The organism is Fructilactobacillus sp. X2R5C3 (assembly GCF_059901325.1).
The window spans coordinates 288,357-346,027 of sequence record NZ_JBWXUY010000001.1 but is presented as its reverse complement, the minus strand read 5'-3'; the positions used below and the strand labels follow the sequence as shown (position 1 = coordinate 346,027).

Sequence of the window (57,671 nt, the reverse complement as noted above, 5' to 3'; positions counted from 1 at the left end):
CGAAAGGCTCGGGGTCTCCTTATCCGTCAAATTACTAAACCAACTTTTTAAGCTCAAATTGCCAACCCCTTTCTGATGTTTGGTTTGTGAATTATTACTTTCATTATATCATTAGCTGTAAGCGCTTACCAATAGTAACTTTCTCTCGGTAAAATCGTTGGTTTGTCAATTCCTGCTTACATAACCAATTAACAATGATGTATCATTATTATCATAATGATAAATTAAGGAGTGAATCACATGAAAATTGGAGTATTAGGTGCCGGCCATATGGGCAGCGCCATCATTAAAGGACTTGTCAACAAATATAACGCGAGTGACATTTTAGTAAAGGGACATCACGTAACCGACGAGCTCAAAAACTTCTCAAAAGACCTTGGCTTCACAATTGTCATCGATGATTTTCCAAGTGACTTAAACGTCCTATTTGTAACAACTCCCGCACCAATCACAGTGGCAGTGCTGAAGAACACCAAATTGCCAGACCAAACTGTGATCGTTTCAGCGGCCCAGGGGGTTAGTGAACAAGCCATTAATGACGTGCACCAAAACAACTCAGTGGTTTGTATCGTACCTAACATCCCGGTTGCCGTGAACGCCGGTTGCATCGCCGTTGGTAAATCTAAGAATGCTAATGAAGCAGACGTTAAGTCGGCTTTAGACGTTGTCACTAACCTAGGAACGCTCATTAAGACCAGTAACCAAAACCTTGGCATCGTGGGAACGGTTGCTGGATGTGGCCCAGCTTTTGTCGACGTCTTCATGGACGCCTTAGCTGACGCCGCCGTTCAAAATGGCCTTGACCGTGAGACCGCCTTTAAGGTCGCTGCAAGTATGGTTCAAGGCAGTGGCAAATTAGCACTCGATACTGGCATTTCACCGGCAACTTTGAAAGACCAAGTTACCTCACCTGGTGGTTCTACCATTCGTGGGGTGGTTGCTTTAGACGCCACCGGCTTTAGAAATGCCGTCAACAAGGCGGTTAACGACGCCAACAAATAAAATACGGTAATGGAGGAAATTATTTGGATTCAAAAGTAAGCTTAAAAACCAAAATCGCGATCCTCGCCACCGCGTTATTATCATTTTGTGGAATTCTATTAGAAACTTCAATGAACGTTACGTTTCCAGAACTCTCACAAATTTTTCACATTTCGTTAAACTTAGTTCAGTGGATTTCAACTGGATACCTACTAGTCGTTACCATTACCATGGCAACGACGGCATACCTCCTAAAAAAATTCCCACTAAAAAACATTTTCGTCTTTGCGGTCACCGCGTTTATCCTTGGTGATATTTTGTGTGCGGTCGCACCCAACTTCTGGCTCCTATTAGTCGGACGACTAATTCAAGCAGCTGCCACCGGAATCTCACTTCCGATGATGTATCAAATCATTTTTGCTGAAGTACCCCGACCAAAAATCGGTTTTTACACTGGAATTGCTTCAATGGTTATCTCACTAGCTCCCGCACTAGGACCAACTTACGGGGGAACGCTATCATCACTACTTTCATGGCGTTACATCTTCATCGTGGCTTTCCCAATCGTCCTAGTTACCCTGTTTATTGGTCTTAAGAGCATTGATCTTAAAGCTCCGGGAATCTCCAAACGATTTGATTTCGTTAGCTTTGCCCTCTTGATCGTGACCCTATTTTCATTTGTTTGGGGTGCTAATCAGTTTGGCGTCAAGGGTGCAACGTTTATGAGTGGCCTCATTCCCATCGTCATTGGATTAATCACCCTGGTCTTATTTATCTACCTCAATGGTCATGGTGATTCACAGCTAATGTCGCTTCACCCACTCAAGATCCCCACGGTTTCACTGAACGCCGTGAACTACTTCTTGTTGATGTTCATTAATATTGGGGCGTCATTCGTAATTCCAATTTACGCTGAGACGGTTCTTCATACCAGTGCCATGGTTGCCGGACTGATCCTGCTTCCAGGTTCAATCATTGGTGGACTCATTTCGCCATTTGCGGGAGGCGCTTATGACCGGTTCGGAGCTTTTAAACCAATCATGATTGGGATGGTTCTTCTGTCAATCGCCACGTTCTTGTTTAGTTCCATGACCGCGGCCTTCACGGTGGTCGTGTTGACGCTGTTATTCGCACTTTTACGAATTGGATTTAACTGCGCGTTCTCCTGTACCATTACCAACGCTCAAGAAACCGCTCCACAATCTGATTCAGCCGACGTGAACTCGCTCTTTAACATGCTCCAACAATACGCTGGTTCAATCGGTACTAGTGTCCTGGCAACGATTTACGCCTTTAACCAGAACCAGGCTCACAGTGCTGCCCAATATGTCTCAAAGACGGTCATGGGTGGTCACATGGACTTCTTACTCCTGTTCGTACTGGCCGTTTTCGGCTTAATCCTTGCACTAGTTAACTGGACCATTCAAAGAAAGCACCTCGCAAAAAATGCATAACAATCAAGCAATTAAGAAACTTGCTCCCAACCTTCACCATTTAACTACGGAACAGGAACAATTAATTCATCAAATTGAACAATTTATTAAGCAAAGAATCGATCAAAAACAACCGTCCATTTTCACGATCTTTGGGGATGCTGGAACGGGTAAAAGTGTTATTTTAAGCCAACTCTTTTTCAACCTCCAACAAGCCGCAACGAAAAGTGGCAAACTTCATGGTACAAAAAACTACTTCTTAGTTAACCACCCGGAAATTTTAAAGGTTTACAAACAAATTGCTGGGTCCGAGGATAACGTTTTAAAAAAGAACTTTATGCGTCCCACCTCATTTATTAACCAAATGCACAAGCGAAACGAACGTGCTGACGTTGTGATTGTTGATGAAGCCCACTTGCTACTGTCCTCACCCGATCACTACAATAATTTCTACCAGGAAAACCAGTTAGAGGAAATCATTAAGTCAAGCAAGGTCGTCATTGCCATCTTTGACATGAATCAGGTACTACGGACCAAGTGTTACTGGGACAAGCAACGTTTAAACAAACTACTTGAACCCTACTATCACGAAAGCTATCAACTGACTCATCAGTTTCGCATGACCGCTAAGCCAGACTTGGTTCACTGGATCAATGAATTTACGAGAGGCAAGTTGCTGCCAATCCCCAAGGACGCCGATACTGGTTACGACTTTCAAATCTTTGATGACGCTGAAAAAATGCGCCAAGCGATTGTGAAGAAAAACCATGAGGTGGGCTTATCCCGAATTGTTTCGACCACCGGCTATCCATCAACTTTAGATGGCGGAAAACATTACATCAAAGAACTTGGTGGTTTCAAAATGCCGTGGGATCAGTACAATTACACCAGTACTCCGTGGGCGGAAATTCCTCAAACCATCAATGAGGTTGGTTCTATCTACACTTGTCAGGGATTTGATTTGAACTATGTTGGCATTATTCTAGGTCCGCCAATCTATCTTGACCCTAAGGATCATCGCGTAAAGGTTGACTTAAAAAAGCAAACCGATGTTGAAAGCAAAAAACACCGAAAAGACATCACGGATCCAAAAAAATTTGCACAAATAAGGCGGCAAATCATCCTGAACTCCGTGAATGTGTTGATGAAGCGCGGTGTCTTTGGGACTTTCATCTTTGCTCACGACCCGAAGCTTAGAGAAGCATTGATGAAATCATTTCAAAAGATCAACCACTAAGTAAGTTCCATTTTAAAGATAATTAAGCCAAAGGGCCCCATAATGTTCGTATTTTGGGGTCTTTTTGGTTGTCCTGATAAAAAAATTTACTTTTGTGTAACAAAATGTGCCATCAGTGCTAGTAATTTCCTTTCAATGCGTATAATCTAGTCATAACCCCAAAATACATTTTTTGGAGCTTATGATAAGGAGGACAATTTAATGGGATCAATCATTCAATTCAAAGACGTAGAAAAGTACTACGGCAAATTTCACGCGTTAACCAACATTAACCTTGATATTCACGAAGGTGAAAACGTTGTGTTAATCGGACCATCTGGATCGGGTAAATCAACTTTACTTAGAACCATTAATGGACTAGAGACCATTCAACAGGGACAACTCATTGTTGACGGAAAAGATCTGTCAAGCAACAAAACCAACCTTAATAAACTTAGAACTGACGTTGGGATGGTCTTTCAGCATTTCAACCTTTACAACAACAAAACCATCACCGAAAACATCACGTTGGCTCCACGAATCGTCTTAAAACGTCCTCAAGCTGAAAACGAAAAGGTAGCAAAAAAACTACTTGAACGAGTTAATCTACCAGAACAGGGAGCCAAATACCCAGCTCAATTATCCGGTGGTCAACAACAACGAATTGCCATTGCCCGCTCCCTAGCAATGAATCCTAAGGTGTTGCTGTTTGACGAACCAACCTCTGCCCTTGATCCCGAGATGGTCGGAAGTGTGTTAGACATCATGCAGGACATCGCCAACACATCTGACATGACGACCCTCGTTGTTACTCATGAAATGGGCTTTGCCAGATCCGTTGCTGATCGCGTTATTTTCATGGCTGACGGGAAAATCCTGGAAAATTCTAAAACCGATGAATTTTTCGATCACCCTAAGACCGAACGAGCTCGCAAGTTCTTATCACAAGTTGAACATAAATAAAAAGTGAGGTAGATTCCATGAGTAAATTTAAGTTAAAACGAGTGGGTTTGATTGCCTCCGTCATCCTAATTGTCATAATCATTGGCGGCATTTTTACCGGACTTGAGGCTAAGAAACATCAATCGGTCGCAACCAATGACTACGCCAGGATCAAGGACAGCCACGTCATGCACTGGGGAGTTAAGGGTGATACCAGATTATTTGGCTTAATCAGTCCCAAGACCGGTCAAAGTGAAGGATTTGATGTCGACATGGCGCGCGCCGTCACCGCCCAAATGGCCAAGGACGCCGGAACGAAAATCAAGCCCGAATTCACTTCGGTCACCACTAACTCTAAAATCCAATTACTAAAAAACAATCAGGTTGAAGCAGTAGCCGCAACGATGACCATCACACCCGAGAGAGCCAAAGTGATTGACTTTACCAAACCGTATTTTCCAGCCGGTCAATCAATTCTGGTTAAAAAAGATTCCCCAATTAAGGACATTTCTCAGTTAAACAATCCTAAATACACTGTTATCACGACGATTGGAACCACTGCGATTCAAACCATGAAACAGTTTGCTCCCAAGGCAAAGGTCATCTCGATGCCAGATAACTCCCAGGCCTTAAGTGCTCTTGAATCTGGTCAGGGAGTGGCAGTGACTACCGATAACGCCATTCTATATGGTCTAGCTGATCAAAATCGTTCCACCAAGGTTGTTGGAAAACCATTCACTAATCAACCCTACGGACTAGCAATGAACAAGCACCAACCTGAACTGAAGGCCGCCATGGATAAAGCTTTAGAACAAGTCATTTCCGACGGAACTTACAACAAGTTGATTAAGAAATGGTTCTCAAACGTGCCTGGATTAGATTGGAGGAGTCTTGAAAAATGATAAATATCTTTCTTGAAAATTGGAAAACTCTTCTAGACGGCTTCTGGATTACCATCCTATCCTCAATCATTGGATTAGTTGGATCACTAGTCTTGGGGACCATCTTTGCCCTTCTAGAAATGGCTCCAAATAAATTACTTAAATTCATCGGAAGTGCGTTTGTCGAATTCTTTAGAAACATCCCACTTCTGGTCATCACCTTATTCTTCTACGTGGTGGTCGCAGCTGATTTTCACATTTCTGGATTTTGGTCTGGGACCATTGGATTAATCCTCTATACGTCTGCGTTTATCGCTGAGTGTATTAGAGGTGGCGTTGATTCAGTTGATCCGGGCCAGATGGAAGGTGCCAGAGCGAACGGATTAACGTACACTCAGGCTATGATTCAAGTGGTCTTACCCCAGGGATTCAAACTGGCGATCCCATCACTTGGAAACCAGTTCATTAACCTGGTTAAAAACTCATCAATTCTGTCATTTGTGGCCGGATTCGATTTAATGTACCAGGCCAACGTTATCTCTGGTGAAAATCTTGACCCATTTAACACCTACATCATCGTTGGAATTTTGTACCTGATCATCACCGTCTCTGTTTCCAAATGCATGAGCGTGATTGAGCGCAAAGTGAACGGAGGTGTCACACAATGAGTGGAGCATTTAGTTTAATTAACATGCACTATTTACTGGGTGGTCTAGTGGTTACCATTCTGGTATCAGTGATTTCAATTATTATTAGTTTTATCCTAGGAACTCTAATCGGAATTATCCTATTTGAAAAAGTTCCCTACTTTACCAAAACGGTTCGTTTCATTTCCAACACCATCAGGAATCTTCCCTTACTGCTTCTTATCTTCTTCACCTTCTTCGCTTTACCAAAGTTAGGGGTCGAGTTGAATTCCTTTGCGGCCACGGTCGTTGCCATGTCGGTCTTTGAAGCCAGTATGGTTGGCGAGATTATCCGTGGTGGCTTACTCTCAGTTGGAGTTGACCAAGCTGAAGGTGCCCTTTCTACCGGAATGAATAAGGCCCAAACGTTATGGCACATCCTGTTGCCACAGGCCCTAAAGAAGTCCATTCCACCACTGATTTCCCAATTCATTTCACTAGTTAAGGATACTTCGTTAGCAACCGCCATTGTCCTTCCAGAACTAACCTTTAGGTCTCAGGTCATCTACGGTCAGAACCCTAATTACATGATCCCGATGTTTGTCACGATTGCCATTATGTACTTCATTATTAACTACGGACTCTCCTTACTTGCAAAATGGTTCGACAAAAGAATGGTTTAGCCTGCACAAATTGCTTCCCTTTCCCTTGATTTTGAGCTACATTGGATGAGGGCATATGGGAGGTTAATGCATGTTGACAAACAAAATTAAAATCACAGCAACAATGACGAGTAAGAATCAAATTACGATTCCAAAGACCGTCCGTGACATTCTCAATCTTAAGCAAAACGACCAACTGGAATTTACAATTCAAAAAGATGGTTCGGTAACAATGGCACCTAAAGAATCCTTTGAAGGGTTTTGGAAAATCGTTGAAGATCAGGAAAAGAAATACGGTAACGTCAGCAGTTCGGAACAAGATTGGGGCCCTGATCAGGGGTCGGAGGTTATCGATTAATGAATTATAAACAAGGTGAGATTTACTTCGTTAATCTTGAACCGGCACTTGGCACCGAAACCAAGAAAAAACGTCCGTGTCTGGTGGTTAGTAACAATCACTATAATCATCTAATGAACACGGTGATTGTAATTCCAATCAGTTCTTCCGCTAAGTACTTAGAAGAAAAGAAGTACGTGAAATCACCACTATACTTTCAGGTTAATAAAAAAAATGTTCATGGGACTGCCATGCTTCAGCACGTTAGAACCGTGGACATGGAAGTTCGAAGTGAAACCAAGTTGGTCGCGAAGTTAGACGATCGGGACATGCGGAAAATTACTAATAACATTAAACAGTTCTTTTAAAGGGTACGAAAAAGAGGTCACACGAAGGTGTGACCTCTTTTTTATATGGATCCTTTCTAGTCAACTGACTAGAAGCTTAATTGCATGATAACGACTCCACAAAAGTCACATACAATTAGATAACTCTAATGCAACTTCATTTTTATTATAGCAATCAATTCGTCAATTTAGAATAAACCATGTTTTTTATTTATTCTAAATGATATAAAAAGCAGCGGACAACCTGTCTACTGCTTTCTTGTATTAATAAGTCATATGCAGATGGCATAGGTTGCAAAAATAAATATGTGGCTCAATTTTATTTTCGGATAAATAATTGTTCCAACAACATTTGGCCTACATCATTTAATGAAATGATTGTTTCTCATGAATTTAATCGATAATCTTAAATAAAGACATTTAAGTAATTAATTAAGGAGAGCAACAATCATGAAAACCAAAGAACTTGTTTATGACGCACTATTTGCCGCAATCGTCGTTGTGTTAGGCCTCTTTCCACCGCTGACACTGCCGTTTATCCCAGTTCCAATTACGCTACAAAGTATGGGCATCATGCTTCAGGGAAGTTTTCTAGGTAAGAAAAACGGCTTTCTAAGTGCCCTACTGGTAGTCATCCTGGTCTTAATTGGACTGCCAGTCCTTTCAGGTGGACGTGGCGGCTTAGGGATTTTAGCGGGTCCGACCGGTGGTTACTTCATCATTTGGCCCATTGCCGCCTTTCTTATTGGCTTCCTAGTTGAAAAATTGTGGAAGAAAATTAATTTCTGGAAGTATCTTGTTGCTAATGTCATCGGTGGTGTGATTCTGATTGATGTTTTTGGGGCCCTGTACCTTTCAATGATTGCCCACATGTCAGTAACGGCCTCACTAGTTTCAAACTTAGCCTTCATCCCTGGTGATATCATCAAAGCCGTGATCGTTAGTTTAATCTGTGCTTCCACCAAGAAAATTAGTCTAGTGTCACAACTCAAACATGAATAATTTTATCTTTGGCACATACGCAAACAATCATTCCTTCATGCAACAATTAGATCCGCGAACCAAGCTCATTTTCATTACGCTCATCACGATCACTTTCATGTGGTCAACCACGACCATTCAAATTGGAATCGGTGCTTTAGGACTAATTGGACTGTATCACTTGGCACACATCAAAGTAAGCATGGCCCTTAGTTCCATCAAGCCCATTTTGTTCATTTTAGTGTTTATTTTAATTTATCATGGAATTTTTCCAACCAATCACGACTTGGATATTAATCAGATTAACGTTGGTGGTTGGCTTTATGGAAGCCAAATTTGCGTTAAAATCATTCTCCTACTTCTAGTGGCCGCCCTTTTATCGTTTACGACCAGTCCATCCGATTTATCGCAGGCAATCTCGCGACTACTGAGACCATTAACTTATCTGCATCTACCTGTATCTGAGTTTTCGTTAATGATTACCCTCACCTTGCAGTTTATTCCCATCATTTTAGGTGAACTAAACGATCTGAAAATTGCCCAAACCAGCCGTGGGGTTGACTTTACTTCATCAAAATTGACCAAGAAAATCAAGCTCCACGTTCAACTCATTATTCCACTGTTGTACGCGGTCACAAACCACGCTAATAAGCTAGCCAATACTTTAGATGCCCGTGGCTACACGCCTAAATCCCAATCAACTAGATATCACGAAACCCAGTTTAGTATGCGAGATACTATCTTTGACGGCTGTGTCATCATCTACTTAGCTTTAATTCTTACTTTAAGGTCATTTTAAAACTATCTTGAATCATCTTTTGGACCTGTTTTGAATCAACTTCACCAAGCACAACCGTAATCCAGTGCTCCTTGTTCATGTGATAAGCCGGTAGATAGCCCTTAGACTGTTTCAAAAGTCCGGCAACATCTGGATCAACTTTCACGTCTAAGACATCGATCCCATCAGTCCCGTTTAATCCTAACTTATTTTGAGGCACGTTCATGACCAAGCTAAACCACTTCTGGTCATCTTTGTGACGAAAAGCCAAGTACTTCGGATATTCTTTAAAAGGTCGATCTGGTTCAACATCAAACTTCTTTTTAATGTATTCAACTACATCATCACGATTATTCATTTTAATTCCCTAATCCATTCTTGACCTGATATTCATGACTAAATTCAGAAACAGCTTTCATAGCGTTCATCACATCTATTGGAGTTACCGATACTGGCAAATTAGCCATGGTATCCTTTGGATCACATGCTTGAGTGGCTGCCTTCATTAACTCTTCATCACTAGCTTCCCCTAACTTCAGATCCGCTAGCGTCGTTGGTAGGCCAAATTCAAGATCAAATTTCAAATACTTCTCAAATTGACGGTGATCAGAACCAGTCAGAACCAACTCACATAGGGTTCCAAAGGCGACCTTCTGGTCCGTGAGATAACTGGTCAATCTCACCACTTAAAGCCGTAAAACCATTATAAATGGCGTGAGCAGCTGCTAATCCACCACTTTCAAAACCAATTCCACTAAGAAGCGTGTTGGCTTCAACGACTTTATCAAGTTCGGAAGTAGCCGATCCAACCACGTTTGAAGCCACTGCTAAACTGCCATACTTAAACAACGTTTGTTCACACATTTGTCCAATCGCTTCGCCAGCAAGGGTGGATTTTCCACCCAGCATGTTCTTCCCGTTCGACTTTCGGGTGTCTGTCGCCTCAATGTTAGTCGCCATGGCATCAGCCATTCCTGAAATCAGAAACTTGACTGGCGCCTGACTAATCACCTTGGTATCAAGAATCACCATGTCGGGATTCTTCTTATAAAAACGATAGTGGTCAAATTGACCACTATCAGTGTAGATTACCGATAACCGCGAACATGGCGCATCCGTCGAGGCAATCGTTGGGGCAATCACTACGGTCGTGTTTAAGTTGTCAGCAATCGCTTTGGCACTATCGGACACCTTGCCACCGCCCAGACCAATGACAATGTCATCATCGTTATTTTGACCAATCTTAGTGACCCGATCAATCTCACTTTCAGATGATTCCCCGGCAAAATCAACGACGGTTACTTCAAAGTCATGTTGTTTCAAGTAATCAGCAAAGTCATTTCCAACCATTCTTAGTGCCGTCCCACTTGATAGAAGTAGCACCTTTTTCCCAAACTTACCAATTCGGTCCGCACTGTTCATTAATACATCTGAACCTTGGACATAATTACTAGGACTTGCATATAATTCAACCATTTTTTACTCCTCCTTTAAACTGTCATAATTATATTATTCACAAATTAAGAAGTAAACCATTTGAAAAAGGCATAAAAAAAAGCCGAGACGCTTGTCCCGACTTTTTAGACTTGTTCATCTAAACTATTAAAATACTCAACCTTGATATCTTTATCAGTAATAATCAGCTTAGTGATACTACCGTTCTTAGCTGGTTCACCAATATCAAGCGCTGGATTATACCGATCAACGATGGAGCGAATGGTCATCCCATGAGAAACGATCAGGATCTTGTCACCATCCTTGGTGTTTTTTCGGATTCGATCAATTCCACGGTCAACTCGCTTCCAAAACGTCTTGTTGTCCTCCGCATTATTGTACAAATCGGCTCTGGCAATCAAATCACGAGCCTTTTCAAGACCAAAATTTTTGAGCACCCCGGCCTCAGAAGTCGTCTTGACCTGCTCACCAACAAACTGCCACATCTGCTCCAAGTTTTCACCCTCAAAGTAGCCGTGGAACTGTTCCCGTAATTCGGGGAACTGATAACTAATGATGTTGATGTTATTGTTGTTGGCTTGCAAAATATGGTGGGCGGTTTGAATGGCTCGACCAGAATCACTACTAAAGGCCGCATCAAAATTGATGTCCTTCAATCGTTCACCAGCGTTATCGGCGTCCTCAAGTCCCTTTTTGGTCAAGGGTGAATCAATCCAACCTTGTACCTTGTTATAAAGATTCATATAGGTTTGTCCGTGTCGTACTAAGTATGCAGTTACTTTCATAATTTATTACCTCACTCGTTTCCTTAACTCTAACCCAATTATAACAAAAAACATTCCCAAAGTATTTTGGGAATGCTAATTTCTATTTATTTCGTTTTCGGTAGAATAGCCACTCGCAGAATGCCCCCAAAATTCCAATTAGGGTCAAAAGCAATCCCAGGATTAATCCTGGAGTGCGGTAATGGAAGTGAAGGGTGTGTTTACCGGGCTTTAATTTTATCCCAGTAAGGCCGTCAGCAACCATCAAAGTCTTGACTTTCTTACCATTCTCAGTCACGTGCCATCCCTTGTCATAAGGAATACTCAATAAGAGCACGTTGCGCTTTGAACTCGTCTTAACGTGACCAGTGAAATCGGCTCCTGAAAGTTTCAGGTTCTCAGGATGATCCACTCTCAGCTTGTATGGCTGAGTTTCGTCAACAAATTGATTGAAAGCCACACCGTCTAAGCCAGAGAAGCTCTTTAATAGACTCTTCTCCTTCAGACTATTAGAAGAAATAATCTTAACCGTAAATTTCTGTCCTTTATCAAAATGACCTAACTTAACGTTTTCAGTCCCGATCATCCGGTATCTTTCAGGAATCTTCTTGCCATTCACAAAGATTTTATCCTTGTAGAGGTTGGCCTGACTCAGATACATGTATTGGTTACCGGAAATAACCGGATTAACCGTCAAATTATACTTGTATCCGTCCACCGTATCCATTTGTCTAGTATCGTATGGATCAACCGTCTGATAACGGTACTTACCAGAATTATTAACGGTAACCTGAGCCTTATGCATGAACTTCTTCTTGGTTCCAGACTCGTCTTGAACGAAACGATTCAAGTTCTTAAAAACATGACCCTTGTTTAGTTTGGTCTTAACAATCCGATCAGAAACCGCATAGCCCAGTCCACTATAGCGTTCATTCTTTTTATTGATCGTCTGACCATTTTTCAAAATGGTTAACCGATTAGTAACTCCAAGTAGTTGGTCGGTAATCGGCGAACTACCAATCACGCTAACCCGGCGCACGTTTCTTGACGATAATCCCAGATTAGAAAGGACTGCTTGAGTATGCATGTTTAAAGTTGAACTATAGCCACTTACCCCACGGTAATTAAAGATAATCCCATCATTATACTGGTTGTAATCCTGATCAAAGATTCCACTGTACAGTTGATTATTCACGTCATTACGATGGAATGTCGTTTGATTCTTCTTATTATCAACTTTTTGGTCAATAATCCCTTTAGATTGGTTATAAGCATTTTCAAATTTCTTCTGGTTTCCAAACATTGCAGGAGCATTCCTAAACGCATCAATCCGTCGTCCCTGAAGTGAGAGATAGAGGTTAACCCCCATCTCAACACACAGGACTGCGAAAAGCAGGTACCAAATCTTTTTGCCGTAGCGATTCGTTGCCATTAACAACAACGTGGTTATTAAGACAAAGATTAAGGCATAAATTAAGTGGGAATTCCCAGCAATAAGTTGAATGCCATACTGATGCATGTGGTTAAATAAGGCAACCAAATCGCCACAACCATAACCAATTACTAACAGGAAGGAAACGATTAAACCAGCGTTTTTAACAACTCGATTGTCCTTAAACGCTCCGTTAATGTAAGCTTCATAGGCAAACATGATGGTCACAAAACCGAACATGAAGGCTTCTCGATACGGGAATCCAGCTGGATTTTGAAACATGTGCCAAATAGTGTTGAAAGTGGTAATCCACATCCCGACGAAAATTGCCCCAACTAGCCAGAAGGAAGCGTGTTTCTGTCGTTTCGTAATCTTCTTCGATAACCAGAACACCAAGAGGCCCATGATGAAGATCGTGCCCACAAAGATACTGGGATCATGGGACAAACGACCCATAAAGTTATTGGCTCCCACCCCAAGATTAACAAAAACAGCAGGACTAAACCTTGGATAAGGCAGAAAGTCCCAGATCTTGAATAATCCCTTACTGGTTGAAAGCATCCCCACAATTGATGGAATCAACATGAAACACGACAACAGGGCGGCAATGATCGAACTAACGACGTACTTACACGTCATGGAACCATGAACCTTTAAGTAATGCCAAAACCCAGTTTTAGCTGGACGGTTCAAAAAGACGAGGTAGACAAAATAGATCAAAGAGTAAATACACAGCATATAGCCCATGTAGTAATTCATGATAATGATGGCCGTCAAAGCGACGACGTATCCGCCCCATTTCCCCTTATAAAACAGTCGTTCAATTCCAAGGGTTAAAAGCGGTAGAATCATTAAGGCCTCAAGCCACATGAAATCATAAAAGTAGAGGGCAACGTAACCACTCAAACTGTATGCTACGGCAGCCATGATTTGCATCATGTCCTGTCTGTGATACTTTACCTTCAAAAAGAAGGCCATTGACCAACCAATTAGTCCGATCTTAATCAAAATGATGATTGAGATCAGAATTGGCATGTGAACCACACTGAACCATGAAACCAATAAGTTCAGAGGACTCATTAAATAGTAAGTGTAGATCGGAACGGTATTATCACCAATCGAGACCAAAAACGAGTATGCACTAAAGGTATGATGGAGCATTTGATCACGAAGTAACTTAAAAAATGGCATGTACTGCGTGAGCAAATCACTGATAAGTAGATTATGGTTACCAAATGGTGTTATTCCGTAAATTGCGAAGACGATGGAAGCCACTACGACCGGAATGATAAAAGCGGCCGCGTAGTATTTCCAAACATGCATTTTCTTTTTCATAGCTAAAAAATCCCTCGATATTAATATTTGTAAAATTATGTAACCACAGTTCATTGTATTATATTTTTGTGACGTAACCTAACAAATGTGACAATTCTTTAGGAATAATTTGTTAGTTCAATCATTTAACGCTAGCGTCTTTGACAAAACCAGCTAGCCTTCATAACTAGGATACGTCAATTACCCCAATTAACTTCTCCTTAGGTTAAATATCTCCCTAAATTACGTCATTTAACATTTCAATGGTGGTTTATTTCTTAAATTTTGGTAAAATGAATTTAAGCTTAGGCTAATAAATAAAAAGGAGTGTTCATATGTTTAGTAAAACAAAGGGCTTTGACCCGTTTTCACTGGTTATCGGAATCCTGAGTGTGATCTTATCACTCTTCATTTTGAAGAATCCATTGAACTCATTTAAGGCATTAGTTTTCGTCATTGCCATCCTGTCAATCGTTGAAGGGATCTTCAAGATTGCTGAAATTTCTCAACTAGACAAATCATTAGGGATGTCACCAGTTTGGCTTGTCATTAACGGTGTGCTTGATATCATCATTGGTATCTTGATCTTCTTAGACCCTGCCGTTGGTGGAATCTACATCTGGTTGATGTTATCAATCTGGTTCATCATCGATTCATTGTTTGAACTATGGTACAGTCGATTTGCCGAAAGAAACCACAAGGGTTACTTCTGGTTTGAAGTCATTCTTGGTATTATTGGCTTGATCTTAGGAATTGTTCTATTATTCCAACCAGCCATGGCAATGTCAGTTGCATTATTCTTAGTGGCATTTTACTTCATGTTCTTTGGAATTTTGTTAATTGTTCGTTCATTCTAATCAAAAATAAAAGATCGCGGATTCGCGATCTTTTTTTGTACCATTAATTATTTGCGATCCTTATTTGGTTCTTCAGGACGGTCACTACGTTCGATGTGTTTATGAATTTCTTTCCCATCGGTTGAACGGTTTTCATGGCCACGATCTTTTTTGTTATCGTCTTTTTCTAACTTATGCAATAAGTTCTTTTCTTGTTTTTCACTAGGTCTTCTGTCACTCATACTAAACCCTCCTCTTCTGTTTATACGTTCCCATTATATCATTATCATCGTGGCTTTCATAAAGAATCATTTCCAAAAATAGTTTAATTGCCTTTTGAAAAGATTAATGCTAGTTTCTAGATAACGAAAATGAAGGAGAAAATACTATGAAATATGGAGTTACTGCCGGAACGGGTCGTTTCGGTGAACGTGCTATCTTGGGCTTGATTCGACTGGTCCCTGTCGAAGACATCGTCGTAATCGCTAGAAACACGGAAAAAGCCAAAAAGATGTATCCTGCGGGAGTTGAAATCAGAAAGGGTGACTACAATGACACTGAAAGTCTGAATCAGGCCTTTAGTGGAATTGACAAGCTCCTGTTTGTCTCATCGCAACCTGATCCAGAACATCCCCGCTACGTCCAACACGAAAACGTGGTCAACGCCGCCGTCAAAGCTAAGGTCAAGTTTATCGCTTATACGAGCTTCCCCCACGCTGACATCGCCAAGGTGCCACTAGCAGAGGACCACGCCAAGACCGAAAAATTAATTGAGGCAACTGGCATCAACCATTCCTTTCTTAGAAACAACTGGTACCTAGAAAACGACCTCGACCTCATCAAACGTTCCGCTAAGGGAGCGGCTTTTATCTTCTCCGCTGGTGACGGCAAAGTTGGCTGGGCCGAAGAGAAATACTACGCGTTTGCGGCGGCCAAGGTCATGGCAAGCGACGAAAAGACCAAGGATGTCTATGAGTTCTATGGAAACGAACACACATACGCTGACTTAGCAGCCTCAGTCATTGCCAACACCAACAGGGACTTTAAGGTTAACTTGTTAAACGATGACAACTACCGCCAAGCTTTAGCAAAACGTGGCTATGACAAGGGTTCAATTAATTTCATGGTCGGCGTTCAAGGCATGATCAGGGCCGGGGTCTTAGATGAAAACATCGACGAACAGGCCGTCAAATTTGGCATGACTCATCAAGAAATCTTGGCAAACAATACTGACAACGATCCGGACCTGCCGCAGGTCATTGGTAGACCATTACCAACCCTTGATGAACAGGTTAAAGATTTATTATCCACTAAACCATCATATGAAATCTAAGCAAAAGAAGTTCTTTGATTAAAATTTTAATCAGAGAGCTTTTTTAAACCCATTGATTGCATGATTTCCCCAAGTGTATTAACTTAAACTTAATTAAAGACTAAACTTTCTAGTAGAATCGAAGTGAGTAACCATGCGGCAAGAATCACTCTTTAACAATCAAGACCAAAACGTCCCCTTGGCCAGTCGAGTTCGTCCCAAGACTTTAGACCAATTTGTGGGACAGCAAAACCTCCTTGGAGCAGGAAAAATTTTAAGAGAACTAATTGAAAACGACCAGGTTTCTTCCATGATTTTCTGGGGACCACCTGGGGTTGGTAAAACCACTTTGGCCGAAATTATCGCCAGAAAAACGCAATCAAACTTTTATAGTTTCAGTGCGGCCGACAGCAGCATCAGCAAAATTAAAAAAATCATGCGTCAGGCTGAGCAAGATCAAGCAATTGGGCAAAAAACGATTGTCTTCGTCGACGAAATTCATCGTTTCAACAAAGCCCAACAGGACGCCTTTTTACCCTACGTCGAACAGGGTAGCATCATCTTGATTGGAGCCACCACCGAGAATCCGTCGTTTGAAGTCAATTCGGCGTTACTATCACGCTGTAAGGTCTTCGTCCTGCACGCTTTAAAACCGTCTGACGTGGTTAGGCTCTTAAGCAACGCCTTAAAGAATCCTAATGGCTTTGGCAAACAGAACATCAAAATCGGCCAGGATGAAATTAACGAGATTGCTAATTTTGCTAACGGTGACGCCCGTAAAGCATTAAACATCCTGGAAATGGCCGTCCTCAACGGTGACAAAAAAGACGGTGTCACTAAAATAACGTTAGATGGTCTGAAACAACTGATTGGTGACAAGTTTGTGCTGTACGACAAAAATGGCGAAGAACACTACAACATTATCTCAGCTTTGCATAAATCGATGCGTAATAGTGACGTTGACGCGGCCATTTACTGGCTTTCTCGTATGCTAGACGGTGGGGAAGACCCGCTTTACATTGCGAGACGATTGGTGCGGTTTGCCAGTGAAGACGTTGGCTTAGCTGACACGAATGCTTTAAACGTTGCCATTAACGTGTTTCAGGCCTGTCAGTTTCTGGGGATGCCAGAGTGTGACGTCCACCTCGTAGAGGCCGTTACGTACCTCTCACTCGCACCAAAATCAAACGCCCTCTATAAGGCACGACTAGCGGCCAAGAAAGACGTCAAGGAAACCGCTGATGATCCCGTTCCCCTGCAAATCAGAAACGCTCCCACTAAGTTAATGAAAAACTTGGGCTACGGGAAAGGATATGAACTCGCGCATAACTATCAAGACAAACTAACGACGATGAAAACGATGCCACCATCAGTTGAAGGCCACGTCTACTACAAACCCACGAGTGAAGGTCATGAGATCCGGTTTAAAGAACGCCTTAAACAAATCAAGAAGTGGCATGAACAACACGATAATAAAAATTAAGCCAAAAAATTGCCAGCCCGATAATTTTAATCAGGGTTGGCAATTTTAATTTACTGTAATTTAAAAAAGAATCGACGCTACTAATAATTAAATAACGCCCCAAACACTACGAGTACCAACATAATTAGACCGAGAATCCAGAAATTAGCCGCAAACAAACCAATCGTAGCGACTAATAGAAACATCAACAAAAGACAACCACAAGCGGCACTGCTGATAAACTCAAACAGTAGCCAGACCAGAAACAAAAAAATAAAGATTGATATTGCAACAGTCATTTTTCGCCTTTCTAAGATACGATTAATTCATACACTTTATATTTAAACACAAAAAATGAACCTCTCAAAGTTCCTTTAGAGATTCATAACATTACATATTTTAAAAGTAAACAACGAATAATTCTAACGTACTGTAAGAATCCTCATTACAATAATTACAATTTGCTATCAAGTAATTGTTGAAACTGGTCCATGGTATCATCAAACTTCGGCAATTTACCTGTATCTTGGGAATTTTCAACAATTTTAATAACCAAATCGTTAAATGGGGTCTTGATTCCATACTTCTTGCCCGTCTCGGCAATGACCCCATTGATGTCATCAACCTCAGTCTTTCTGCCTTTCTCCAAATCTTGCAGCATACTCGCCTTTAGATTCTTACTGTTATTCATCGCGGACTTCAGGTAGGCCAACTGTGCTGGTTCATCATTTGGCTGTTCGATAGTAAGTGAACTGAGATCATGATTTCCCATTTTGGCAAATTTAACACCGTCAGCATGACCAACCTTTAATCCTTCACTGACGATGTTTAGGGCACTCTTTAAGCCCACCTCATTGTCAGCAACCTGGCCAAACGTAGCATCACTTGCAGCTGACAACCCACTAAACGATGAGTTAACCAAAAGTTTAGACCATTTGGTTCCAAGCAAGTTATCGGAAATGGCGGTGCCACCAACGTGACTCAACACGTCTTTGACCATCTTAATGCGGTCGGTGTCCTTCCCGTCAAGTTCACCAATTTGAAACGCCGCATTTTCAAAAGCTGGGAGTGCTGTGGTCAATTCCGACTCCGTGTGGTTAAGTTGGGTACCACCAAATTCAACGGAACCAGCAACGATGTTTGCGGGGTCAATGACCTTTGAAATCGCAATTTCTGGGACCCCGTTTTGAAGCGAAACCAAAGTTCCATTTGGTTTCAACACTTCTTTAACCTTGGAAAGAACTTCATCATTATGAGTCTGCTTGGTTAAAAGTAAGACGAGATCATACTCGTCCGATTTTAATTCATCAGGAGTTTTGGCGGTGACAGGAACGGTAAAATTAGCCGTACCGGTGACCGTAGCACCCTGATCATTTAAATTCTTAACGTGCTGGGGATTGTCGGCAATCAAATCCACGTTGTCTTTTCCGTATGCTTTGGTAAGATATGCACCAATAATGGTCCCAAGTGAACCAGCGCCATAGACTGCAATTTTCATTATTACCATACTTCTTTCTTTTTTTGGAATACATGGGAAGTATGTAGCTGTAGAGCGGGAATGTCAAAAATGTGGGCTTATAAAAAGTGCTAAACCACTTAAATAGTTAGCACTCACATTATATTAGTTTTGTTTTTCAACCAACTCACTATACTTCTTATAAAAGTCCGTCGTATCCGTATACGCCAAACGATACAACTCATAGTACTTATTATACTCTTCATGTCTTTCAGGATTGGGCTCAATCTTTTCATTAATTTTGACCCACTTTTGGACTGCTTGAGGTTGAATTTGATTCAATCCAATTCCAGCTAAAATAGCACTTCCGAGATCGGCTTCACCACCAGAATCAGTCGTTTTGACGGTCTTACCCGTCACGTCTGCAATGATTTGGACCATTTTTTTAGAACTGCTAACGCCACCAACTAGAGTAAACGAGTCGCCAATGTGATCACCAAACTGTTCAATACTCTGACGAACGGAGTAGGCAATGGCCTCCTGAAATGCTTTAAATAACTCGTAACGTTTCGTCGTCATTGAAATCCCAAAGATGGTTCCCCGAACGTTGGAATCCCAGACCGGACTGCGTTCACCCATAAAGTACGGTAAAACAATCAGGCCATTACTACCAGCGGGAACGTGCTCACTCTCTTCGTCCAACATTTTCGTACTGTTATTATTATCAACTTCCTGAGCGAATTCACGGGTGAACCATGCAATTACTGCACCAGCCGTGTTAGCGCCGGCAAAGTTATAGTAGTATTCTTTCGGTTTGTAAGCGTACGGCCAAATAATCAGATTGTCATCTTTAAGTGGCTTGTCGGTCACAAGTGCCGCATTCATTGACGTTCCTAGCGCAATCGTCATACGACCCGTGCCAATAACGCCAGTTCCGACCGTCGCTGGCCCAACGTCAACTCCAGTATTAAAGATTGGTGTTCCAGCTTCAATGCCCAGTTCTTGCGCCCACTTGTCAGTGACTTGACCGGCGACATCCGTACTAGCAATCATCTTCTGTGGCAATTTATTTAAATCAATGCCTAATTTAGCTGCCAATTCAGGCGACCACTCATCATCATTAATGTTGAAAATCCCCGCTAAGTTACCAGCCGCAGAATAATTAATGCTGATGTTCCCCGTAAACTTGTAAATGACGTACGATTCAGGTGGCAAAAATTGATAAGTGTCGCGGTACAACTCCGGCTCGTTTTGTTTCAACCACATAATTTTAGTGTAACCGTAGTATGGATCGGCCAAGTTGCCAGTGATATCCATCAGTTCAGACTTACTAACAAGTGTCAGTGCTTCTTCAGTTTCTTTTGTAGCCCGGCGATCCATCCAAATCAAAGCGGGACCGAGTGGTTGACCGCTTTTGTCAATCGGAACCCCAGAACCACCGTAGAGACCGTCGATGCCAATACCAATGATGTGGGTACTATCGACTTTTTGGGCCAATTTTTTAATCAAGGACGTCACCGCCTGGAGCCAGTCGTCAGCATTCTCTTGCGCCCATTCTGGATGTGGAGTTTCTAACTGATATGAAGCTTTGTCTTGAGCGATAATTTCACCAGTGGTCGTCATCAAGATGGCTTTGGTGCTTGAGGTGCCGATGTCAATTCCTAAAATGTATTGGGTCATGGGAAGTCTCCTTTGCGAAATAAAGTGAGCTGTTTTGATGACTTAAGTTTAGCTTATTGGGGGTAATTTGTTAATGAGTGAACATAAAAACAATGTATCTCAAAAATAAATATTACAATTCCATCTCAGTTGCTAGCTTGTGATTATCATGATGTTCAATTACTAGCCTTTCAAAAGCACTTCTATCCCTAGCCATCTGAAACAATGCATCTTGTTGGGTACTTTGCACAATGTGATTATTTTCAATCTGGTTCAGTGTTCCATATCCCATTCCCAATGTTTTAGCAAAGTCCCTACTAGACAATCCATAACTCTTCCTGAGCTTTCTAACATCTGTTGGCACCATAAACCCCTTTAATTTACGGTAAGCATCAAATATCTTATGAATATTCTCGTCTGGATCATTAAAATCCAGCCATTTTTCACCTGATTCATCAACGAGAAAATGTTCGTTAACATTAACATCTACACCCTTAAAATTGACAGTTTTATTTTCGTAGACATCTCGGTATTGACCAGTTTGGTTTGTTTCTGGATTATATAATAATTTCATCATTATTTTCTCCCTTCTACTTATAACGATAATGTATTGGATATTCAGCAATATGAATTGAAATCCAATATACTGAATTCTTCTTCAATTGAAATTTTAAATACAAATCATAATTTAATATAGTTAACCCGAATACCCAAATGTCTCCAGAAATTGGTGGAATGTGGTTATCACTTTCTGGACCACAAACATAATCCTTCCAAGAAAGATTGTCATAAATAAAATTCATGATTCCTACTGAATCCATCTCTAATTTAATTTGAGTTTCCAGGTTTTTAGAGCGTCTGCTTACCTGCCAAGTTGATCGATTCTTTTTGATCTCCCTTAAAACCCTTTTAACTTTACGCTTAGATACATTATTCATGGTGCTTATCACCATATCTCCCTTGGCTAATATCATTATACCATTTGTTTCTAATCAGAAACATAATAATAAATTAACCATAATAAAAAACCATTCAGTTAAACTAATTAACTAAATGGTTTACATCGTGCATATACGCATTAATTACTTATCTTCACAGACTTTTCATAAAAAATACTTTTCTGTTACATTCTACAACTCATACGAATACTTCACATCATCCGCCTGGGCATCCGACTTAATCAGCAATGTCTCAAACAAATCAGTTAAGCCGACAATTTCGTAAGTGTGAAACGTAATGGTGTTTTCTTTTTTATCAATCTCAGTATCAAACGCATTCTCGGTAATGCGCCAGTTCTCGTTGGTCCAATCTTCCTGGTTAAAGGCCTGAAAGGCAATGTAGTTATTAATCAACATCTCACCCTGTTTGGACAACCAAGCAAGTACGTTCAGGTCAATGCCTTGAAAGCCTTCCATTAAGTCCGGTTGCAAAATCCTCTCTGGATCATATGGTTGAAAGACCTCTAAGTCAATATTGTCCTTAATCAAATACTTTTTAGCCCCAATATAGCCACGTTGAAGTGAAGCAATGGTGGCCTCTTTCATCTTGTCATCCATGGGTTGTTCAAATTGACCGTAGACCTCCATGAAAGTTGAAAGGAACTTCTGCTGGTCACGTTGGACGTGGTCGTAGAATTCATCCCCATTGTGATTCATATCAGCCGCTAGTGCTTCCACCGTCGACGGAATATCATCCCGATTAAAGTCAACGTTGACCATGTACACCCCAATTGCAGCGTTCGACAAATAATTATCGACAATTACGTCCCTAATTTGTTGCGGAATCGGTCTGACCTTGTTGAAATCAAACTGATTACTGTTATCGTTGACTCCTGTTGTTACCAATCGTTTAAACACTCGTCCGTTGTCTGCCTTAATAATATGTTTCATTTTAAATACTCCATTCATTAATTGATTGTGATTATGACTATACAACATCACTCATTTTTACAAAAGTCATTTCACAGCAATTTATCGAAAATAAAAGAGACTTCACGACTGAAATCTCGATTTCATTATTTACTTTTTAGGATGCTCAAGATTTACCAAGAAATCACGGGTCATTTCGTTTGTCCGGTATGGATAACGTCCGTTTCGATCCGTTACCCGGTGAAGTGGCAACACGATCCAGATGGGACTTCTTGAAATGGCATCCTCCACTTTATCCTGACTAACACCAGAACGGTTTGCCAAATCCGAAACCGTAACTAATTCACCAAACGGGATCTGTGCAATTTCGTTCCAAACCAACCGGTCTTCATCAGAACCGTACCCCATAAAATCAGTTGGCAAATCAAGACTGGTTGACTTACCTCGCAAATAGTTTTTAATTGTTTTACGATACTGCAAGCTGTGCTCACTATTTTTGGCGTACTCAAAATGATCATTCGTATAAAAATCAAGTAGTTGAGACACTCCTTGACCTGGACTGCTTACGAAATTCAATCCATGATCGTCAATCGTGAAGAAGACTTTATCCCCGTTAACATGAACGGAATCCCAATACAATCTTTGCATTTTTTTACCTCATCCCACTCTTTCCATATCATCATTTTATCATAAAATGTGATGGTAACCTAACTCCAGGGAAACAATTATCGCCGTCTGCGTGGTATCCTAGGGGGTAGAATACGAAAAAGGAGAACGCTTATGACTAAAGAAATGAATGCCGTTGGTTACACAAAATATCTACCAATTGATGACCCCAAGAGTTTATTTGATTTCACCACCGAAGTGCCCAAACCGGAACCACACGACCTGTTAGTAAAAGTGGCTGCCGTTTCGGTTAACCCAGTGGACGTTTTCACCCGTGAAGCTCAAAAAGAGCCACTAAAAGAACCGAAAATTATCGGATGGGATGCCGTTGGAACCGTTGAAGCGGTTGGTTCTAAGACCAATCGTTTCAGTGTCGGTGACCGCGTCTTCTACGCCGGTTCACACGTTCGTCCTGGTAGTGACAGTGAGTATCAAGTGGTTGATGAACGCATCGTTGGCATTGCCCCGAAGAAGTTAGACAATGCTCATGCTGCCGCTATGCCACTCACTAGCTTAACGGCGTGGGAAGCCATGTTTGAACAGATGAACATTGACTTTTACGACCGTGACGAACAGAACCACAATAAATCAATCTTAATTATCAATGGTGCTGGTGGAGTTGGTTCAATTGCGACCCAATTGGCCCACCGCGCTAACCTCAAAGTCATTGCCACTGCCGGAAAAGATGAGACGAAACAGTGGGAGCTCGATCACGGCGCCGACATCGTCGTTGACTACCACGACGACATCGTTTCAAAGATTCACGACCAAGGTTTTAATTACGTTGACTACATCTTAGATTTACGTAACATTGACGCGTACTGGGACGAAATCTGTGAGTTAATTGCCCCATCTGGCACAATTGTATCAATCACCGGCTCTGGCAAGTCACTCGACATGAGTAAATTAAAGGAAAAACGTGCTCGCTTCGCCTGGGAATACATGTTCACCAAGTCTGAATTCCATACTCCTGACATGATTACCCAACACGAAATCTTAGACAAGATTAGTATCATGCTTGATGAGGGTAATCTGGTAAGCACGATGACCAAACAGTTTGGCCCCATCAATGCCGAAAACTTACGAAAAGCTACTAAGTTAGTCGAAAGTAAACAAATGATTGGTAAGGTTGTGGTGGCCAATGATGAAAATGAAAAATAATAGTTCCACAAAAGAAACCGAAGAACTAAAAAAGAATGGTCAACTCAAAGAGGCACTTGAAGGACAAAAAGACCATAATCCTAATCACTATTCTGATATTAGTAAAGGAATTAACTGGAATAATCTTTAACATTAAAAAGGATTGAACCTTTCTCAACGGCTCAATCCTTTTTGTATATCTATTATTTTTTCAACCAATTATAGATTCCCTTAATAATCACGCACCCGACCGTCACAACCCATGCCAACAGTGATAGAGCAACCACTGCCATGAAATGTGCCGGTTGCTGGTATCCAACCGTCAACTGATTCTGGCCAGCTTTTTCTTTGACCCTTGCTCCCCCAATATCGGAAACGCGATATTGATTACGATTAAGTTTGGTACCATTTAGTTTAACCGTTGAATTATGGTACAAGATTACCGGAACGGTGCGGTAGCCATTCTTTATCTGACTGGCATCAGCGCTCCACTTAACGATTAAATCACCATTACGGTCCACTTGTTTTTTAAAGCCATGATTATTCATGACATCAGCATGGTACTGCGATCCCACTGCATTAAAATTGGGATTACCAGAATCATTTGGCAAGTAGTCCCCATTTGATTCAGAAACGTCATGCAAGGGCTTGTCAAGGTTACCACTTATAAAGTCTAAGCGAATCTGTTTCACGCTCAAATCCTTCTTAAACGGACTTTTAGCTGGTGGCATGTACGCTCGTGGCGTCTCCACGTTTGGAAGGGCCCGAATCATATTACGTTTAATCGGGGAACTCTTCGAGTTATGCCAAACATCCACCCCATACTGAACGTTTGAGTATGCAAACCAGAGGGCAACAACCGCCATGACGGATACCACGATTCCCATAAAAATCTTCATGTAGTTATAGCGAATATCACCGTGCGATGCGCTGATTTTTTCATACCAGTCACGACTAATCTGACTGATTGACATGAAGAAACCCACCATCAACAAAATTGCCGCATACGGAAAGAAACGGTATGGGAACTGGATGAAGTTCTGCATGTAGGTCCACTTCTCACCCATCGCGTTCCAAGGTAGAATTGCCAATGATACTAGGAGAAACAAGCCACCCACAATCGTGACCACGATGTTAGTCAGATTCTTCTTTTTGGCAATAATCATGTATCCCAACTGAAAGACACAAATCAGTATTAGCACGATTCCAACTTCATTGGGTAAATTATTATAAAAATTAAAATTAGCCGAATACGTACTCATGTCCTTCATCATAAACGGTGGCATGAGTTCGTTTTTCCCGAAAATGTTCAAGAAGCCAATGAAGTAGTTTCCAGCCAAAATCAACGTTAAGAGCACGTTCAACGCAATCTTCCCTAGATACTTCCACTTAGCTCGGGAACGCCAAAGGCCAACAACCGCAAACGGGACTAACATAATGACCGTAAACAAGGCACTCAGGATGTGCATCTCAAGTAAAATCGCAACGACTAACGCTAATGTCACGTGGATTTTCTTCGGTGAACCATCCAGCAAATCAAGAGCCACCATCACCGCAAACGGCAGGACGGCTGCACCCCAAGCTAGGAATTGGGCATCAGTCTGCCAACCGGTAATGAAGTTCTGTGACAAATAAATAATGGCGCCAGCCGTGGCAAAAAAACGATTGACCTTGACCCGGCGAAGCAAGCCATACGAACCCAGTCCGGCAATGACATACAGAACAAAACTCGTTACCAGCTGGAAGCTAAACCAACTCTTAGTCGCTAGCAAAACTGCGCCCAAGATAAATGCCATGTAAGGTCCATAGACCGCGTTAACGATTCTTCCGGTCTGATTGAAGCCGTAGTTAGTCATGAAATAATTGAAGTTGCCAGTTTGAAGCTGTTTTTCAACGTCATAAATGCGATTAAAATGAAAGAGCGAGTCATTTCCTAGTAGGATACTGTGTGAAAAGTACTGAATTGCAACCAAGAAAAGGGCCGCTAACAAAATTAAAAGAACCGCTAGAGTCGTTTTAGCATATTTATTTTTCTTCATGATTTCCTCTTATAAGTAATTGTGATTAACTTCTTAATTATCATCGATTATACACTAATTAATTGCCACAAAAAAAGACGGTTACCTATCGTACCGCCATTATCTCGTTATTTTTGATCAGAATTCTGTTGATCGGATTCCTTTTGGAGTTTCTTCTTCTGGTGAATGTAAACTAGCGCCATTACACAAACAATAAACGTCGTAAAGACCACTAGTAACGCCAATAAAATCGTCCAGATTGAGGTTGGTTTAGTTAAAAAGTAAACCACGATAAAGATCACAACCAGTGGCGTTAGCCCCCAGTTCGCAAAGTTATGCAGATTCTTAATCTTTTTGTTTAGTGCTTCCTCTTTACTTTTTGACTCCATTAAAAAGACTCCTTTAATTTTCCCATTTTGGTATCAAAATCGTGATGATCAGTCGTCCACGTGTTAAAAATTGCTGAATTTTGAGCCGCTTTAAATAAATTATCCTGTTGTTTCGTTTGAACTATTTTATCATTTTCAATCCGATTAAGCATGCTTGAACTTATCCCAAGAATTTTAGCAAATTTTCGAACCGTACAACCATATCGTCTACGAACTTTTTTCACTTCGACTGGTGACATAAACCCCTTTATTTCACGATATTTATTAAAAGCGATACGCAAATTTTCTTCAGGATCATTAAAATCAACCCAAAGTTCACCCTCTGAATCTTTTAAATAATGCATTCTTAAAGTAATCGACTCATCTTTAACTTTGAGTGTTTCGATAGGAAAAACATCTTGATAAACGTCATACTTATCTAATTCTTCATTAAAGAGCTTACGTGTCATATAATTCACCTCATTTAAAATGATAATTTATTTTATGTTCAGCAATATGAATTGAAATCCAGCAAATTATCCCAGTATCCTTTATCTGATATTTAAGATATAATTCTTTACCACTAATTTTTAATCCAAATTTCCAAATTTGTCCGGGAAATGGAGGAATATGATTATCTATTTCAGGACCGGATACATAATCCTCAACTGATAAATTATTAAAGATAAAGTCAAAAACGACTTCTGAAGACATTCCTAACTTTATTAAAGTAATCATGTTTTTTCTACGCTTGCTAATTTTCCACTTTCTTCTTTTATATTTCTTACCGCCAGACGAACATCATGTTTATTAATAAATGTCAAAAATCAAACCACCTATAGTAGTTCAATTTAATTATAGCATATGTGTTTCTCTCAAAAAACATAACCATAAATTAAAAGACTACGCATTTTTATGAAATACATAAATAAAAAAGAAGTTTACATTAATGCAAACTTCAACAACCATCATAATTATCATTTATAAAATCTGGAATAACATCTTTAATATTTTCTTGACTAACACGCTGTTCTCCATTATTAATAGCTTTTAATGCGTTCTTATACGCATGATTACTAGTTTTAGGAGCATGCTTATATATTTTACGAGTTTTTCTAGTTAGATTATCTCTAATTATTTTTAGGTCATCAATTTTTTTATCATTTATATCTATCATTAATGATGAATATTCTTCTCTCACAGACCACAATTTATTAGCTATAATTTGATTATCCTTTATCTTTCTTGGTAATTCACAATAGTTAGATAATAGAGTCAGTGCTAAACAAATTGCAGAAATTATAGCAGATACTACGTCCCATAAACCATTATTGAACATTCCTCCTAAAGCTATTAATATTCCAGCAGTCAAAATAGAAGAAAAAATAATATTTCCATATACAATAATATTATTTCTGCATTGTAAAATGCTAACCATTTTCAAATGTGTAGTGTACGTATACACAAGATTAGTGTATTGACGTTCAATCTCTTTCAATAATTTATCCCGTTTACATTTGTTCTTTTGTTTTTTCATCATATAATTCCTTTAATACACTTTGTAAATCAACCTTATTTTTATCCTCAATTTTAAATATATCATCGCTACCAGGAATAGTTATTGAATTTCCTAAGTTATTTACCTTACTCAACAAGTCTTTTTCAAATGAACCGCGAGGTGGAATTGGATTACCTGTGTTAACATATTTCCAATTATTTATATTATTATATAAAAATGAATCGATTAAAATTCCTGGAACCTTATAAGTAGAATGTCTATATCTAATATCCCTTAACAACTTAGCAGTATCAAATAATAATCCATTACAATCTTCATTTCTTCTTTTTAAATTAATTTGCTCACTTTTAGGATTTGTTGATTTCCAATGTCCACCCATATTACTGTCTGGATAAATATATTCTTTCCCATTAAAAAAAGCTGGCAATAATTCAAAATCAATCCCATCAGAAAAATTAATTTTCACAATTTGTCCATCTGCATGTATCTCACTATTTGAGTATGATTTCTTTAAAGGATTTTTAAGAGTTTGTAACAAAATTGATTGATCATTATTATCTGTTTCTCTTTTTCTATCCGGTGGCAATTCTATTAGTATATCAATATCACTATTATTCGTTGCTGTACCTCTACCATATGAACCTACATACAAAGTATGATTACTATCATAATATGTATTCCAGAAATTAGAATTAGTTATTTCTTTAATACGTTTATAACGCGTGGCTATTTTATGTCTTTTTTCTTCTGGAATTTTTAAATTATCGATATTCATTTTAATATTTACTCCTTCTTTAACTAATATAAGTTTCTTAACAGGAATAATTGTATCACTCTAGTCATAATTAATTGTATTTTAGAATAATATCAATTTTCTAAATTTTTAATTAATACCTAATCATTATGTTACTAATACAATAATTATATACATTAAGAATAAAAATAATTATAAACAAAAAGTTAATTTCTTGCTAAATATAAAACACAAACCGTCCGAATTGAGTATAATTGTTACATAACTAATACAGAACTGGAGTGAGAGTAGTGAAGCTTTATTCATATTCATTTATTTCCCACAATTTCAATTTTACCAACTACATCTTTATTGGTTTAATCATTGTGATTGCGTTGGTCATCATTGGAACTGGGATCTTCTATTATCGAAATAGAAGTAATTTAAGATTTCGAAGCCTATTCATCCTAGTTACGATGTTAGGAGCACTGATTATCGCGATGCAGACGGGCCGAGTCTTTCAGCAAAAAAACGCTGATAGTCAAACTACTCAGACCGTCCAAATCATGAAAAACATCAGTAAACAGAAAAAAGTTCCGCTAAACCAGATGTATGCTAGTAGCAATAATCTGGTTGATGGAATGACGATTCAAGCGGGAAAAGACGCCTACGTGGTTCACTTCAATACTGACATGACCAACTACACGGTCACCCCAACTAAACTAGTATCTAAACCCAAGCATATCAACAAGGGTGGCTTCACGTGGAGTAGTAGTGACTCTCAATATTGGACCATCTTCTTGAAGTTCCTGATTGGATTCATCATGATTGTCTTACAGATTAACCTTTCTGGCAAAGGTAACCTGGCTCCGTCAAACGCCGTCGATCAACTCCAAAACTATATTCTTGGTGGAATTATTGGTGGTGTTATCTACAACCAAGACATCACTCCAATTCAATTTGTCATTATTCTGTTAATCTGGTCCGTCATCGTCTTTGCAAGTAAGTTCTTAACCGGAACGAGTAATACGCTGAATAGGCTCATCAACGGAAGTCCGCAGATACTGATTCTAAATGGTGTCGTAAACGTCAACCGTGCATTGCGGAACGGTCTAACTGCTAATCAGCTTGCTTTTAAACTCAGAACTCATGGAGTTAACGACTTCAAGGACGTTAAGAACGCCACCCTTGAAGAAAACGGTCAATTAACCGTAACGTTAAATGATGAGCCTACCATGAACTACCCGATTATTACCGATGGTCAACTAAACGAAAACGTTGCTCAACGTCGTAACTTAAGTGACGATCAAGTTGAACAAATGTGTGAGAAACAGGGATGCACCATTCAGGATGTCTACTTAGGTCAGTTTGGATCTAAAGGTGATTTAGATCTCGTGTTGTATCCAAAAAAGAGAAAAAGTTTGAAGAAAACGAAATAGATAGTAAATAAATAAGCCCAATCCATGAAGCACCTCATAATTGTTAGACATAATCTAATAATTATGAGGTGCTTCACTTCTAAAACGAGAGTGTTTAAATCGAACTAAACTGTTTAGGAATATGTTAAATGGTTTAATACCAAATGAACTTCGGATAAGAAAAACGGACTCACGCCGATTGAATATCGGCATGAATCCTTAAAAGTCTAAATTTATATAAAGTATCTAGCTTTTATATATCACTTTATTTTAAACACTTATATTTGATTTTAAAGTATAATAGTAGTTAAAATAAAATAATCTTAAGAGAACGTTGGTGTGAAATAATTTGGTACAAAAGCAAACATGCAACTTGTATTTAGATGAAAGCAAATTTACAGATAAGAATAAAAAAGAATATTGTGTTGCAGGAGTAATTATTAAAGATAATGAAGAACTTATTGAAGTAAGGCGATCTCTTGGTAATATAAAAAAAGATATTTGGGAACAAAAATATGGACCACAAAAATCCAAATCATTTATTTTACATGAGGCAGAAATAAGAAGTCATAGTACAAAAACTATTAAAAGAAAGCCAGAATATGCATCTTTTAAACATAGAAAAAATGTTAGAATTGCTATTAAGGGTGTTGGAAACATAATAGATCAAAATAATCTAACAGTAATAGGATGCTTAGAGAACCAGACCACCATTAATAAAAAATATCATTCAATAAGAAACCCTTACACATCTTATTATTTAGCTTTAAAAGTAATTATAGAAAATTTCTGTTGTTATCTTAAAAATATGAACTATAATGGAACAATCATATTTGAAAGTAGAAGTACTAAAGAAAACAATGAATTAGACCATAGAGTAAGAAAGATGTTTTATAAAATCATCTCCCATGGAACCAATATATACTCTTCAGAAGAAGTTCAACAATGCCTGACAGAAGTGCGTTTTATTCCTAAAAAAATGAATGAAGCTGGTCTTCAAATTGCTGATTTCGTTCCAAGACCATTTCTATTACACCAAATTAGTATCGAGCAAAGTAAGCCTTCCATATATCAAATTTTAAGAAAACATCGATATAACAATGGTATGAACGGTTTTGAAAGAAAATTTGGACTAACAATTATAGATTAATTATCTTGACAATTATGATTTTTATTTATATCATATGTATATCAGGTGTGTAAGATAGATTAAATTCTACTGGCATATGTTTAGATTTGCCTAGCACACATGTAAATGAAGGTAAAGAGAACCGCGGTAATGGATATTAAAATAATTTAGTATCCCATGATTAATTTCATGTTTTTATCGCCAAAAAGGGTTGAGAGAATATTCTCTCAACCCTTTTTTAATGAACCAATTCTTTATTAAATATGAAATTACTTTTTCTTTGGAATTATTAGCCCTTTTGAAAATTTAGATGTTTTAATTTTCACCATTATTTTAAAGAGTTTTGCCAAACTTTCATTAGTAATAATTCAAATATTTTTTGAATCTTAATTATTTCTTCATCTAAATTTTCACACAACTTCTTTCCTTCTACATTTTTACAAAAATATTTTTTATATAAATAAATTACTAATAGTGTATAGTTAAATAATTTCTACAATAAAGGAAATTTATGCATTAATTTTATTTATTCTATGGCAAAATATCCTTAACAAATGGAACTTTCTTAATCACATAAACCACTAATCCACAAACTACATAAGTAAACAATGGCATAACCAAAATATCAATCCAACTATTGAAAGCCGTATGTGTAATGTGCATAAACAGTTTTAAGAAAAATGGATGTAAAATGTAAATACCTAGACTAACTGAAGCCATATTAGCTAACAATCTCTGAACTTTAGGTTTTACAAATATCGTATGCGATTCAACAAAATCTTTAATCCAAAGATATAAACCAATAACATACAAAAATAGCAAAGGACTACCATATTCTTTAAGATTATTAAGCCACTCAGGCAATCCTTTAAAAGTAAACAACGCAATGATAATAGAGATAATTAACGCAGCAAAGGCTATCCATTTGGTGATCTTTAGCCACTTTTCATCGAAGTATCCTACCATAATCAAATAACCCATAATAAAGAATCCAACATAACTAGTAGAAGTAATTGGTAAAATATAAGGCGATAGGTCAATATGGAATAAATTATTGTTCACGTATAAAATTAAGGAATTAATTAAGAAATCCAATACTACAATATAAAACAAAACATTCTTATGGCTTTTGGCAAGAACTGACAATATTGGAGTGACTAAATAAAGAGCAATGACACAATAAAAGAACCAAAAGGTTCCATTAATATTTCCTGAAAGAAAACTGGCAAAAAAATCACCAATACTAGGGTTGTGATGGACAAAGTTAACATCTGGAAGGGGATTTTTTACAACAATATCTACAAGGTAGTAAATAATACTCCAGACAACCAAGGGTACTACTACCCTAAAAAATCTTTTCTTAAAAAATATCCTTGTATCATACTTTTCTCGATACCCAATTAAAGTTGTTCCTGAATTCATTAAAAACAGAAATACTGCAGGTGCAACGATTGCTCTAACAACTGAATCAAAAACTCCTAAAGCACTATTAGTTGAATCCCACGATGAATGAATAAACAAAACAAATATAATAGCAATGATGTTGATTACATCAATATAAGTTAATCTTTTTTTCATATTTTCTCCTAAATTATGTAATATTGAACACAAATACAATGATATCAAACTTTTAATCAATAAAAAATACAACTTAACCAAATAAAAAACGTGAGAAGAATATTTTCACGTTTTTTAAGATCATTTATTTAATTTTTTGTGCTTAATTAAAATATTTCTAATAAACATCCACAAAAGAAGCATCCACGTAATTAAACTAATCCAGATCGAAACTATTTGTAAGATTGTTTTTTTATAAACAATTTCAAGATTATTGTATCCCTTATGCAATTTAACTTGCATTACTTTCTCATGATTAACTTTAATTGGAATTTCATTTCCATTGTTATAAGCATGGAATCCATGGTAATAAACGTTAGGTATTTTTACCCAACCAGTATTGTTTACACTTACCAAATTATATCTAATCTTATTATATGAAGTCCTTCTACCAACTTGTTTAATTTTAGAACCATTACCATTCATAGCTGGTACAGAATGTCTTAATAGTGAAGGAATTACATCTTCAGAGGCGGTAGGAAAATAATCGTATATATTATGAAAATCAGAAGTAAATTTTTCAAAATCTTTCTTAGAAACAATGACAGAACCACCATTATTTAACGCATTAGGATTTGCTTTAATCAATTCACCTGAAGATAATGATAATCCTAAACATAGAAATAAAAATAAAATAAAAAATATGTTTTTACTTCGCAATTGAATGATTACATGCCTACTCATCAATGCATCATTAATGCATTTTCCGCCAACAATAGAAATCAAGAAAACAGCAATAATATAAAAACGGTTGGGAAATTGAATCATTCTTAATACGGGCTGAAATATATGCCATGGGAATAGATTAGAAGACATTAAAATGAATACAATACTTTCTATAAATAAATATTTATAAAAAATATCCATTTTCTTAAAACAAAAAATTGTAAAGATAAATGTTGCAACAATAATTAATCCTAAACCAAGTTGTACCGTATTTAATTCACCAAAAAGAACCGTTCCAAATCCTGATGATTTGGCAAGCAGATCAATGTTTCCAGATTCTATAAGTAATGGACTATCCTCTTGATGATTTACCCATAATGGTAAAAGAAATATAGCACTGCTAAAAATAGCAATAAAAGTTGCTAAAATTAGATATAAAATTCTTTTAATCCTAACTTTGAAATTATCAAAATTTAACAAAATTAATCCTAAACTCAAAAATAAGAAAACACCAATTGTTATTACTGATACGACATGCGTTAAAACTACAAACGTCATTCCAATAGAAAGAATCCACCACTTTTTAGTGTCTTTACATAGAATTTGATATAATCCATAAAAACAAATTGGCAAAAAAATAAAAATTATACCTTCAGAAATATCTTGTCTAAGAAACATATCAAAAATTCTATATTGAGAAAATACATATATTAGAGAGCTGATGACTCCAATAAATTTACTCCCGCCAATATTAGTTGAAACTAAATACATAGAAACAAAAGTAACTAAAGTAATAAAAAACAAAAAAATCAAGTATGCATTATATGCACTAAATCCAATCATTCTAAAAAGCAACTCTGGCAGTAACATAAAAGATGGATAAAACAAATTCAAAGGATAACCAATTGATCCACCAGTTTTAGTTAAAATATCTGGAAGTAAATGGGTTAAATTTCCATCTTTAATATATCCAAATGTTTCATTTAATGGGGAAAGATGAAATGGCAAATCCCACGAAACAATCGGAGTATTGTAGTACGGCACCACAATCAAAATACTTAATACTACAAATAACAACATTACAAACAGATTGGAGTGTTTATGGACAATTCCTTTATATTTTTCGATCGAAAACACCTCTAAATAATATAAAATTCACATTTTCTAATTATTCATTGAAATTTTTACGTTTTATTTTAATGTTTAAAAATTTTCTATAAATAATCCAGCCAATTAAAGTGACCCAGCCGAAAAAACTGATCCACAAAGTAATAATTTGTGCCGAAGTTTTTTGGTATACAACGTCAATATCACTTGTTCCCTTTTTGATCGATATTTCCATTACCCTATCTTTTTTATGAATTTCAATTGGAACTTCCTTATTATTAACATATACATGAAACCCTGGGTAATATATGTTAGGTAAAAGCAAATGAGAAATATTTCTTGTTGAATTTATACTATAATGAATCGCATTATAGGAAGTTCCCCATTTATACTGTTTTAATTCTTCTTGTTTTGGATTCATTAACTTTATTGAATGAGTTTTTAAAGTAGGAAGAATAGGTAATGCTTCTTTAGGCAAATAATCAAAAGCTATAGAATACATATAATTTTTTTCAAAATCAGACCTCAACATAGTTCCTTCATTAAGTCCCTCATTATTGTTTGATTGAAAAGGTAAAGCTTCTTTCATATGCATATTAAACGAAGTTGACATTGAGATTCCAAGAAAGATCAACAAAAATATTGAGATAAAAGATTTTTTTAAACTCCAATTTTCGGCAAAAACAAGAAATTCTTTTGCTCCAATAAATGATAATAAAAATGAAGGGATAATTAAAAATCTAAATGTAAATTGAAATAATGAACAAATTGAATTACCCAATACTTGCCAAGGGAAAAGATCCGTACAAACAAATAAAAAAAATCCGGCTTCCAATACTAAAAATTTAAAGTTTTTCGATAATCTTTTCCACAAAAGTAAACTGACAATAAAAACAACAAATAAAATTATTCCCATCCCCTGAGCGGTCTCTGTACCATCAGGGGGCAAAAAGGTGAAAATCAATTTATCAATTGGAATAGCGCTTTTTGCCATTGAAATATTAGAAATTGGACTTTTAATAACCAAATTTCCTGTTACATGATAATTAATTATAAACGGAACTATGAAAAATAATGTGAGAAGTAGTGCTAGCATTCCACTACATATAAATACAATTAATCGATTCTTGATTTGTGCTGTATCATTTATGAACATTATTAGTAAAGAAACGACAACAAAAATAGTTATAATAACAGCAATAGAAAGATTAGATAATAAAATCAATGCCATCCCAATTGATAATATCCACCACTTTTTATAGTTCCCGATGGTAATTTGATATATTCCATAAAAAACGATAGGTAAAAATATAAACACTAACGTTTCTGCAATATCTTGTCGTACAAACATATCAAAAAACTTATACTGACAAAAACCATATAAAATGGATGCTACTAATGCTCCTGATTTACTTTTTAGTATTCCTCTAACGCTTAAATACATTGAAACAAATACTAAAAAGTTCACTATAATTAAAAACACTAAATAACAAAAATACATATTATTAATAACAAGGTGTAAAAATGCTAATGGTAGGATAGTTATGATTGGGTAAAAAAGATTTTGCGGATAGCCAAATTGATAGAACGTATGTGTCATAACATCGGGAATCATTTGGAAAAAATGACCCATTTTCAAATTAAAATAACTTTCATATACTCGTGATAAATGAAAGGGAAAATCCCATGGATCAGGCACAACAGCATTTCCATGAAAATATGGAGCAACAATAATGGTACTTAAAAAAATAAATAATAAATAAATAAAAAAATTAGGATATTTTTGTATAATCTTCTTACATTTTGCGATAATAGCACCTCTTAATAGAGAATATTAATACATATATAATCATATCAGAACTTATAAAAAATAAGAAATTTAATTTTGTACACAAAAAGAGCGTGAAGACAAAATCTTCGCGCTCTTTTACGTATTATTCTATTTAAGCATTCTAAATCGCTTACTATCATCCATGAAATCTTTTTCGCTAGCTGGAGTGTTGATTGAACCGAAGTTCATCTCAGCACGTAACTGCCAGTGATCAGGAATATCAAAGGTTGAAGCCACCTGAGAATTAATCAATGGATCATAGTGTTGAATGTTAACGCCAAGTCCATTTTCTTCTAGACCAGTCCAAACGGCAAATTGAGCGTTTCCCTGTCCCTCTTCAGACCAGTTGTACATCTCATATTGATAGGTCTTAAATTGACCTTGCAATTCTTTGACCTTGTCCATATCAGTGAAGAACAAGATTGATGCGTAGGCATCCCTAAAAGTTGAAATTTTTGCCTTGGTACGAAGAAATCCATCGGCTGGTACCTTTTCTCTCAGCGCATCTTCAACGATATCCCACAACTTATCATGATTCTCGTTGAAAAGTATCACAGCTCGAACCGTCTGTCCATTGAAAGCACTTGGTGTGTATTTAATTAATTCCTTGATATAAGTATATAGATCGTCCTGTGAGAAAGGCACATCCTTACCCAAGTCATAGATGGTCCGACGATTCTTCTCAAGATCTAAGAATTGTTTCTTTAATTCCATGTTCCAAAACTTCTTTCGTTAAATTTGATTCTTGGTCTTTCCCGTTGTCATTGCTTCGTGGAAATTATCATAGCTAACCTTGATCATGTCGACCGTGGCTGGTTTAGTCAGATAACCCATGTGCGGAGTAATAATAACATTTGGATAACGCTTCATTAATTCTAACACGTCTTTATTAGGAAGGTCATCTAATGAGTTGAACTCGTTACCGTCAATCTGATTCTCGTCAATAATTACATCAGCGGCATATCCACCGATGTTACTTCCAGACAATGCAATCGTAACGGCCTTGGTATCAACCAGTTCACCACGGGCAGTGTTAACTAAAATAGCGTTCCGTTTCATTTTAGCTAATTCCGGAGCTCCAATCATTTCATCATTTTCACCCGGTACATAAGGAACATGAAGTGAAACAATGTCCGACTTCTTTAACAACTCATCTTCATCAACGAATGTTACATCTGGGTTATCATTTGGATGACGCTGATAGCCAAGCACGTTGGCACCAAGATTGTGGTACAACTTGGCTTCTGCACTTCCCATGTGACCGACTCCGATAATTCCGACGGTTGCATCATGAATTTCATTACTGAAATACGTTGGCAGAACGCGAAAGTCAGCATTATTCGTATTTACCGTTGCTTGGGCAACGTGTCTGAATAGGTCCATTCCCATCGTCAGTGCTAGTTCGGCAACGGAATATGGTGAATAACTAGGAACGTTAGCAACCATAATCCCGTCCGCCTCAGCAGCATCTAGATCAATGTTGTTGTAACCAACAAAACGGGTAAACAGATACTTAATTCCCATATCCTTGACCTTATCCAAGACATCTTTATCAGCAACACAGGAACCGTCAATCAGGATGGCATCCGTGCCCATTGCCTCGTCAACCGTATCAATCTTCAATGGTCTTTCAACCAAATTTAAATCAAAGTCATATGAATTTAAATCCACAAAGTATTCTTTTTCAAATGGCCTTACATCATAAGCAGTAATCTTTGCCATTATATCTCTCCTTAGTTTAATGGATGAAGTGGTTTTCCAGTCTCAATCACTTTTTGAAAGTTATCAAAACTGATCCGAACCATGTCCTTATTGGCTTCCTCGGTGAACGAACCCATGTGTGGCGTGACGATCACATTGGGATAGTTCTTAATTAGCTTCTTGTCTTCAGCATTAGGAACATCATCCAAACTGTTGAATTCTTTGCCCATAATCTGACCTTCATCTAGTAGGACATCGGTTCCATAACCACCAATTTCAAAATTCTCGACGGCATCAGCAACCGCGTTGTTTTCAACCACGCCGCCCCGAGCTGTATTGACCAGGATGGCATCGTTCTTCATCTGATTGAGTTCGGTCTTGCCAATTAACTTCTCCGTACCAGAAGTGAGTGGAACGTGAATGGAAACAATATCCGATTTTGTAAGTAACTCATCCATGTCAACAAACTTAACGGAATGATTATCAGGATCAGCATGCCGTTGATAAGCCAAAACGTTTGCCCCAACCGCATCATACATCTGGGCTTCAGCCGTTCCAATCCTGCCGGCACCGATGATTCCAACCGTTGAATCGTGAATCTCACGACTAAAGTACAATGGTAAGATACGAAAATCAGCCTCATGAGTGTTCGCAGTGGCTTGAGCCACGTGTCTAAAGAGGGTCATTCCAAGGGTAAATGCCAATTCTGCCACCGCATGTGGTGAATAGTCGGGCACGTTAGCAACTTTAATGCCCTTTTCGGTTGCCCGCTTAATGTCAATGTTATTAACTCCAACCGAACGAGTAAACAAGTACTCGACGCCATAATCGGCTAAGTGGTCAACGATTGTCCCGTCAGCATCACACATCCCGTCGATCAAAACCCCGTTTGATCCCTGAGCCTGGCTTACATTGGCCATCGTTAACTTTTCATTAACAAACTTTAAGTCAAATTCTGTTTGATTATAATCTTCAAAGTATTGCTTCTGCATCGCATCAGCATGGTAAATTGTTATTTTAAACATTAAATTATCTCCTTATCTTAACAACCCAATTATGAATTAAATCGTGGTTAAAATGCAATTCTTTTCTCTTATTAAATGCTAAAATGTTCATAATCAATCAGAGGAGAATAGTATGGCAAACAAATTTAATAATTTTCACAAAACTCAAGTTAAACGAATCGTAGTAATGGCAGTTGTCATGATCATCTTGGTCATCGCTGGTATTTACGCAATTTTAACGAAATAATTAAGCAAAAGAAAAAGACGACTGATTAGTCGTCTTTTTTCAGATTAATAATTTCCAGCTACTTTAATACTTTTAGCTTTAAACATATGAGCATAACATGTGTTTTGCCAATCGTTTGGATTATCAGAGAGAATATCCCATAAACCATAATCCGAGTATGGAACACTATTTATTTTCGGCACAGTAATGTTTCCATTATTTTTCTTATTTTTTAGTTTAGTTTTAATCATATTTTGTTGTTGCAATAGCTCCATATCCGTTTTATATGAGAGTATGAATCCAGTACTTAAAGTTAATAATACATATCCACACAAACAAACTACAAAAGAATTTATCACTACTTTTATTAAATCATTATTAGACGAAAATGGTATTAACTGAACAATGGCAATGATCAATAGCATCGTTCCAAAAAAGTAGCATCTTGATTGATCAACAGACTCAGGAGATAGTAATAGTGCATAAAATGTAATAAGTGCTGAAATAAACAAAATACAACCACTTAAAATTACATAACGATTTTTAACTAAATAAATATTAATAAATAGAACAATAATAAAGATAATAAGCAAAGGAAGAATATGTTGAAGAACATATTGATTAATTGTAGGAAGATTAGTGGCAATCTTTTGAATAAATGATTTATTTAAAAAGCTTTGATCTCTGGACCTTCCTCGAACCATGTTACCTGGAGCAATGAGCAACATGACATAACCAAAAACATAAGCAATCAATGAGATAACTTTCGTAACATTTAACCCTTTATATTTTTGGGTTGAAATTAACGTTAATCCAATAAGCAGAACAATTATTCCAATTCCAAGATTTTCATTACACCAACCTGCGACTATACCCAAAACAATTAACAAAATACTATAAGAAATATTTCTTAATTTACTTGTATTGTTTTTATATTGAATCCACAAAATAACAAACAGTAAATTTATTATTCCAGTCCATAAATAATTCCCCGAAATTGCTCTGTATAGGAAATTAAGTGAGAAATTTGGGAAAAAAGCAAAAATCATTGCGACTATTAAGATGTACTTTAAATTTTTGTGCTTTGTATTGCCCGAAAACTTAAATGTTAGAACCAACATAAGTAATGGGAGAAGGATAAAAATTAAAGCATTAACTAGTCCATAAATTGATGGCGATAAATTCACAAGAATTCTATAAAATGTTTGACCTACAAACCTTCCATTCCACACAAACCAATCATTTATTCCACTATGTAAAATTTCACTAGGACTCATCCTAACTGCCAAAGCATCATCTGAAAATAATGGAGTGATCATTCCCCAAAATGACACTAAGATAAACAAACAAATTGAAACAATTAATATAAAATACTTTTTACAAAAAGACAATATCTTATCCATAGACAATTCACCTCATAATATAGATATTCTAATTTTATCATAAGAAAAAATATCAAAATACAGAAAAAAGGACTATGCACGTAGCATAGTCCTTTCATTCTCGTTTTAATAAATCTTATTGAGCCGTGTATCCACCATCGACCACTAACTCACTACCAGTCGTGAATTCAGATTCATCAGAAGCCAAGTAAACTGCTGCATATGCGATGTCTTCTGGTTTACCTAGGTGTCCCATTGGAGTTTTAGAACGTTGAGACATTGCTTTCGCAAAGTCTGGTTTAACCATTGGAGTTTGAATATATCCAGGATGAACAGAGTTAATCCGAATACCATAATCTTTCAACGCACAATCAAGTGCCGCTGATTTGGACATCATACGAACTGCACCTTTAGAAGCATTGTAAGCGCCTAGGTTAGGATCACCAACTAATCCTTCAATCGACGACATGTTCACAATTGAAGCACCAACACCTTTATTCTTCATTTGTTTGATGCCTTCACGTATCCCGTAAAAGACTCCGTCTAGATCGATGCTTAGAACTTTATGCCACTCTTCGGTTGTAGTATCTTCAATAGACTTACCAAGGGCAATTCCAGCGTTATTAATTAGGGTCGTTACCTGTCCGAAATCTTTTTCGGTTTCTTCAAAGACTTCTGGCCAACGGTCTGGATCAGAAACATCCTGTTTCATGAATTTTACAGTTCCAGGATACTTTTTATCAATCGATTCAACTGCTTCGCGTCCACGATCTTCATTACGTCCAGTAATCGTTACTTTAGCTCCTTCTTTAGCGAACATTTCAGCAATAGCATAGCCAATTCCTAGTGTTCCACCAGTAATGATTGCAACTTTGTTCTTTAATCTGTCTGTCATATTTATCCCTCCATTACTTAGTCATTTACTGACTTAACTGTATCATGAACCCTTATAAACGCACACAAAAAGGCTCATGACTTTCATCATGAGCCTTCCGCGCTAAAACTAATTTAGTACCAGTTATTACTTTCCCAATGCTTCTTAGCATTTTGCCATGAACCATAACGATCATGAACGTAGTTGTCAGCAGTACGTTCTTGATTCTCCTTCGAGTAATCCCCGTGAAGGTAAGTCTTAGTCAATTGATACTTGCCATACACTTGTGGATTAGTTGGATTCTCAGCATGATACTCACCACGTGATTCATGATAAGCAATCCAATTCTTAGCTGTCATCTCTGACGGACTTAATTTCGACACTGAACTTTCTGATTTTATAACTTTGACAGGCTTATTGGCGTGTGGTGCTTTTCGAAATTTGACTAGCTTATTAACGGTGGTGTAGCGCGATGAATCAGCATTAACATTAGCGCGTGAACTATTTGCGACTGCTATGCCCGTGGTAAAAATAGCTGTAACGCTAACTGCTGTAAGAATAATATGTTTCCACTCCATTTTGTTCCTCCTCTCAACAGTCAATACGTTAAGGGGTAGAAATTTCAATAATATTAGTAAAATATTACACGGATGTTAAAAAACATTGCAGAAATCGGGATTTAGTATTATTAATTTTCGCAAGTCATTTTACTATCTTGTATTCATAAATGAAGTGTCATTGAGCTTCCCCAAATCGAGAATGGGCTCCCTTACGTCCTTTCCTTCAGTGCTTTCTGGGGAGATTTTCAAAATGTGACTTTTCAAGATTATCTTGGCAAATTCACATGGAGTAATTAATTTTTCGTTTGTTAAATGATACATCCCATATGGTAAATCACTTTGGATTACAAACAACATAAACTCCGCCAATCTTCTAGTATCGGTTACCTGCATTGGTTGGTTACTAATCTTAATCTCACCACTTTTTAATAATTCATCAACAAATTTACTTCCATTTTCATCATATAGATTGGCCGTTCGAATCGTATAATATTTCGTACTAATTTCTTCGATGGCACGTTCTGCCATGCGTTTCTGCTTACCATACTCACTTATTGGATTGGGAATGTCCGTTATCACATGTGATTTAGAATTATCATTTCCGTCAAACACCCGATTCGTACTGATATGGACTAGCGTTGCATTCACATCTCTAGCGGCTAACGCCACATACTCGGTGCCAAGAAAGTTCACGTTCCTGTTGATGGTTTTACCCGGCTCCCTTTCGACGTTAACAATGTCGGTGTATCCAACGCAATCAAAAACAACTTCTGGTTGATGGATCTGAAAATAATCCGTTACTTGTTTCTGATTAGTTACATCAACTTCTTTTGAAGAAGGTGCCTCAAATTCAATTTGTTTCTTGTTTAATAGGTCTGACAGTGCACTACCTAGCTGACCGGTTGAGCCTAGTACCAATACTTTCCTCATAAAATCACTCCCATAAAAATAACGACGTGATGATCATTAGCTAATAATATTAACTAATAGATTAACACGTCGTTTCTTAATTATCTTTCTTTTATCTTTTTAATAGTAATATTAATAATATTAGGTCTTAAAATCAGTAACATAATGCTATAAATGATTATACCAAGTAAAACTTCAATAATTAAGTGGCTCCACGAGATATGAAGATATAGATTAAGACCGAATACGATAGCAAACATTAAAACTCCTGCAGTTAGATACTTCCAAAAGTCTCTGAATAAGTTTTTAAAACTAATTTCATCCTTAATTGCATATAATTGTACAGCAGTGACACTTGCTTCTGACAGAACTGTTGCAATAGTAGTTCCAATTGCTCCCCATAATAAAATTAAAGGAACGTTGGCAACAATGTTAATAACAGCTCCAATAATAACTGAATAATTGTAGGCCTTGTTTTGGTTGGTAGGAACCAGGTACTGAACTCCAATTGCATTACTCCAGGCAATCATAACCACTACAATAGATTCAATCATCATAAGTGGAATGACTTCTAAGAATCTTTTAGATAAGAATAATGGAACAAATGTTGGTGCAACAGCCGCAATTCCAAATGCAATTGGAATGGATAGCGCCGTAACAAACTCAAAGCTTTGATAAAGATAACCTTTAACCTTCTCATGTTTTCCATGCATAAAGGCATTTGCCACATGGGGAAGCATGACTGTTCCCGTTGCAGTGACAACGGCTAACGATAATTTAACAATCTTATCAGATTGATCAAAGTAACCAGCCGCAGTAACAGAAGTCATTGCTCCCAGCATCGTTTTATTAACCACTAAGTAAATTTGAGTGGCAATCTCAGGAATAAAAAGAACCATTGACGGCCAAAAATGCCTAAACCAGTGGAAATTTTGCCAATCTACTTTCCCTAAATATCCCTTTAAGCTTGGAAATAAAGTCAAATTCCCAATCAACAATGACATCGACAAAATAAATATGTATAGCCATAAGTCATTGTAGGATTTAACAAAAGAAAAAATACTAATAAGAGTTATTATCTTTACAACAAAGTTTCTTAGAACCGTAACTCTAAAATTCTCCACACCCTGGAAAAACCAAGAAATATCAAAAGCTGCCGCAAGCAATGAGAAAGATTGCGCAATATAATAACTATGATAACGATGAACGAGAGCTAAAAAAATAAAAAAGGCGATGTAAGCAATACCAATTGTTACTATTCGCATAAAGAATATTTCATAAAAAGTATTGGTTAGTTTTTGCTTATTGTTTCGCACATACGCAATCTGCCGATTACCGTAAAGTGCGACCCCAACACTTCCAAAAATAATGAAGTATTGGATATTAGCATTAGTATATGAATTAATTCCCACACCCTGTGGGCCTAAAATACGTGCCAAATAAGGTGTGGTTAACAAAGGAACTATTAATATAAATAGTTGATAGGAGGCATTATATAAATAGTTCTTAATTACTTTACCCAAATCTATTCACCAAATTCGTTTTTAACTAATCTCAAAGCTGACATGATGGTCTGATCCATGTTGTAGTAACGATACTGACCTAAACGGCCACCAAAGACAACGTTTGGCGCATCTTTTTCAGCTAATTCTACGTAATTCTTGTACAAAGAACGATTCTTTTTATCATCGATTGGATAGTATGGTTCATCCCCACGATGCCAGGTCTTGGGATATTCGTGAGTGATGACGGTCTTGTGCTTGTTACCCTTACCAAACTCAAAGTGTTTGTGTTCAATAACTCTAGTATAAGGGGTATCAGCATCAGTATAGTTGACTACCGCGTTTCCTTGGTAGTTATCAACGTCTTTCACTTCAGTATCAAACTTCAAGCTACGGTACTCCAGAGCTCCTAATTGATATTCAAAGAATTGGTCAATCATTCCGGTAAAGATGATACGCTTACCAGACTTCAGATACTCATCCTTCTTATCAAAAAAATCAGTGTTAGTTTTAACATCGATTAAGTCGCTAGCAAGCATCTTTTCGATAATTTGAGTGTATCCACCAATTGGAATTCCCTGGTATGGATCACTAAAGTAGTTGTTATCATAAATAAACCGAACTGGAATTCTTCTAATGATAAAGGCTGGTAGATCAGTGGCTTTTCTGCCCCACTGCTTCTCGGTATAGCCTTTTACCAATTTTTCGTACAAGTCAGGACCAACTAGTGAGATAGCCTGTTCTTCCAAGTTAGTGGGCTTATCCGGAATATTAGCATTCCGCTTTTGTTCTTCAATCTTAGCCTTAGCTTCTGCCGGCGTTCTAACTCCCCACAGTTTATTAAAAGTATTCATGTTAAACGGCATGTTATAGATTTCACCGTGGTAGTTGGCAATGGGACTGTTAACGTAGTTGTTAAAATCCGCAAATTGATGCACGTAGTCCCAGATGTCCTTCATCTTGGTATGAAAAATGTGAGCTCCATATTCGTGAACTTGGATGCCCTCTACTTCTTTGGTATAGATATTGCCACCAACGTGATTACGCTTCTCAATCACCTCAACGTGATTGCCGCGTTTAGCAGCTTCGTATGCAAAGGTTGATCCAAATAATCCAGAACCAACAACTAAATAGTCCATTAACCTTCATCCTTTCTAACAACAAGTTCCTTACAGAAAAAGAACATCAACATAAATATCAATAAAGGTGTTTCATTAACAATAGTAAACGTTAGTAACAACAATAATAATAGCATAACGAATATATCTTTTTTATTCCAATTTATTATGCAGCTAACTAAGGGTATAAAGTAAATGCAAAGGAGATAAATACCTCCATATGCAAGTATTTCCATAGTGCCAGAAGAAAATCCAATATTTCCGCCTTTAACTAATCTGGATGGCATCATAAATTCTTTTATAGAATGATAATTACCAATTCCATTCCCAAAAATTGGACTTTTTAAAAATGCTCTAAATCCAGCAACAAAATCATCAGTACGCACACTCACTGAACCTGCAAAGGTCATAAACTTATTTACTAATATTATGGAAACTACAATAACAAAAATCAAAATGACAGTACAAATAACAACATATTTCAGACGAGAAGACATTGACGAAATTAAGCTTTTATGTTTAGACCATTTATAACCTAAATAAGCTATCAAAGATATTAAAACTCCGGTTGTTGATACTGTTGTTAAAATTGTAATAAATAAAACAAAAGCTTTAGGCTTAAAAAATTTCGTATGTTTTAAATAAAATAAATTTAAAATATACGAAACTGTTAATACAAAAGAAAACATTGGAGATTCAGTAAATAACCCAGTATTTCTTACAATATTTAGACCAAATGCCCGAACTGTACCCTGAGTTATAAATTGAAGACCGAAGTATCCATATACATCATGTACACCGTTCCAATTTATTTTAAAGGAAAAGTTTGGCATTATACCCATCTCTGCTGCAATCCAAAAAATCAAAGACAAGACAGCTAGAACAACCGACACATCAACAATTGTATTGATCACAAAGCTTTCTCGATTTAACTTCCAAATGAAATAACATATTAAAAACATTACAATAGGAACTAAATAAAGAGATACTAATATATGAATAGTAGAATAATATCCAGGTGTCCTACTAAAAAATATAAAAATAGTCATTAAAACAATGTAAATCATTGATACTTTCAATGGTAATGAATATTGTGTGAGTTTCCACTTATCATTTATTGACACAAAAATAAAATAACCAGTCAAAATTATTATCCCTGATATAGGAACTATTAATTTTAAAATTCCAGAATGTGGATATCCTGATGAAAAATATATTGTATTACAGCTAAAAATAATAACCGCAATGAATAAGATATCCAATACCCCTAAAAGTTTACTACTGCTCTTCATAGATCTCTTTCCTTTTTAATAAATAAAAATAAAAATCCTTCTCAAATCATTATTTTATTTAACATTCTCAATTAATGGATTAAAGAATAAACCTGCAAAAAATCCTTTAATAAGAATCCAAACTTTTTTAAATTTATGATCTGTTTTTGTGAATAAAATTTCGATAGATACACAAACACGATCAATAAAATACTTAATTACCTTCTTGAATCCAGCCTTCTTACACATAAAGCATCGATTCCGTGTCTCATAATAGTATCTCCCAATTCTTTTATAATCATCTGTAATTATATTAGCACCATTATTAGTTTTGGTATGATGAACAACCTGACTATCCATTACGAAATAAGAGGGGTATTTTTGAGAAACTCTCTGTGAAAACTCTGCATCATCTCCCCAAATGAAGAACTCTTTAATTGGAAGACCACAATTTTCAAGTGCCCTGTTACTTACAAGCATAGAAACAAATGATGCTGCTTTTAGTTCAACAATGTCATCTTCAACTTTGCCATTCCAAACTCCATTTACAGTTGGAACATTCATTAACGCTGGCGATCCATCAGTCCAGACCACATCACTTGCCAAAAATCCAATATCATCGCTCAATAAATCAGTAGTGTTCATTAACTTCCCTAAAGACGAAGACTCAGGATAAGTATCATCATCCATTATCCAATAATAATCGTATGGACCAGATTTATGGGCATACTTTAAACCAGCATTAAACCCACCGGCACCACCAACGTTTTTATTTAAATTTTTTACATGAAGATTTGATTTGGTTTGTTCTAACTGCTTTAAATAATTGCTAGTACCATCATTACTATCATTATTAATAACATAAACATCAGTTACCGGATAATCCTGTTCATAAATCTTCTCCAATGAACCCCTTAGCAAGTCGAGTCTGTTATAAGTAACAAGTACTAAAGCTACCTTCTTATCCATACAATTCTCCTATTTAATAATTTCATTTACATCATTTACAAATCTATTAGCATATTCATTATCATACAAAAAATTAATAGAATCCTTTATCTCTTGCCCACTAAAGTGAACATTATCATCAATAAAACTTTTCAAATATCTTTGAAGTTTTTCATAATCCCCAATATCATATAAATATCCATTCTTGCCTTGTTTAATCATATCATTAGGTCCTGTAGGACAATCTGTTGATATACATGGGATTCCAAAACTTAATGCTTCAGCAAGAACCATAGGAAATCCTTCGTAGTTAGAATTTAGTAATAATACATTGGCTCGATTGATTTTACTCCATGGATCACTTGACCAACCCTTAAAAATAACTTTATTTTTTAAAGATTTACTACTATCAACAAACTTCTCTAGCTTTTCCATATCATTACCACTGCCATATACATCTAGTTCCCAATTGCCAGACGTTTTACTTAAAAGATTGATAAGTGGAAATAAATTCTTTTGATTTTTAGCTTCTAATCTCCCAATATATATGAACTTACATACTTTAGAGTCAGGGACAATGGTCTTTTTTTCTTTTTTAACTGGATTGTAAATTATCTGTATACTTGTTGGATTAACTCCAGCATGGATCATTTCATCTCTTATTCCAGATGAAATAACAAGATGATCATCTGCCATTTTAATCATCCATACCCGTTCTTTTAAACCGTTTTGAATTAAAGCAGTATGAATCCACGAAATAACTTTATACTTTTTTCTAAAAATAATTTTAACGTATTTTGCAAATAAAATTTGAACCGGATTAGTAATTATAAGTGCATCGCCATCATATGTAATAAGAAAATGCAAATATCTCATCAGACACAAAAACTTTGAGGACATATTTGTATAATTAGTCTTCAATCCTTTCAATTTATTTTCAAGATCATGAAATTCGAATCGATTATAGCCAAATAATGAAAGATCTAAGCTCTTAGTGATTAAATTATCATGCATAACATGGTCAATAACCGTTTCTACTCCACCTCTCCCAGATAAAGCGACGACGATTGTTACTTTATTTTTCAAATCAACACACCTCTAGTTAGAAAAGCCTTGTAAAGCTTTAATAAATCTATTTTCATAGTTTTGGGGGTAAGCAAAATCAACTGATTTCTTAATAGTTTCAGGATTAAAAGTTACATTATTGTCAATGATACTATTCAAATCTTGAATCATTGTTCCGTAATCACCTACAGGATATAGAAAACCATTTTTACCATTTATAATCATATCATTTGGTCCTGTTTTACAGTCAGACGAAACACAAGGTATGCCGAAACTCAACGCTTCAGCAATAACCATCGGAAATCCTTCAAAATTAGAATTAAGTAATAGTGCATTGGCATACTTAATTTTTGTCCAGGGATCATTAGTCCAACCTTTAAATGAAATTCTACGTCTTAAATTTGCGTCATTGTTAACATAATCTTCTAATTGGTCTTTTTGTGGACCATCACCGTATATATCAAAAGTCCAATTTCCAGATAATTTATTCATATGTTTAACTAACGGAAGAAGGTTTTTTTGGCTTTCGGTTTCTAAACGACCAACGTATATAAATTTACAAACATTTGGATTAGGAAAAATAGTCCTATTTTTTTCAGACACAGGATTATATATAATCTGAATATTTTTAGGATCTACACCATTTTTAATCAATTCATTTTTAATTCCAGATGAAATCACTAAATGATAATCTGCCATAGCAACTCGCTTGACATTACTTTGAACAGATTTATTTCCTAACGAAAAATGCATCCAAGAAATTATTTTAAAATGCTTATTTAATATTTTTCTAATATAATAAGCAATCATTATCATGGTCTGATTGGTAATTATTAAAGCATCACCACTGAAGTTAATTAAAAAAGATATATATCTAATCGTACATAAGAATTTATTATTTAACTTAGTTTTGCTGATCTTATTAAATCCAGCAGAATCAATAAACTTTTTATATCGAACATTATCAAAAAGAAAAAGGTTTAAATTAAAAGAATCATTTATTTTTTTATCATTGCCGATAAATGACAAAACAGTTTCGGTACCACCATGCCCACTTAAAAAAGAGGCTGCAATAGTAATGTTCTTTTTCATTTTAAATCTCACTTTCTTAATTTTTTACTTCATTAACGGCTTTCCCATCAATCTTGGTTCTTTTTTTATCCCCGTTTAAAAACCAAGTATACTCTACATCAAAGTGGCCGATATCAAGAACCTGTTTGTTTAAAGTTTTAGTCAGGTCATACGAAAGAATGGTCGCCGTTGGTCCCAGTGCAACTAGGACTAAGTCTGGATTTTCTTTTATGATGAGGCCCTTCGATCGCGTGAGGATATCATCATATTGTTCAAAGGCATTGTGACTTGGGCATTCTAGCCTCAAGACCTCACTGGCACTTTCTAACAAATCGTTTCCCCTGCCAAAGTGGGTTTGGTCACCCTCAATTACTAATATCTTTTTATCTGAGACATACTTTTTAAACTCATTAAAAACGTACTTAGCAATGTTCTTATCTTTTAAATCCATATACGGACGTGTCACACTGGTATTATAGTAAATCTTATTTTGGTTTAAATCCTTAAGCCACTCAGAACCATACTTCCCCATTTCACGTTCCCAGTACATGTCAGCGTTCATGATACTTGGATCTCTAAATGCTTGGGGAAGCCCAATCCCATGACCATTAAGATTTGAGTGCAGCACTTCCAAAAGTCGTTTGCTTAATTCTTTTGAATCGCGTTCAAACGATTTCTGCCCCGTCATGTTAATCCATTTAAACTCGCCATCACCAAATCGGCTAAGAGAAATATGATTCCTAGTAATCGCATCGATGGTTTGTTCAATGGACCTAACTTTCAAAGCTTGAAATTGTTTCTTATATTTAATTTGATAGATTGGGATGTAAAGAGCGTCGTTAAACGCCTTATACATAAAAGATTTTAAGTTCAAATCTATTTCTCACTTTCGTTTTGAATACAACTTAATGTAAGTCTTGGGCATCATGAAAGCCAAAATAATTGCAACAACATACTTCTTGCTCAATTCCTTTAAAGCGGACGAACTAATTAAAGACCGCAAGATCAAACGCTGCGATTGAGCGTCCCAATTCGGATTATTTAAGATGTTGCGGTGAACGTAAAACAAGTCAATCCGCGCCTTGAAGCTTCTGAGGTATTTCGCTAATTCTGGGTGGTTTACGATTAATTTATTGACCTTATCAATGTACTCATTACACTTCTTAAGTAAGTCTGGATCATATGTATTCGTAGTTGATCCCTCGTGCTTGTTCAATAAATACATCGGTTGATTGATGTAGCCAATCTGTTCCCAATTAATCGACAACAGGTACTGCAGCACAAATAAACTGTCTTCAAAAAAGTTCTTGTTGCTCATTTTAATCTGATGTTCATCAATAATGGCTTTAACAAAAATCTTATTCCAAAGGCCGACGTCCATTTCTTGGTTCTTAGTCAGGTAATCCCCAAGCAGCTGAGCATCACTAGTAGCATCCTCCATTACAGAATGATCCTCAACCTCGACCCGACCATTAGGAAATTTCTTCTCGATTCCCGCAATTACTAGTTGCCTATCTTGAATCTTCTCACCCATCGTTTGAATGTATCCAGGTAAATATTCATCATCATCATCAGAAAACATGATGTATTTGCCGATCGCATGCTTAAGCCCCTTGTTTCTGGCCTCAGCTTGATACTGACGGTCAGTATAAAAAAGATGGATGCTCTTGTGATGGAGCATCCGTGACTTGATAATATTTACAGTGTCGTCGGAGGATCCATCATCAATAACTAAAAGCTCAAAGCTAAAATCGGTTTTCTGATTGAAAATCGAATCAATGGCGTTCCCAATTGATTTTTCCGAATTAAAACTGGGCATGATAATACTAATGTCATAGTCAGTCATTAATGACTCCTCTTTCTAATAGTGTGTTTCGTCTTTTCCGACGTTACTGGAGAACTTTCGTTTTACAAAGCCCCACGCCTTTTTAACTAAATGACGATCACCGATTTGAATCCAGTTGCATTCGGTATATTTAACGTGATTTTTATTAATCCAAACGTCCATCAAAACTTCGGATAAATAACCGAAGACCCGCGCTTCTTGAACCGAATAATTGGAAATGTCAATTCGTTTTTCGACGTTAAAAAGAATGTTAAAGAGCCATTTACAATAGTCGTCAAAGTAATTTGTTTTCATGATGAACATGTTAAACATGTGGGCTGAACGACTGTGCATGACCTGGTCAAAACTGGCTAAGTAATCGGGATTGATTTCTGAAATGACCTGACGAGTCTCCTCTAACGGCTCTTTGTAGTGAGAGTGCACATAATGCGAATAAATGGTTTCAACGACGTAATAACGTTTTCGTGGCAACACGACTGGAGCCTTTTCTAGCATCTTTTCGGCCTGCTCCTTAGTTAGCACCTTATCAAGCGAACGATCAAGGTGTTTGCTAAAAAGACGACGATAATGAACCAGCCCAATGGCATCGACATCATGTAAGTTCTTCCATGCCCAGTAAACAGCAGTTAGTTCATTGTAATTGGGATTTTTGGCCGAGATGTTGTCACCTTGATTATCCAGTTGAAAACCCTTTTGGCCCTTGTAATTTTTGTCAGCACCAACCAATATTGGTCGGTACAAATCTTGATCTTTTGGCATCGGTGCATCTTTATGGGACGCCACCAAAATTGCAATTTTCATCCTTCAACCTCTTTAATAAGCAGCGTTTGGAACCACCATAATCTGAACCGTCTTGCATATGATCTTCAGATCAAACCAGAAACCACTGTTCATAATGTAGACGATGTCCAAATAAACCATGTCATCAAAACCGACGTTATTTCTCCCCGTCACCTGCCACAAACCAGTACAGCCAGGTTTGACTAACAGTCTCTGGCGATCATAGTCCGTGTATTCGGCCACTTCTTTTGGAAGCGGTGGGCGTGGTCCAACCAGTGACATTTCACCAATCAAGACGTTCACTAACTGAGGCAGTTCGTCCAAACTATACTTTCGAATGAAACGCCCGACCTTGGTAACTCGGGGGTCATCCTTCATCTTAAACATAGCCCCATCAACTTCATTAAATTTTTTAAGTTCAGCTAATTTTTTGTCAGCGTTAGGGATCATCGACCGAAACTTATACATGTTGAAGACGTCCCCATTACAACCAACTCGTTTTTGCGTGTAAAAAACTTTGCCGTGCGAACCATCACACTTGATTAGAATGCTAAGTACTAAGAATAAAGGACTTAGTAAGATAAGCCCAATTAGACTGGCAGTGATGTCAAATATTCTTTTACACGTAAAGTAGACTGGGCGATTCTGGACTTTTTTGGGATCAAGCCAGATCGTCTTTCTCTTTAGGTTCTCTTCCATTCATCATGACTCCCTCATACTTAGTTCTAATTACCCTTTACGCTAAAATGTCCTCCTCATAAACTTAGGAGAACATTTCGTTGCTATTTAAATCTAGTGATAAGCTGCGGTTCCAGTCTTAGCGGCAGGCAAACCTAGATTCTTCCGAATGAAGTTGGTAGTCTGTTGCAATTGACTTTCCGTTGGCACCTGCATTGCTGAGTTCTCAATCATCTGGTTTTCACCCTGAAGATGATTATCAACAAAGTCACCGTGTTCTCGGTAACTAGTAGCAAGTTTCGTCAAATCACTTGAGTCCAAATCAGTCTGACTGGACTTGGCAATTGAACTAATGAAGTCATTATTCATGAGATGTGATACCGAACCACCCTTAGCTGCAATGGCTTGGAGAACCTGACGTTGCCGCATTGTTCTTCCATAGTCACCAGCTGGGTCAGAATATCTCATTCTTGAATAAGAAAGTGCTTCTTTTCCGTCCATCTTAGTTGGTTGACCCTTCTTGAAGTTATAGCCTTCATAACTAAAGGACAACGTTGGTGTGATAGTCACTCCACCTACTTGGTCAACGATTTCCTTTAAGCCACCCATGTTAATTAAGACATAGAAATCAATTGGAACGTTTAACAGTTTTTCAACGGTCTGAATGGCAGTCCCAGCACTTCCGTAAGTGTAAGCGGCATTAATCTTAGATGGTGAATACTGTGGATACCCGGGAATATTAACGGCAGTATCACGTGGGATACTTGTGAGCGTCATTTTCTTGGTCTCTGGATTAAGAGTGGCAACCATTAAAGTATCGGTTCGACCTTTATAATCACGATCAAGAGCACCCGTATCAGTCCCAAGTAATAGGATTGAAATTGGTTTTTTATGATTTAACAGCGCGTCAGTATCTCGTTGTTTCTTGATTCCTGCACTCTTATAAGCTTTGTTAATTTCATTTGATGCAGATTTATACTTGTAAGCACCATATCCTAAAAACGCTAAAACAATCGCTACAATCACGATCACAACTAGAATAATGATGTTACGAGTCTTATGAGATTTCTTCTCCATGTGACGGCTTCTCATATTATTTCTCCTTAGAATAAAATCGATTTTGAATTAATCATAGTGTAATAATATCATAAGCTGCTAACGATGAAAACTTTATAAGGCAATAAGTTACCTTTTGTTACCATTATTTAAACTACACTATGTTAAAATTTGGGCGAAAAAAGGAAAAAGACTGAGGTGAACTAAGTTGGCGACATACTTTAATAAAATGACACGCAACGGCTACAAACAGATTCAAGATGAAATCAAAAAGCTGCAAAAAAATCGTCCGGAAAAAATCCAAGCCTTACACGACGCCGCTGCTCTGGGTGACCGTTCTGAAAACGCGGAGTACAGTACGTCTAAAAGAGAACTCCATCGATTAGAAAGTCGCTTGCGTTATTTTAGAAAACAAGAACAATATGCTGAGATTGTTAGAAAACCTGATAATGACCGAATCGGCATTGGTAGCGAGGTTAAAGTGCAATTTTTAGAAGACGGTGATTTAGATTCCTTCCTTATTGTGGGGAAACAAGAAGCTGAATTCTCTAAATTAGATGAAAACAAAATTTTTTACGATTCTCCACTTGGAAAATCATTACTAGGTCATCATCTTAATGAAACAATTTCAGTAAAAGCCCCTGAAGTAAACTATAAATTAAAAATCTTGCAAATCAGCACCAGTCAAGGGAAATAGTTTGACCAACGTTGACCAAACCCGGTAGATATGAGCTAATTACTATGCATTCAATTCAAAACTGGTATAATTAGAATTGGAACTTGAGATATGTTCCTATTGTTTATCTTATGTAGTTATAAACTCACCAAGTGGTGAAAATAGGAAAGAGGGAAATTGCACATGGCAGACAATTTTGGAAATGATCCATTCGGAAACGGAATGGACGATTTATTTAATAGTCTAATGAATGGAGGAATGGGTCAAAACCCTAATGCTCGTTACGTTGTTAACGGTCACGAACTTACTCCTGAAGAAGTTGAAGCAATGAGAAAATCAGGTCAAATTCCTGGTCGTCGTGGTAGAAACGGCGGAGGCAACAATGCCAAGCAACAAAAGAAAGCTGAAAGTTACTTGGACAAAGTTGGTCGAAACCTAACTGATGAAGCTAAACAAGGTTTACTTGACCCAGTTATTGGACGTGACAAAGAAATCCAAGAAACCGCTGAAATTTTGAGTCGTCGTATCAAAAATAACCCAATTTTAGTTGGTGACGCTGGTGTTGGTAAGACTGCCATCGTTGAAGGTTTAGCTCAAAAGATCGTTAAGGGTGATGTCCCTGGCGCAATCAAAGACAAGCAAATCATTTCAATCGATTTATCTTCTCTTGAAGCCGGTACTCAATACCGTGGTTCATACGAAGAAAATATTCAAAAATTAATCAAAGAAGTTGAAGAACGTAAAAACGTTATCCTATTCTTTGATGAAATTCATCAAATCGTCGGTGCCGGTGCTTCTGGTGACGAATCTGGAAGCAAAGGGTTAGCTGACATGATCAAGCCCGCTTTGAGCCGTGGTGAAATCTCAGTTATTGGTGCCACCACTCAAGACGAATACAGAAACACCATTATGAAAGACTCTGCACTTGCACGTCGTTTCAATGACGTTACTGTTGACGCTCCAAGTAAAGCTACTACCCTTGAAATCTTGAAGGGCATCAAGAAAGCTTACGAAGACCATCATCAAGTTACCTTACCTGACGATGTTTTAAAAGCTGCCGTTGACTACTCAGTTCAATACATCCCTCAACGTTCATTACCTGATAAGGCCATTGACTTGATCGATATGACCGCTGCTCACTTGGCCGCAAAGCACCCTGTTACTGACAAGGTTACCCTTGAAAGTGAATTAAAGGATGCTAAGAAGGAAAAAGAAGACGCAGCTAAAGCTGAAAAGTACGAAGATGCAGCTAAAGCAAAGACTAAGATCGAAGATATCGAAAAGAAGCTTAAGAGTGACGACACTAACACTGACCGTCCTGTTGCAAAGGTATCAGACATTGCTGACTCAGTTGAAAGATTAACTGGTATTCCAGTTTCACAAATGAGTGCTAACGACCTTGAAAGATTGAAGGGTATGGATACTCGTCTTAAGGGCCGTGTCATTGGTCAAGACCAAGCTGTTGACCTAGTTGTTAACGCTATCCGTAGAAACCGTGCCGGTTTTGACGAGGGTAACCGTCCAATTGGTTCATTCTTATTCGTTGGACCTACTGGTGTTGGTAAAACTGAATTAGTTAAGCAATTGGCTAAAGACATGTTCAACGATGAAAACTCAATCATCAGACTTGATATGTCAGAATACCAAGATGTAACTGCTGTATCCAAGATGATTGGTACTTCAGCTGGTTACGTTGGTTACGGTGACAATGGTAATACCCTTACTGAACAAGTAAGAAGAAACCCATACTCAATCGTATTGCTTGATGAAATTGAAAAGGCTAACCCACAAGTAATTACCCTATTACTTCAAGTTATGGACGATGGTCGTTTGACTGATGGTCAAGGTAACGTGGTCGACTTTAAGAACACCGTTATCATTGCTACTTCAAACGCCGGATTCGGAAACGATTCAATGAGCAAGAACAACAAGAAGGACATGTCAATTATGGACCGTTTGGCTCCATACTTCAGACCTGAATTCTTGAACCGATTCAATGCCATTGTTGAGTTCTCACACTTGACTAAGGAAGACTTGAGCAAGATTGTTG

General features: G+C 37.3%; 58 protein-coding genes and 1 pseudogene (2 of these 59 cut by a window edge). 20 read left to right on the top strand and 39 right to left on the bottom strand.

Features of this window, described 5'->3' with window-relative positions; genetic code table 11:
* On the bottom strand, positions 1-57 hold the 5' end (the start) of the coding sequence (locus AC6UDE_RS01640) for a hypothetical protein (RefSeq protein ID WP_500693386.1). Its footprint begins 444 nt before the window's first position; the window shows 57 of its 501 coding nt (coding positions 1-57); the start codon lies at positions 55-57; its stop codon lies off the left edge, out of view.
* 183 nt (positions 58-240) lie between these two features.
* Here AC6UDE_RS01640 and AC6UDE_RS01635 point away from each other — a divergent pair, with 183 nt between their 5' ends.
* The 11 genes from AC6UDE_RS01635 (at position 241) to AC6UDE_RS01585 (ending at position 9,205) form a co-directional block, all read left to right on the top strand.
* Positions 241-1,002, top strand: coding sequence for a pyrroline-5-carboxylate reductase family protein (locus AC6UDE_RS01635; protein ID WP_500696431.1), 762 nt, complete (start codon positions 241-243; stop codon positions 1,000-1,002).
* 23 nt (positions 1,003-1,025) lie between these two features.
* Complete coding sequence (locus AC6UDE_RS01630) at positions 1,026-2,435, top strand: MFS transporter (RefSeq protein ID WP_500696430.1); 1,410 nt, start codon at positions 1,026-1,028, stop codon at positions 2,433-2,435.
* Positions 2,428-3,651, top strand: a complete 1,224-nt coding sequence (locus AC6UDE_RS01625; RefSeq protein ID WP_500696428.1) for a DUF2075 domain-containing protein — start codon at positions 2,428-2,430, stop codon at positions 3,649-3,651. Before AC6UDE_RS01630 ends, AC6UDE_RS01625 begins: the two co-directional genes overlap by 8 nt.
* A 201-nt stretch (positions 3,652-3,852) precedes the next feature.
* Positions 3,853-4,593, top strand: coding sequence for an amino acid ABC transporter ATP-binding protein (locus tag AC6UDE_RS01620; protein WP_500695375.1), 741 nt, complete (start codon positions 3,853-3,855; stop codon positions 4,591-4,593).
* A 17-nt stretch (positions 4,594-4,610) separates the two neighbouring features.
* Entirely contained in the window at positions 4,611-5,474 is an 864-nt protein-coding gene (locus AC6UDE_RS01615; protein WP_500695376.1) for a transporter substrate-binding domain-containing protein, read from the top strand.
* A complete protein-coding gene (locus AC6UDE_RS01610) occupies positions 5,471-6,121 on the top strand; it encodes an amino acid ABC transporter permease (protein WP_500693380.1) in 651 nt (216 codons plus the stop codon). The genes AC6UDE_RS01615 and AC6UDE_RS01610 overlap by 4 nt, the downstream gene beginning before the upstream one ends.
* Complete coding sequence (locus AC6UDE_RS01605) at positions 6,118-6,762, top strand: amino acid ABC transporter permease (RefSeq protein WP_500693379.1); 645 nt, start codon at positions 6,118-6,120, stop codon at positions 6,760-6,762. Before AC6UDE_RS01610 ends, AC6UDE_RS01605 begins: the two co-directional genes overlap by 4 nt.
* Positions 6,763-6,832: 70 nt before the next feature.
* Positions 6,833-7,099, top strand: a complete 267-nt coding sequence (locus AC6UDE_RS01600; protein ID WP_500693378.1) for an AbrB/MazE/SpoVT family DNA-binding domain-containing protein — start codon at positions 6,833-6,835, stop codon at positions 7,097-7,099.
* A complete protein-coding gene (locus AC6UDE_RS01595) occupies positions 7,099-7,446 on the top strand; it encodes a type II toxin-antitoxin system PemK/MazF family toxin (RefSeq protein WP_500696427.1) in 348 nt (115 codons plus the stop codon). Before AC6UDE_RS01600 ends, AC6UDE_RS01595 begins: the two co-directional genes overlap by 1 nt.
* Positions 7,447-7,875: 429 nt before the next feature.
* Positions 7,876-8,427 carry a biotin transporter BioY gene (locus tag AC6UDE_RS01590; RefSeq protein ID WP_500696426.1) on the top strand — a complete coding sequence of 184 codons (552 nt, stop codon included), beginning with the start codon at positions 7,876-7,878 and terminating at the stop codon, positions 8,425-8,427.
* Entirely contained in the window at positions 8,420-9,205 is a 786-nt protein-coding gene (locus AC6UDE_RS01585; RefSeq protein WP_500696425.1) for an energy-coupling factor transporter transmembrane component T family protein, read from the top strand. Before AC6UDE_RS01590 ends, AC6UDE_RS01585 begins: the two co-directional genes overlap by 8 nt.
* Here AC6UDE_RS01585 and AC6UDE_RS01580 read toward each other — a convergent pair.
* The 4 genes and pseudogenes from AC6UDE_RS01580 to AC6UDE_RS01565 all read right to left on the bottom strand — a co-directional run bounded on the left by AC6UDE_RS01580 (position 9,186) and on the right by AC6UDE_RS01565 (position 14,170).
* The gene (locus AC6UDE_RS01580) at positions 9,186-9,542 is read right to left on the bottom strand and encodes an MmcQ/YjbR family DNA-binding protein (protein WP_500696424.1); all 357 of its coding nucleotides are present in this window, start codon (positions 9,540-9,542) and stop codon (positions 9,186-9,188) included. The genes AC6UDE_RS01585 and AC6UDE_RS01580 overlap by 20 nt on opposite strands.
* A 1-nt stretch (position 9,543) precedes the next feature.
* Positions 9,544-10,660, bottom strand: a pseudogene (locus tag AC6UDE_RS01575) (glycerol dehydrogenase).
* Between the two features lie 104 nt (positions 10,661-10,764).
* Positions 10,765-11,424 (bottom strand): histidine phosphatase family protein, encoded by a 660-nt coding sequence (locus AC6UDE_RS01570; protein ID WP_500693372.1) that lies wholly within the window; start codon positions 11,422-11,424, stop codon positions 10,765-10,767.
* An 82-nt stretch (positions 11,425-11,506) separates the two neighbouring features.
* On the bottom strand, positions 11,507-14,170 hold the full coding sequence (locus AC6UDE_RS01565; protein ID WP_500696423.1) for a YfhO family protein: 2,664 nt from the start codon (positions 14,168-14,170) through the stop codon (positions 11,507-11,509).
* A gap of 314 nt (positions 14,171-14,484) precedes the next feature.
* Between AC6UDE_RS01565 and AC6UDE_RS01560 the strand changes: the two genes are divergently transcribed.
* On the top strand, positions 14,485-15,006 hold the full coding sequence (locus AC6UDE_RS01560; RefSeq protein ID WP_500693370.1) for an HdeD family acid-resistance protein: 522 nt from the start codon (positions 14,485-14,487) through the stop codon (positions 15,004-15,006).
* 47 nt (positions 15,007-15,053) lie between these two features.
* Here AC6UDE_RS01560 and AC6UDE_RS01555 read toward each other — a convergent pair whose 3' ends face one another.
* A complete protein-coding gene (locus tag AC6UDE_RS01555) occupies positions 15,054-15,227 on the bottom strand; it encodes a hypothetical protein (protein WP_500696422.1) in 174 nt (57 codons plus the stop codon).
* A gap of 146 nt (positions 15,228-15,373) precedes the next feature.
* Here AC6UDE_RS01555 and AC6UDE_RS01550 point away from each other — a divergent pair, with 146 nt between their 5' ends.
* Together AC6UDE_RS01550 and AC6UDE_RS01545 are read left to right on the top strand one after the other, a co-directional pair.
* Complete coding sequence (locus AC6UDE_RS01550; RefSeq protein WP_500696421.1) at positions 15,374-16,318, top strand: NmrA family NAD(P)-binding protein; 945 nt, start codon at positions 15,374-15,376, stop codon at positions 16,316-16,318.
* 133 nt (positions 16,319-16,451) lie between these two features.
* A complete protein-coding gene (locus AC6UDE_RS01545) occupies positions 16,452-17,780 on the top strand; it encodes a replication-associated recombination protein A (protein WP_500696420.1) in 1,329 nt (442 codons plus the stop codon).
* A gap of 433 nt (positions 17,781-18,213) precedes the next feature.
* On the opposite strand, the gene AC6UDE_RS01540 is transcribed toward AC6UDE_RS01545, so the two are convergent.
* From AC6UDE_RS01540 to AC6UDE_RS01515, 6 genes are all read right to left on the bottom strand, one after another.
* A complete protein-coding gene (locus AC6UDE_RS01540) occupies positions 18,214-19,257 on the bottom strand; it encodes a ketopantoate reductase family protein (RefSeq protein ID WP_500696419.1) in 1,044 nt (347 codons plus the stop codon).
* Between the two features lie 123 nt (positions 19,258-19,380).
* Positions 19,381-20,895: an FGGY-family carbohydrate kinase gene (locus AC6UDE_RS01535; RefSeq protein ID WP_500696418.1), complete on the bottom strand. Its 1,515-nt coding sequence runs from the start codon at positions 20,893-20,895 to the stop codon at positions 19,381-19,383.
* Between the two features lie 112 nt (positions 20,896-21,007).
* The gene (locus AC6UDE_RS01530) at positions 21,008-21,448 is read right to left on the bottom strand and encodes a helix-turn-helix domain-containing protein (RefSeq protein WP_500696417.1); all 441 of its coding nucleotides are present in this window, start codon (positions 21,446-21,448) and stop codon (positions 21,008-21,010) included.
* Between the two features lie 16 nt (positions 21,449-21,464).
* Positions 21,465-21,848 (bottom strand): hypothetical protein, encoded by a 384-nt coding sequence (locus tag AC6UDE_RS01525; RefSeq protein WP_500696416.1) that lies wholly within the window; start codon positions 21,846-21,848, stop codon positions 21,465-21,467.
* A 156-nt stretch (positions 21,849-22,004) separates the two neighbouring features.
* On the bottom strand, positions 22,005-22,763 hold the full coding sequence (locus AC6UDE_RS01520; protein ID WP_500696415.1) for a hypothetical protein: 759 nt from the start codon (positions 22,761-22,763) through the stop codon (positions 22,005-22,007).
* Positions 22,764-22,892: 129 nt separating this feature from the next.
* A complete protein-coding gene (locus AC6UDE_RS01515; RefSeq protein ID WP_500696414.1) occupies positions 22,893-23,390 on the bottom strand; it encodes a methylated-DNA--[protein]-cysteine S-methyltransferase in 498 nt (165 codons plus the stop codon).
* A gap of 132 nt (positions 23,391-23,522) precedes the next feature.
* On the opposite strand from AC6UDE_RS01515, the gene AC6UDE_RS01510 reads away from it, so the two are divergent.
* Together AC6UDE_RS01510 and AC6UDE_RS01505 are read left to right on the top strand one after the other, a co-directional pair.
* Entirely contained in the window at positions 23,523-24,569 is a 1,047-nt protein-coding gene (locus tag AC6UDE_RS01510; RefSeq protein WP_500696413.1) for a zinc-binding alcohol dehydrogenase family protein, read from the top strand.
* Positions 24,553-24,699 carry a hypothetical protein gene (locus tag AC6UDE_RS01505; protein WP_500696412.1) on the top strand — a complete coding sequence of 49 codons (147 nt, stop codon included), beginning with the start codon at positions 24,553-24,555 and terminating at the stop codon, positions 24,697-24,699. The genes AC6UDE_RS01510 and AC6UDE_RS01505 overlap by 17 nt, the downstream gene beginning before the upstream one ends.
* Positions 24,700-24,751: 52 nt before the next feature.
* Here AC6UDE_RS01505 and AC6UDE_RS01500 read toward each other — a convergent pair whose 3' ends face one another.
* The 6 genes from AC6UDE_RS01500 to AC6UDE_RS01475 all read right to left on the bottom strand — a co-directional run bounded on the left by AC6UDE_RS01500 (position 24,752) and on the right by AC6UDE_RS01475 (position 29,228).
* Positions 24,752-26,587 (bottom strand): putative glycosyltransferase family protein, encoded by a 1,836-nt coding sequence (locus AC6UDE_RS01500; protein ID WP_500696410.1) that lies wholly within the window; start codon positions 26,585-26,587, stop codon positions 24,752-24,754.
* A gap of 107 nt (positions 26,588-26,694) precedes the next feature.
* The gene (locus AC6UDE_RS01495; protein WP_500696409.1) at positions 26,695-26,955 is read right to left on the bottom strand and encodes a hypothetical protein; all 261 of its coding nucleotides are present in this window, start codon (positions 26,953-26,955) and stop codon (positions 26,695-26,697) included.
* Positions 26,955-27,404, bottom strand: a complete 450-nt coding sequence (locus AC6UDE_RS01490) for a helix-turn-helix domain-containing protein (protein WP_500696408.1) — start codon at positions 27,402-27,404, stop codon at positions 26,955-26,957. Before AC6UDE_RS01490 ends, AC6UDE_RS01495 begins: the two co-directional genes overlap by 1 nt.
* Before the next feature lie 10 nt (positions 27,405-27,414).
* Entirely contained in the window at positions 27,415-27,672 is a 258-nt protein-coding gene (locus tag AC6UDE_RS01485) for a hypothetical protein (protein WP_500696407.1), read from the bottom strand.
* A 220-nt stretch (positions 27,673-27,892) separates the two neighbouring features.
* Positions 27,893-28,471, bottom strand: coding sequence for an SLATT domain-containing protein (locus tag AC6UDE_RS01480; protein ID WP_500696406.1), 579 nt, complete (start codon positions 28,469-28,471; stop codon positions 27,893-27,895).
* Positions 28,446-29,228: an SMODS domain-containing nucleotidyltransferase gene (locus AC6UDE_RS01475; RefSeq protein WP_500696405.1), complete on the bottom strand. Its 783-nt coding sequence runs from the start codon at positions 29,226-29,228 to the stop codon at positions 28,446-28,448. The genes AC6UDE_RS01480 and AC6UDE_RS01475 overlap by 26 nt, the downstream gene beginning before the upstream one ends.
* 269 nt (positions 29,229-29,497) lie before the next feature.
* Between AC6UDE_RS01475 and AC6UDE_RS01470 the strand changes: the two genes are divergently transcribed.
* Both AC6UDE_RS01470 and AC6UDE_RS01465 read left to right on the top strand, forming a co-directional pair.
* Positions 29,498-30,625, top strand: coding sequence for a DUF3290 family protein (locus AC6UDE_RS01470; protein WP_500696404.1), 1,128 nt, complete (start codon positions 29,498-29,500; stop codon positions 30,623-30,625).
* Positions 30,626-30,977: 352 nt separating this feature from the next.
* Entirely contained in the window at positions 30,978-31,754 is a 777-nt protein-coding gene (locus tag AC6UDE_RS01465; RefSeq protein ID WP_500696403.1) for a DUF3800 domain-containing protein, read from the top strand.
* A 510-nt stretch (positions 31,755-32,264) separates the two neighbouring features.
* On the opposite strand, the gene AC6UDE_RS01460 is transcribed toward AC6UDE_RS01465, so the two are convergent.
* The 21 genes from AC6UDE_RS01460 to AC6UDE_RS01360 form a co-directional block, all read right to left on the bottom strand.
* Positions 32,265-33,311, bottom strand: coding sequence for an acyltransferase (locus AC6UDE_RS01460; RefSeq protein ID WP_500696402.1), 1,047 nt, complete (start codon positions 33,309-33,311; stop codon positions 32,265-32,267).
* 120 nt (positions 33,312-33,431) lie between these two features.
* Complete coding sequence (locus tag AC6UDE_RS01455; RefSeq protein ID WP_500696401.1) at positions 33,432-35,096, bottom strand: putative glycosyltransferase family protein; 1,665 nt, start codon at positions 35,094-35,096, stop codon at positions 33,432-33,434.
* A gap of 88 nt (positions 35,097-35,184) precedes the next feature.
* Positions 35,185-36,822 carry a YfhO family protein gene (locus AC6UDE_RS01450; protein ID WP_500696400.1) on the bottom strand — a complete coding sequence of 546 codons (1,638 nt, stop codon included), beginning with the start codon at positions 36,820-36,822 and terminating at the stop codon, positions 35,185-35,187.
* 240 nt (positions 36,823-37,062) lie between these two features.
* Entirely contained in the window at positions 37,063-37,668 is a 606-nt protein-coding gene (locus tag AC6UDE_RS01445) for a nitroreductase family protein (protein WP_500696399.1), read from the bottom strand.
* A gap of 18 nt (positions 37,669-37,686) precedes the next feature.
* A complete protein-coding gene (locus AC6UDE_RS01440; RefSeq protein ID WP_500696398.1) occupies positions 37,687-38,676 on the bottom strand; it encodes an NAD(P)-dependent oxidoreductase in 990 nt (329 codons plus the stop codon).
* An 11-nt stretch (positions 38,677-38,687) separates the two neighbouring features.
* Entirely contained in the window at positions 38,688-39,680 is a 993-nt protein-coding gene (locus tag AC6UDE_RS01435) for an NAD(P)-dependent oxidoreductase (protein WP_500696397.1), read from the bottom strand.
* Between the two features lie 270 nt (positions 39,681-39,950).
* A complete protein-coding gene (locus AC6UDE_RS01430) occupies positions 39,951-41,288 on the bottom strand; it encodes a DUF6056 family protein (protein ID WP_500696396.1) in 1,338 nt (445 codons plus the stop codon).
* A gap of 115 nt (positions 41,289-41,403) precedes the next feature.
* Positions 41,404-42,162, bottom strand: coding sequence for an NADP-dependent (R)-specific alcohol dehydrogenase (locus tag AC6UDE_RS01425; protein WP_500696395.1), 759 nt, complete (start codon positions 42,160-42,162; stop codon positions 41,404-41,406).
* Between the two features lie 113 nt (positions 42,163-42,275).
* Complete coding sequence (locus AC6UDE_RS01420; protein WP_500693341.1) at positions 42,276-42,719, bottom strand: aggregation-promoting factor C-terminal-like domain-containing protein; 444 nt, start codon at positions 42,717-42,719, stop codon at positions 42,276-42,278.
* A 132-nt stretch (positions 42,720-42,851) separates the two neighbouring features.
* Positions 42,852-43,631: an SDR family oxidoreductase gene (locus AC6UDE_RS01415; RefSeq protein WP_500696394.1), complete on the bottom strand. Its 780-nt coding sequence runs from the start codon at positions 43,629-43,631 to the stop codon at positions 42,852-42,854.
* Between the two features lie 80 nt (positions 43,632-43,711).
* The gene (locus AC6UDE_RS01410; protein WP_500693339.1) at positions 43,712-45,133 is read right to left on the bottom strand and encodes an oligosaccharide flippase family protein; all 1,422 of its coding nucleotides are present in this window, start codon (positions 45,131-45,133) and stop codon (positions 43,712-43,714) included.
* Between the two features lie 2 nt (positions 45,134-45,135).
* Complete coding sequence (gene glf, locus AC6UDE_RS01405; protein WP_500696393.1) at positions 45,136-46,251, bottom strand: UDP-galactopyranose mutase; 1,116 nt, start codon at positions 46,249-46,251, stop codon at positions 45,136-45,138.
* Positions 46,251-47,522, bottom strand: coding sequence for a hypothetical protein (locus AC6UDE_RS01400; protein WP_500696392.1), 1,272 nt, complete (start codon positions 47,520-47,522; stop codon positions 46,251-46,253). Before AC6UDE_RS01400 ends, glf begins: the two co-directional genes overlap by 1 nt.
* A 54-nt stretch (positions 47,523-47,576) precedes the next feature.
* Positions 47,577-48,470: a glycosyltransferase family 2 protein gene (locus AC6UDE_RS01395; RefSeq protein ID WP_500696391.1), complete on the bottom strand. Its 894-nt coding sequence runs from the start codon at positions 48,468-48,470 to the stop codon at positions 47,577-47,579.
* Between the two features lie 9 nt (positions 48,471-48,479).
* Positions 48,480-49,535: a glycosyltransferase gene (locus AC6UDE_RS01390; protein WP_500696390.1), complete on the bottom strand. Its 1,056-nt coding sequence runs from the start codon at positions 49,533-49,535 to the stop codon at positions 48,480-48,482.
* 12 nt (positions 49,536-49,547) lie between these two features.
* Positions 49,548-50,606, bottom strand: coding sequence for a glycosyltransferase (locus AC6UDE_RS01385; RefSeq protein WP_500696389.1), 1,059 nt, complete (start codon positions 50,604-50,606; stop codon positions 49,548-49,550).
* A 16-nt stretch (positions 50,607-50,622) separates the two neighbouring features.
* Entirely contained in the window at positions 50,623-51,459 is an 837-nt protein-coding gene (locus AC6UDE_RS01380) for a GT-D fold domain-containing glycosyltransferase (RefSeq protein WP_500696388.1), read from the bottom strand.
* A gap of 9 nt (positions 51,460-51,468) precedes the next feature.
* Positions 51,469-52,431: a glycosyltransferase family 2 protein gene (locus AC6UDE_RS01375; protein WP_500696387.1), complete on the bottom strand. Its 963-nt coding sequence runs from the start codon at positions 52,429-52,431 to the stop codon at positions 51,469-51,471.
* Between the two features lie 15 nt (positions 52,432-52,446).
* Entirely contained in the window at positions 52,447-53,232 is a 786-nt protein-coding gene (locus AC6UDE_RS01370) for a DUF4422 domain-containing protein (protein WP_500696386.1), read from the bottom strand.
* A gap of 12 nt (positions 53,233-53,244) precedes the next feature.
* Positions 53,245-53,910, bottom strand: a complete 666-nt coding sequence (locus AC6UDE_RS01365; protein ID WP_500693331.1) for a sugar transferase — start codon at positions 53,908-53,910, stop codon at positions 53,245-53,247.
* A gap of 93 nt (positions 53,911-54,003) precedes the next feature.
* Complete coding sequence (locus tag AC6UDE_RS01360) at positions 54,004-54,981, bottom strand: LCP family protein (protein ID WP_500696385.1); 978 nt, start codon at positions 54,979-54,981, stop codon at positions 54,004-54,006.
* Between the two features lie 193 nt (positions 54,982-55,174).
* Here AC6UDE_RS01360 and greA point away from each other — a divergent pair, with 193 nt between their 5' ends.
* Together greA and AC6UDE_RS01350 are read left to right on the top strand one after the other, a co-directional pair.
* Positions 55,175-55,642, top strand: a complete 468-nt coding sequence (gene greA, locus AC6UDE_RS01355) for a transcription elongation factor GreA (protein WP_500696570.1) — start codon at positions 55,175-55,177, stop codon at positions 55,640-55,642.
* Between the two features lie 162 nt (positions 55,643-55,804).
* Positions 55,805-57,671: the 5' portion of an ATP-dependent Clp protease ATP-binding subunit gene (locus AC6UDE_RS01350; protein WP_500693328.1), read on the top strand. Its footprint extends 275 nt past the window's final position; only the first 1,867 of its 2,142 coding nucleotides appear in the window; its start codon is at positions 55,805-55,807; its stop codon lies beyond the right edge, outside the window.

Bases quoted from the DNA above. Each gene is read 5' to 3' on its own strand.
- AC6UDE_RS01490 (WP_500696408.1), bottom strand. From the start codon at position 27,404: ATGACACGTAAGCTCTTTAATGAAGAATTAGATAAGTATGACGTTTAT.
- AC6UDE_RS01520 (WP_500696415.1), bottom strand. From the start codon at position 22,763: ATGAAACATATTATTAAGGCAGACAACGGACGAGTGTTTAAACGATTG.
- AC6UDE_RS01505 (WP_500696412.1), top strand. From the start codon at position 24,553: ATGAAAATGAAAAATAATAGTTCCACAAAAGAAACCGAAGAACTAAAA.
- AC6UDE_RS01385 (WP_500696389.1), bottom strand. From the start codon at position 50,606: ATGAAAAAGAACATTACTATTGCAGCCTCTTTTTTAAGTGGGCATGGT.
- AC6UDE_RS01365 (WP_500693331.1), bottom strand. From the start codon at position 53,910: ATGGAAGAGAACCTAAAGAGAAAGACGATCTGGCTTGATCCCAAAAAA.
- AC6UDE_RS01420 (WP_500693341.1), bottom strand. From the start codon at position 42,719: ATGGAGTGGAAACATATTATTCTTACAGCAGTTAGCGTTACAGCTATT.
- AC6UDE_RS01595 (WP_500696427.1), top strand. From the start codon at position 7,099: ATGAATTATAAACAAGGTGAGATTTACTTCGTTAATCTTGAACCGGCA.
- AC6UDE_RS01435 (WP_500696397.1), bottom strand. From the start codon at position 39,680: ATGTTTAAAATAACAATTTACCATGCTGATGCGATGCAGAAGCAATAC.
- AC6UDE_RS01615 (WP_500695376.1), top strand. From the start codon at position 4,611: ATGAGTAAATTTAAGTTAAAACGAGTGGGTTTGATTGCCTCCGTCATC.
- AC6UDE_RS01625 (WP_500696428.1), top strand. From the start codon at position 2,428: ATGCATAACAATCAAGCAATTAAGAAACTTGCTCCCAACCTTCACCAT.
- AC6UDE_RS01475 (WP_500696405.1), bottom strand. From the start codon at position 29,228: ATGAATATCGATAATTTAAAAATTCCAGAAGAAAAAAGACATAAAATA.
- AC6UDE_RS01525 (WP_500696416.1), bottom strand. From the start codon at position 21,848: ATGATATTAGCCAAGGGAGATATGGTGATAAGCACCATGAATAATGTA.
- AC6UDE_RS01495 (WP_500696409.1), bottom strand. From the start codon at position 26,955: ATGGAGTCAAAAAGTAAAGAGGAAGCACTAAACAAAAAGATTAAGAAT.
- AC6UDE_RS01590 (WP_500696426.1), top strand. From the start codon at position 7,876: ATGAAAACCAAAGAACTTGTTTATGACGCACTATTTGCCGCAATCGTC.
- glf (WP_500696393.1), bottom strand. From the start codon at position 46,251: ATGGACTATTTAGTTGTTGGTTCTGGATTATTTGGATCAACCTTTGCA.
- AC6UDE_RS01530 (WP_500696417.1), bottom strand. From the start codon at position 21,448: ATGAAATTATTATATAATCCAGAAACAAACCAAACTGGTCAATACCGA.
- AC6UDE_RS01545 (WP_500696420.1), top strand. From the start codon at position 16,452: ATGCGGCAAGAATCACTCTTTAACAATCAAGACCAAAACGTCCCCTTG.
- AC6UDE_RS01550 (WP_500696421.1), top strand. From the start codon at position 15,374: ATGAAATATGGAGTTACTGCCGGAACGGGTCGTTTCGGTGAACGTGCT.
- AC6UDE_RS01430 (WP_500696396.1), bottom strand. From the start codon at position 41,288: ATGGATAAGATATTGTCTTTTTGTAAAAAGTATTTTATATTAATTGTT.
- AC6UDE_RS01560 (WP_500693370.1), top strand. From the start codon at position 14,485: ATGTTTAGTAAAACAAAGGGCTTTGACCCGTTTTCACTGGTTATCGGA.
- AC6UDE_RS01400 (WP_500696392.1), bottom strand. From the start codon at position 47,522: ATGAAGAGCAGTAGTAAACTTTTAGGGGTATTGGATATCTTATTCATT.
- AC6UDE_RS01540 (WP_500696419.1), bottom strand. From the start codon at position 19,257: ATGAAAATTGCAGTCTATGGCGCTGGTTCACTTGGGACCATTATTGGT.
- AC6UDE_RS01360 (WP_500696385.1), bottom strand. From the start codon at position 54,981: ATGAGAAGCCGTCACATGGAGAAGAAATCTCATAAGACTCGTAACATC.
- AC6UDE_RS01570 (WP_500693372.1), bottom strand. From the start codon at position 11,424: ATGAAAGTAACTGCATACTTAGTACGACACGGACAAACCTATATGAAT.
- AC6UDE_RS01485 (WP_500696407.1), bottom strand. From the start codon at position 27,672: ATGATTACTTTAATAAAGTTAGGAATGTCTTCAGAAGTCGTTTTTGAC.
- AC6UDE_RS01370 (WP_500696386.1), bottom strand. From the start codon at position 53,232: ATGAAAATTGCAATTTTGGTGGCGTCCCATAAAGATGCACCGATGCCA.
- AC6UDE_RS01440 (WP_500696398.1), bottom strand. From the start codon at position 38,676: ATGGCAAAGATTACTGCTTATGATGTAAGGCCATTTGAAAAAGAATAC.
- AC6UDE_RS01415 (WP_500696394.1), bottom strand. From the start codon at position 43,631: ATGAGGAAAGTATTGGTACTAGGCTCAACCGGTCAGCTAGGTAGTGCA.
- AC6UDE_RS01480 (WP_500696406.1), bottom strand. From the start codon at position 28,471: ATGAAAAAACAAAAGAACAAATGTAAACGGGATAAATTATTGAAAGAG.
- AC6UDE_RS01425 (WP_500696395.1), bottom strand. From the start codon at position 42,162: ATGACAGACAGATTAAAGAACAAAGTTGCAATCATTACTGGTGGAACA.
- AC6UDE_RS01445 (WP_500696399.1), bottom strand. From the start codon at position 37,668: ATGGAATTAAAGAAACAATTCTTAGATCTTGAGAAGAATCGTCGGACC.
- AC6UDE_RS01585 (WP_500696425.1), top strand. From the start codon at position 8,420: ATGAATAATTTTATCTTTGGCACATACGCAAACAATCATTCCTTCATG.
- AC6UDE_RS01635 (WP_500696431.1), top strand. From the start codon at position 241: ATGAAAATTGGAGTATTAGGTGCCGGCCATATGGGCAGCGCCATCATT.
- AC6UDE_RS01620 (WP_500695375.1), top strand. From the start codon at position 3,853: ATGGGATCAATCATTCAATTCAAAGACGTAGAAAAGTACTACGGCAAA.
- AC6UDE_RS01395 (WP_500696391.1), bottom strand. From the start codon at position 48,470: ATGGATAAGAAGGTAGCTTTAGTACTTGTTACTTATAACAGACTCGAC.
- AC6UDE_RS01565 (WP_500696423.1), bottom strand. From the start codon at position 14,170: ATGAAAAAGAAAATGCATGTTTGGAAATACTACGCGGCCGCTTTTATC.
- AC6UDE_RS01510 (WP_500696413.1), top strand. From the start codon at position 23,523: ATGACTAAAGAAATGAATGCCGTTGGTTACACAAAATATCTACCAATT.
- AC6UDE_RS01580 (WP_500696424.1), bottom strand. From the start codon at position 9,542: ATGAATAATCGTGATGATGTAGTTGAATACATTAAAAAGAAGTTTGAT.
- AC6UDE_RS01555 (WP_500696422.1), bottom strand. From the start codon at position 15,227: ATGAGTGACAGAAGACCTAGTGAAAAACAAGAAAAGAACTTATTGCAT.
- AC6UDE_RS01500 (WP_500696410.1), bottom strand. From the start codon at position 26,587: ATGAAGAAAAATAAATATGCTAAAACGACTCTAGCGGTTCTTTTAATT.
- AC6UDE_RS01375 (WP_500696387.1), bottom strand. From the start codon at position 52,431: ATGACTGACTATGACATTAGTATTATCATGCCCAGTTTTAATTCGGAA.
- AC6UDE_RS01515 (WP_500696414.1), bottom strand. From the start codon at position 23,390: ATGCAAAGATTGTATTGGGATTCCGTTCATGTTAACGGGGATAAAGTC.
- AC6UDE_RS01610 (WP_500693380.1), top strand. From the start codon at position 5,471: ATGATAAATATCTTTCTTGAAAATTGGAAAACTCTTCTAGACGGCTTC.
- AC6UDE_RS01455 (WP_500696401.1), bottom strand. From the start codon at position 35,096: ATGTTGTTATTTGTAGTATTAAGTATTTTGATTGTGGTGCCGTACTAC.
- AC6UDE_RS01460 (WP_500696402.1), bottom strand. From the start codon at position 33,311: ATGAAAAAAAGATTAACTTATATTGATGTAATCAACATCATTGCTATT.
- AC6UDE_RS01605 (WP_500693379.1), top strand. From the start codon at position 6,118: ATGAGTGGAGCATTTAGTTTAATTAACATGCACTATTTACTGGGTGGT.
- AC6UDE_RS01600 (WP_500693378.1), top strand. From the start codon at position 6,833: ATGTTGACAAACAAAATTAAAATCACAGCAACAATGACGAGTAAGAAT.
- AC6UDE_RS01535 (WP_500696418.1), bottom strand. From the start codon at position 20,895: ATGACCCAATACATTTTAGGAATTGACATCGGCACCTCAAGCACCAAA.
- greA (WP_500696570.1), top strand. From the start codon at position 55,175: ATGACACGCAACGGCTACAAACAGATTCAAGATGAAATCAAAAAGCTG.